Source organism: Streptomyces sp. 3211.6, from assembly GCF_003634815.1.
Lineage (GTDB): Bacteria > Actinomycetota > Actinomycetes > Streptomycetales > Streptomycetaceae > Streptomyces > Streptomyces katrae_A.
The window spans coordinates 3,275,605-3,333,275 of sequence record NZ_RBXC01000001.1; the positions used below are offsets into that span (position 1 = coordinate 3,275,605).

Annotated in this window: 43 protein-coding genes and 3 rRNA genes (2 of these 46 only partly in view); 20 read left to right on the top strand and 26 right to left on the bottom strand. The window is 71.7% G+C overall.

Features of this window, described 5'->3' with window-relative positions; genetic code table 11:
- From BX286_RS14975 to mtrA, 3 genes are all read right to left on the bottom strand, one after another.
- Positions 1-566: the start of an LpqB family beta-propeller domain-containing protein gene (locus BX286_RS14975; RefSeq protein ID WP_398898530.1), read on the bottom strand. Its footprint begins 1,306 nt before the window's first position; only the first 566 of its 1,872 coding nucleotides appear in the window; it begins with the start codon at positions 564-566; its stop codon lies off the left edge, out of view.
- Positions 553-2,454 carry an MtrAB system histidine kinase MtrB gene (gene mtrB / locus BX286_RS14980; protein WP_187344279.1) on the bottom strand — a complete coding sequence of 634 codons (1,902 nt, stop codon included), beginning with the start codon at positions 2,452-2,454 and terminating at the stop codon, positions 553-555. The genes BX286_RS14975 and mtrB overlap by 14 nt, the downstream gene beginning before the upstream one ends.
- Before the next feature lie 70 nt (positions 2,455-2,524).
- Positions 2,525-3,214 carry a two-component system response regulator MtrA gene (mtrA, locus tag BX286_RS14985; RefSeq protein WP_187344141.1) on the bottom strand — a complete coding sequence of 230 codons (690 nt, stop codon included), beginning with the start codon at positions 3,212-3,214 and terminating at the stop codon, positions 2,525-2,527.
- 237 nt (positions 3,215-3,451) lie between these two features.
- Here mtrA and BX286_RS14990 point away from each other — a divergent pair, with 237 nt between their 5' ends.
- The 6 genes from BX286_RS14990 to BX286_RS15015 are packed head-to-tail and all read left to right on the top strand — an operon-like array spanning position 3,452 to position 9,734.
- Positions 3,452-4,729, top strand: coding sequence for a hypothetical protein (locus tag BX286_RS14990; protein WP_121015157.1), 1,278 nt, complete (start codon positions 3,452-3,454; stop codon positions 4,727-4,729).
- Positions 4,730-4,737: 8 nt separating this feature from the next.
- Positions 4,738-5,400 carry a DUF4129 domain-containing protein gene (locus tag BX286_RS14995; protein WP_121015159.1) on the top strand — a complete coding sequence of 221 codons (663 nt, stop codon included), beginning with the start codon at positions 4,738-4,740 and terminating at the stop codon, positions 5,398-5,400.
- A complete protein-coding gene (locus BX286_RS15000) occupies positions 5,397-6,959 on the top strand; it encodes a DUF4350 domain-containing protein (protein ID WP_315974723.1) in 1,563 nt (520 codons plus the stop codon). The genes BX286_RS14995 and BX286_RS15000 overlap by 4 nt, the downstream gene beginning before the upstream one ends.
- Positions 6,956-7,918 carry a MoxR family ATPase gene (locus tag BX286_RS15005; protein WP_121015161.1) on the top strand — a complete coding sequence of 321 codons (963 nt, stop codon included), beginning with the start codon at positions 6,956-6,958 and terminating at the stop codon, positions 7,916-7,918. Before BX286_RS15000 ends, BX286_RS15005 begins: the two co-directional genes overlap by 4 nt.
- Positions 7,918-9,228: a DUF58 domain-containing protein gene (locus BX286_RS15010; RefSeq protein WP_121015163.1), complete on the top strand. Its 1,311-nt coding sequence runs from the start codon at positions 7,918-7,920 to the stop codon at positions 9,226-9,228. The genes BX286_RS15005 and BX286_RS15010 overlap by 1 nt, the downstream gene beginning before the upstream one ends.
- A 47-nt stretch (positions 9,229-9,275) precedes the next feature.
- Positions 9,276-9,734 (top strand): Uma2 family endonuclease, encoded by a 459-nt coding sequence (locus BX286_RS15015; RefSeq protein WP_079427471.1) that lies wholly within the window; start codon positions 9,276-9,278, stop codon positions 9,732-9,734.
- A gap of 51 nt (positions 9,735-9,785) precedes the next feature.
- On the opposite strand, the gene rrf is transcribed toward BX286_RS15015, so the two are convergent.
- The 4 genes from rrf to BX286_RS15040 all read right to left on the bottom strand — a co-directional run bounded on the left by rrf (position 9,786) and on the right by BX286_RS15040 (position 16,499).
- Positions 9,786-9,902, bottom strand: a 5S ribosomal RNA gene (gene rrf, locus BX286_RS15020).
- 74 nt (positions 9,903-9,976) lie between these two features.
- Positions 9,977-13,093, bottom strand: a 23S ribosomal RNA gene (locus BX286_RS15025).
- A 279-nt stretch (positions 13,094-13,372) separates the two neighbouring features.
- Positions 13,373-14,898 (bottom strand): 16S ribosomal RNA (locus BX286_RS15030).
- The 16S, 23S and 5S rRNA genes sit together here, the layout of an rRNA operon.
- A gap of 593 nt (positions 14,899-15,491) precedes the next feature.
- Complete coding sequence (locus tag BX286_RS15040; RefSeq protein ID WP_079427473.1) at positions 15,492-16,499, bottom strand: stage II sporulation protein M; 1,008 nt, start codon at positions 16,497-16,499, stop codon at positions 15,492-15,494.
- A gap of 113 nt (positions 16,500-16,612) precedes the next feature.
- Between BX286_RS15040 and BX286_RS15045 the strand changes: the two genes are divergently transcribed.
- Positions 16,613-17,527 (top strand): RDD family protein, encoded by a 915-nt coding sequence (locus BX286_RS15045; protein ID WP_187344142.1) that lies wholly within the window; start codon positions 16,613-16,615, stop codon positions 17,525-17,527.
- Here the strand turns inward: BX286_RS15045 and BX286_RS15050 are convergent.
- A complete protein-coding gene (locus BX286_RS15050; RefSeq protein WP_079427475.1) occupies positions 17,524-18,171 on the bottom strand; it encodes a hypothetical protein in 648 nt (215 codons plus the stop codon). The genes BX286_RS15045 and BX286_RS15050 overlap by 4 nt on opposite strands.
- A gap of 102 nt (positions 18,172-18,273) precedes the next feature.
- Positions 18,274-19,710, bottom strand: a complete 1,437-nt coding sequence (gene ahcY / locus BX286_RS15055) for an adenosylhomocysteinase (RefSeq protein ID WP_079427477.1) — start codon at positions 19,708-19,710, stop codon at positions 18,274-18,276.
- A 320-nt stretch (positions 19,711-20,030) separates the two neighbouring features.
- Here ahcY and BX286_RS15060 point away from each other — a divergent pair, with 320 nt between their 5' ends.
- Positions 20,031-22,055, top strand: a complete 2,025-nt coding sequence (locus BX286_RS15060; protein WP_261993429.1) for a fructose-specific PTS transporter subunit EIIC — start codon at positions 20,031-20,033, stop codon at positions 22,053-22,055.
- A 175-nt stretch (positions 22,056-22,230) separates the two neighbouring features.
- Complete coding sequence (gene lepB, locus BX286_RS15065) at positions 22,231-22,974, top strand: signal peptidase I (protein WP_187344143.1); 744 nt, start codon at positions 22,231-22,233, stop codon at positions 22,972-22,974.
- 88 nt (positions 22,975-23,062) lie between these two features.
- Here the strand turns inward: lepB and BX286_RS15070 are convergent, their stop codons facing one another.
- The 6 genes from BX286_RS15070 to BX286_RS15095 all read right to left on the bottom strand — a co-directional run bounded on the left by BX286_RS15070 (position 23,063) and on the right by BX286_RS15095 (position 28,720).
- Positions 23,063-23,998, bottom strand: coding sequence for a cation diffusion facilitator family transporter (locus tag BX286_RS15070; RefSeq protein ID WP_079427482.1), 936 nt, complete (start codon positions 23,996-23,998; stop codon positions 23,063-23,065).
- A 75-nt stretch (positions 23,999-24,073) separates the two neighbouring features.
- Positions 24,074-25,231 carry a mannose-6-phosphate isomerase, class I gene (manA, locus tag BX286_RS15075; protein WP_121015168.1) on the bottom strand — a complete coding sequence of 386 codons (1,158 nt, stop codon included), beginning with the start codon at positions 25,229-25,231 and terminating at the stop codon, positions 24,074-24,076.
- A 45-nt stretch (positions 25,232-25,276) separates the two neighbouring features.
- Positions 25,277-26,410, bottom strand: a complete 1,134-nt coding sequence (locus BX286_RS15080; RefSeq protein ID WP_079427486.1) for an SIS domain-containing protein — start codon at positions 26,408-26,410, stop codon at positions 25,277-25,279.
- A gap of 55 nt (positions 26,411-26,465) precedes the next feature.
- A complete protein-coding gene (locus BX286_RS15085; RefSeq protein WP_121015170.1) occupies positions 26,466-26,651 on the bottom strand; it encodes a Trm112 family protein in 186 nt (61 codons plus the stop codon).
- A gap of 245 nt (positions 26,652-26,896) precedes the next feature.
- On the bottom strand, positions 26,897-28,267 hold the full coding sequence (locus tag BX286_RS15090) for a phosphomannomutase/phosphoglucomutase (protein WP_079427490.1): 1,371 nt from the start codon (positions 28,265-28,267) through the stop codon (positions 26,897-26,899).
- Positions 28,268-28,345: 78 nt separating this feature from the next.
- Positions 28,346-28,720 carry a DUF3499 domain-containing protein gene (locus tag BX286_RS15095; RefSeq protein WP_079427492.1) on the bottom strand — a complete coding sequence of 125 codons (375 nt, stop codon included), beginning with the start codon at positions 28,718-28,720 and terminating at the stop codon, positions 28,346-28,348.
- A 217-nt stretch (positions 28,721-28,937) separates the two neighbouring features.
- On the opposite strand from BX286_RS15095, the gene BX286_RS15100 reads away from it, so the two are divergent.
- Complete coding sequence (locus tag BX286_RS15100; protein ID WP_079427494.1) at positions 28,938-29,414, top strand: metallopeptidase family protein; 477 nt, start codon at positions 28,938-28,940, stop codon at positions 29,412-29,414.
- 88 nt (positions 29,415-29,502) lie between these two features.
- On the opposite strand, the gene BX286_RS15105 is transcribed toward BX286_RS15100, so the two are convergent.
- From BX286_RS15105 to BX286_RS15115, 3 genes are all read right to left on the bottom strand, one after another.
- Positions 29,503-30,990, bottom strand: coding sequence for a DUF5719 family protein (locus BX286_RS15105; protein WP_100863548.1), 1,488 nt, complete (start codon positions 30,988-30,990; stop codon positions 29,503-29,505).
- Positions 30,987-34,664, bottom strand: coding sequence for a glycosyltransferase family 2 protein (locus BX286_RS15110; RefSeq protein ID WP_121015172.1), 3,678 nt, complete (start codon positions 34,662-34,664; stop codon positions 30,987-30,989). The genes BX286_RS15105 and BX286_RS15110 overlap by 4 nt, the downstream gene beginning before the upstream one ends.
- A gap of 240 nt (positions 34,665-34,904) precedes the next feature.
- Positions 34,905-35,168, bottom strand: coding sequence for a WhiB family transcriptional regulator (locus tag BX286_RS15115; RefSeq protein ID WP_003983763.1), 264 nt, complete (start codon positions 35,166-35,168; stop codon positions 34,905-34,907).
- Between the two features lie 648 nt (positions 35,169-35,816).
- Between BX286_RS15115 and BX286_RS15125 the strand changes: the two genes are divergently transcribed.
- Genes BX286_RS15125 through BX286_RS15135 form a run of 3 tightly spaced genes read left to right on the top strand, consistent with a single transcriptional unit; the run spans position 35,817 to position 38,786 of the window.
- Positions 35,817-36,473, top strand: a complete 657-nt coding sequence (locus BX286_RS15125) for a cysteine dioxygenase family protein (protein ID WP_121015174.1) — start codon at positions 35,817-35,819, stop codon at positions 36,471-36,473.
- Positions 36,474-36,486: 13 nt separating this feature from the next.
- Positions 36,487-37,446, top strand: coding sequence for a 2-phospho-L-lactate transferase (cofD, locus tag BX286_RS15130; protein ID WP_079427502.1), 960 nt, complete (start codon positions 36,487-36,489; stop codon positions 37,444-37,446).
- 29 nt (positions 37,447-37,475) lie between these two features.
- Positions 37,476-38,786: a coenzyme F420-0:L-glutamate ligase gene (locus BX286_RS15135; RefSeq protein ID WP_079431752.1), complete on the top strand. Its 1,311-nt coding sequence runs from the start codon at positions 37,476-37,478 to the stop codon at positions 38,784-38,786.
- A gap of 97 nt (positions 38,787-38,883) precedes the next feature.
- On the opposite strand, the gene BX286_RS15140 is transcribed toward BX286_RS15135, so the two are convergent.
- From BX286_RS15140 to BX286_RS15165, 5 genes are all read right to left on the bottom strand, one after another.
- The gene (locus tag BX286_RS15140; RefSeq protein ID WP_100863544.1) at positions 38,884-39,873 is read right to left on the bottom strand and encodes a DNA-3-methyladenine glycosylase; all 990 of its coding nucleotides are present in this window, start codon (positions 39,871-39,873) and stop codon (positions 38,884-38,886) included.
- 826 nt (positions 39,874-40,699) lie between these two features.
- Positions 40,700-41,194: an NUDIX hydrolase gene (locus BX286_RS15145; RefSeq protein WP_121015176.1), complete on the bottom strand. Its 495-nt coding sequence runs from the start codon at positions 41,192-41,194 to the stop codon at positions 40,700-40,702.
- Complete coding sequence (locus tag BX286_RS15150; RefSeq protein ID WP_121015178.1) at positions 41,191-41,421, bottom strand: CYTH domain-containing protein; 231 nt, start codon at positions 41,419-41,421, stop codon at positions 41,191-41,193. Before BX286_RS15150 ends, BX286_RS15145 begins: the two co-directional genes overlap by 4 nt.
- Complete coding sequence (locus BX286_RS15155) at positions 41,418-41,852, bottom strand: hypothetical protein (RefSeq protein ID WP_261993430.1); 435 nt, start codon at positions 41,850-41,852, stop codon at positions 41,418-41,420. The genes BX286_RS15150 and BX286_RS15155 overlap by 4 nt, the downstream gene beginning before the upstream one ends.
- An 867-nt stretch (positions 41,853-42,719) precedes the next feature.
- On the bottom strand, positions 42,720-44,147 hold the full coding sequence (locus BX286_RS15165; protein ID WP_121015181.1) for a peptidoglycan recognition protein: 1,428 nt from the start codon (positions 44,145-44,147) through the stop codon (positions 42,720-42,722).
- A 139-nt stretch (positions 44,148-44,286) separates the two neighbouring features.
- Between BX286_RS15165 and BX286_RS15170 the strand changes: the two genes are divergently transcribed.
- From BX286_RS15170 to BX286_RS15185, 4 genes are all read left to right on the top strand, one after another.
- On the top strand, positions 44,287-45,036 hold the full coding sequence (locus tag BX286_RS15170; RefSeq protein WP_187344144.1) for a TIGR03089 family protein: 750 nt from the start codon (positions 44,287-44,289) through the stop codon (positions 45,034-45,036).
- A 274-nt stretch (positions 45,037-45,310) separates the two neighbouring features.
- A complete protein-coding gene (locus BX286_RS15175) occupies positions 45,311-46,573 on the top strand; it encodes an LCP family protein (RefSeq protein ID WP_121015183.1) in 1,263 nt (420 codons plus the stop codon).
- Between the two features lie 222 nt (positions 46,574-46,795).
- A complete protein-coding gene (locus BX286_RS15180; protein ID WP_079427514.1) occupies positions 46,796-48,538 on the top strand; it encodes an LCP family protein in 1,743 nt (580 codons plus the stop codon).
- 156 nt (positions 48,539-48,694) lie between these two features.
- Positions 48,695-50,413, top strand: coding sequence for an LCP family protein (locus BX286_RS15185; RefSeq protein WP_121017652.1), 1,719 nt, complete (start codon positions 48,695-48,697; stop codon positions 50,411-50,413).
- Between the two features lie 85 nt (positions 50,414-50,498).
- Here BX286_RS15185 and BX286_RS15190 read toward each other — a convergent pair whose 3' ends face one another.
- Complete coding sequence (locus tag BX286_RS15190; protein ID WP_079427518.1) at positions 50,499-51,524, bottom strand: glycosyltransferase family 2 protein; 1,026 nt, start codon at positions 51,522-51,524, stop codon at positions 50,499-50,501.
- A gap of 144 nt (positions 51,525-51,668) precedes the next feature.
- Here BX286_RS15190 and BX286_RS15195 point away from each other — a divergent pair, with 144 nt between their 5' ends.
- Positions 51,669-53,183 carry an LCP family protein gene (locus tag BX286_RS15195; protein WP_079427520.1) on the top strand — a complete coding sequence of 505 codons (1,515 nt, stop codon included), beginning with the start codon at positions 51,669-51,671 and terminating at the stop codon, positions 53,181-53,183.
- An 18-nt stretch (positions 53,184-53,201) separates the two neighbouring features.
- Here the strand turns inward: BX286_RS15195 and BX286_RS15200 are convergent, their stop codons facing one another.
- Together BX286_RS15200 and BX286_RS15205 are read right to left on the bottom strand one after the other, a co-directional pair.
- A complete protein-coding gene (locus tag BX286_RS15200) occupies positions 53,202-54,701 on the bottom strand; it encodes a glycosyltransferase family 39 protein (protein WP_079427522.1) in 1,500 nt (499 codons plus the stop codon).
- A 123-nt stretch (positions 54,702-54,824) separates the two neighbouring features.
- Positions 54,825-55,364: an acyl-CoA thioesterase gene (locus BX286_RS15205; protein ID WP_079427524.1), complete on the bottom strand. Its 540-nt coding sequence runs from the start codon at positions 55,362-55,364 to the stop codon at positions 54,825-54,827.
- 106 nt (positions 55,365-55,470) lie between these two features.
- Between BX286_RS15205 and BX286_RS15210 the strand changes: the two genes are divergently transcribed.
- Together BX286_RS15210 and BX286_RS15215 are read left to right on the top strand one after the other, a co-directional pair.
- A complete protein-coding gene (locus BX286_RS15210; protein ID WP_079427526.1) occupies positions 55,471-56,868 on the top strand; it encodes an LCP family protein in 1,398 nt (465 codons plus the stop codon).
- A 113-nt stretch (positions 56,869-56,981) separates the two neighbouring features.
- A protein-coding gene (locus BX286_RS15215; protein ID WP_121015185.1) for an acyltransferase crosses the window boundary here: on the top strand, positions 56,982-57,671 show its 5' portion. It continues 456 nt past the right edge of the window; 690 of the gene's 1,146 nt are visible here — the first part of the coding sequence; the start codon lies at positions 56,982-56,984; the stop codon falls past the right edge of the window.

Sequence of the window (57,671 nt, forward strand, 5' to 3'; positions counted from 1 at the left end):
AGCACGAGGCTGCTGGGCGGGGTGGCGATCCGCCACTGCCCCTTGACCTGGACCAGCTGGAGGTACTCCTCGTAGCGGCTGCCGGCGGTCTCCGGCTGGTAGGCGCTGCGCTCGTCGACGGTGGCGAGCTTCTTGCCGGTGACCTTCCAGCGGGGCCCGTCGGGGTCCTTCTCGCCCTGGACGGGGACGCGGTCGAGGCCGGCGGAGAGCACGGTGACGGCCGAGGAGGGCTTCCAGTTCTTGGCGGCGTCGTCGGTGAGGTACTTGCGGGCGGTGGCCAGCCGCGGGTCGTCGCCCGTCATGGCCTCCAGGAAGCCGTCGACGATCTCGGCCGGGCTGGCCTTGTCGGCCGGGGGCACGCCGAAGACCCGGACCTGGGAGTCGACGCCCTGGGAGGCCTCCACCCGGCGGATCTCGCCGCGGTCGGGCATGGAGGCGCAGCCGGCGAGGAGCAGCCCGACGACGCCCAGGGCCAGGAGCGCACGGGCGCCCCTCAGCGGGGCCTGCGGGGCCTGCGGGGCGTGCGGGGTCTGCCGTGCCCGCCCGCGGCGCTCAGCGTCCTCCACCGGTTCCATCCTCCTGTGCTGGGCCCTGGTCGGCGGGCCGGGCCACGACGCGGGCGCCGTTGCCGGGCAGCGCCGTCGGGTCGGCGGGCACCGGCAGGGCGGTGGTGACCGCCGGCCGGGGCGGTATCGGGTCGCGGTCGGCGCGCTCGGCGCGTCCGTCGGGCTGCGTGCCCGGCCGGCCGGGGGCGCCGGCGCGTCCGGCGGCCTCGGCGGCGGCCCTGGCCCGGTTGGACCGGGAGTCCTCGGGCTCCAGCGGGATCGGCGATCCGCGCAGCGGCTCGTCCGCGGTACGGGGCAGGGTGAGGCGGAACTGGGAGCCGCCGCCGGGCTCGCCCCAGGCCTGGAGCCAGCCGCCGTGCAGCCGGGCGTCCTCGACGGCGATGGACAGGCCCAGGCCGGTGCCGCCGGTGGTGCGGGCGCGGGCGGGGTCGGCCCGCCAGAAGCGGTTGAAGACGCGGGTGGCCTCGCCGGGCTTGAGGCCGACGCCGTAGTCGCGGACGGCGACGGCGACGGCCCCGCCGGCGGAGGCGAGGCGGACCACGACGTCGCGGCCCTCCCCGTGCTCGACGGCGTTGACGACGAGGTTGCGCAGGACCCGCTCGACGCGCCGGGGGTCGGCCTCGGCGATGACGGGCTGGGTGTCGCCGAGGACGCGGATCCGGGTCCCCTTGTGCTCGGCGAGGGGTTCGGCGCCGTCGATGACGCGGCGTACGACGTCGCGCAGGTCGATGGGCTCGGCCTGGAGGTCGGCGGCGCCCGCGTCGAAGCGGCTGATCTCCAGCAGATCGGCCAGGAGGGACTCGAACCGGTCGAGCTGTCCGGCCAGGAGCTCGGCGGAGCGCGCCGTCACCGGGTCGAAGTCGACCCGGGCGTCGTGGATGACGTCGGCGGCCATGCGGACGGTGGTCAGCGGGGTGCGCAGCTCGTGCGAGACGTCGGAGACGAAGCGGCGCTGCATCCGGGACAGCTCCTCCAGCTGCTGGATCTTGTTCTGGAGGTTCTGGGCCATCTTGTTGAAGGCTTCGCCCAGCCGGGCGATGTCGTCCTCGCCGGTGACCTTCATCCGTTCCTGGAGGCGGCCGGCGGAGAGCCGCTCGGCGATCCCCGCGGCCATCCGGACGGGGGTGACGATCTGGCGCACGACGAGCCAGGCGATGGCGCTGAGCAGGACGACGACGAACAGTCCCGCGGTGGCGATGGTGCTCTTGACCAGGTTGAGGGACTCCTCCTCCTGGGTGAGCGGGAAGAGGTAGTACAGGTCGTAGGGGTCGCCGTTGATGTCGGTGAGCCGCTTGCCGACGACCAGCGCGGGCTCCGGCTGCTTGCCGGTCCCGGCGGTGTAGCGGATCTGCGAGAACGTCTTGAAGGTGCCGGTGTTGTGGTTGACGGCCTTGCGCAGGTCCAGCGGGACGCTCGCGGTCGGGTCGACGTTGCCGGAGGCGCGGGCGCCCTTGACGCCCTGGCTGGTGGGGGCCTGCTCGCCGGTGCCGGCGCCGAGCGCGGCCACCTCGAAGGCGGTCTGGCCGCCGCTGGCGAGCTGCTTGACGAGCGAGTTCATCCAGGTGCTGGCGTCGCGGCCGACCTTGTTGTCGGCGGCGTCGGCCCCGTCCGAGGCGGAGGGGGTGTTGGCCTTCTCCTGTGCGACCGCGAACCCGCCGGCGGCCTGGCTCTGCGCGGCCTCCTCCTTGGCGTCGAGGAGACCCTTGCTGACCTGGGCGATGACGACGAAGCCGAGGGCGAGGACCACGGCGAGGGACATCAGCAGGGTGGCGGCGACCACCCGCAGCTGGATGTTGCGCCGCCATATGCGGACAGCCGGAAGCAGCGGCCGGCGCACGAGGCGTACGCACAGCCGCAGCAGGGGGCCGCCGGGCGCTCCGTCGGCCATCTGACGGAACGGCCCGCCGCCCCGCAGGGCTCCCCCGCGGGAGCCGCGCCGGGCCTTGCCGGGCTGCACGTCAGCTGGGTCCGGCCTTGTAGCCGACACCACGCACCGTCACGACGATCTCGGGGCGCTCGGGGTCCTTCTCGACCTTGGAGCGCAGCCGCTGCACGTGCACGTTGACCAGCCGGGTGTCGGCCGCGTGCCGGTAGCCCCAGACCTGTTCCAGGAGCACCTCGCGGGTGAAGACCTGCCAGGGCTTGCGCGCGAGGGCGACCAGCAGGTCGAACTCGAGCGGGGTCAGGGCGATGGAGGTTCCCTCGCGCTTGACCGAGTGCCCGGCCACGTCGATGACGAGGTCACCGATGGCGAGCTGCTCGGGCGCGGGCTCCTCCGACCGGCGCAGGCGCGCCCGGATGCGGGCGACCAGCTCCTTCGGCTTGAACGGCTTGACGATGTAGTCGTCGGCGCCGGACTCCAGGCCCACCACCACGTCCACGGTGTCGCTCTTGGCGGTGAGCATGACAATCGGCACGCCCGATTCGGCGCGGATCAGCCTGCACACCTCTATGCCGTCCCGCCCGGGCAGCATGAGATCGAGCAGCACAAGATCCGGCTTCGCCTCCCGGAAGGCAGCCAGTGCCTTGTCACCGTCCGCTACGAACGACGGCTCAAAACCTTCTCCACGCAGCACAATGCCGAGCATCTCGGCCAGCGCGGTGTCGTCGTCGACGACGAGGACGCGTCCCTTCATGGTTGACATCATCCCATTAGCTAATCGTTACCTGGCGGTGAGCTGTCCCACAGCCAAAAGGGCTGGAAATCGCCCCTCGGACCTGCGTGGAGATCAGGACGACCAGTCTGCCCCGGATCCGCGCGACAATTGAACGGAAGAGCGGACCGGGATCCGAGGGGAACGGCCGGGTCGTCCCCGGGCCTGCCCATGGCACGATGACAGCCGACCAGCGCGCCCGCCACGGCAGGTGCACGTGAAGGAGCGACGATGAACGACTCTCCGGGCTGGGCCGCGCCCGGATCCCCCTCCGACGGCCAGGGCCCCGACGCCGCTCAGCAGCCGCCCGCCGAAGGCACCGGCTCCGCTTCCACCGGCTCCAAATGGTCCGCCGCCCAGCCACCGCCCGGCCCGGGGGTCCCCCCGGACGGAGTCTGGGGGAGGGGCAGCTCCGCCGCCGGCCAGACCCCGCCGCAGCAGCCGAGCCAGGGCGCCGGCTGGGGCGCGTACCCCTCCCAGCCCGGACAGCAGAGCACCGCCCCCTACGCCTACGGCAACCCCGGCGGCGGCTGGGGCAGCACCCCGCCCGCCGCCAAGCCCGGCGTGATCCCGCTGCGCCCCCTGGCCCTCGGCGAGATACTGGACGGCGCCGTCGCCACCCTGCGCGGCCACTGGCGTTCCGTGCTCTCCGTCAGCCTCGTCATCGCCGCCCTGTCGCAGATCGCGCTCCTCGCCGTCCAGCGCCTCACCATGGACAGCCTCACGGTCCCCGACACCGAGCCCGCCACCCCGGCGGAGGCCGTCCGCGCCCTGGGCGATCTCGGGGCCCTCTCCGGATTCCAGTACTACCTGGAGATCCTCGGGCTGATCCTGCTCACCGCCCTGCTGGCCCCCGTCGTCAGCCGCGCCGTCCTCGGCCAGGCCTCCACCCTCGGCGGCACCCTCAGGGCCGTGCGCCCCCTGGCCCCCCGCCTGCTCGGCCTCACCGGCCTGCTGTTCCTCGGCGCCCTCGCCGCCGGCCTGCTCCCGGCCCTGCCCGGCATCCTCCTCGGCAGCGCCGCCCTGACCGCCCTCGGCGTGCCCGTCGGCCTCGTGCTGCTGGCCTGGTTCTACGTGACCTTCGCCCTGGCCCCGCCCGCCCTGATGCTGGAACGCGGCACCCCGGTCGCCGCCCTCAAGCGCTCCGCCAAGCTGGTCAAGGGCGCCTGGTGGCGGGTCTGCGGCATCAGCCTGCTCACCTGGATCATGCGGACCATCACCTCCACCGTGATCGCCATGCCCTTCGCCGGCATCGCCGTGGCCCTGGCCCCCGGCGGCCTCGGCAGCTTCCTCGACGGCTCCGCCGCCCGCGACTGGTCCGTCCTGATCGTCACCGGCATCGGCGCCGTCGTCGGCGCCACCGTCACCGCCCCCATGCAGACGGGCGTCACCACCCTCCTCTACATCGACCAGCGCATCCGCCGCGAGGCACTCGACCTCGAGCTCGCCCGCGCCGCCGGCGTCGAGGGCTACGACAGCACCGGCACCACGGCACCCACCGGAGGCTGACGCGCCGCATGAGCACGGGGGGACTCATCACCATCGCCGGCGGCGACACACCGCCGCTGACCACCGGACGCGAAGCCGCCCGCGAGGCGGCCGAACGCGAGCTGGCCAAGCCCGTCTACCACCAGGACGAGCCGGGGCTCCTCCAGCGCGCCCTGGACCGCTTCTGGGAGTGGCTGGGCGACATCTTCGACCACGCCTCCGGGGCCACCCCCGGCGGCGGCCTCGGCCTGCTCGCCATCGCCCTGCTCGTGATCCTGGCCGCCGCCGCCCTGTGGTGGCGCCTGGGCACCCCCCGCCGCGCCGCCCGCAGCGCCGCGGCCCTCTTCGACGAGGGCCCCCGCAGCGCCGCCGACCACCGCATGGCCGCCGAAGCCCACGCCGCCGCCGGCCGCTGGAACGAAGCCGTCCAGGAACGCATGCGGGCCGTCGTCCGCTCCCTGGAGGAACGCACCCTCCTCGACCCCCGCCCCGGCCGCACCGCCGACGAGGCCGCCGCCGAAGCCGCCCGCTCCCTCCCCGCCCACGCCGACGGCCTGCGCGCCGCGGCCCGCACCTTCGACGACGTCACCTACGGCGGCCGCACCGCCGGCCCCGACACCTACGCCCGCCTGCGCACCCTCGACCTCACCCTGGATCACACGAAGCCGATCCTGACGGACCCCACCCCATGACCGGCCACCCGACCCAGCCCCCACACCCCGACGCCACCCCGGGCGGCGCCCCCGAACCGGCCACCACCGGCCCCGGCACACCCACACCCACCCCCGGCCAAGGTCCCGCCACGCCCCCGGAAGCCACCGCACCTCCGGCCCCCGACAACCGCCCCACCCCGGGCGGCGCCCTCCAACCGGCCGCCACCACGCCCCCCGCAGGCACCGGCACCCCAGCCCAGGAGCCCGCCCCGGGACGCCCCCACACCACAGGAGCCACCCCCGGACCCGCCGCAGGCACCCCGGCCCCCGGCACGGCGACCCCGCCACCCCCGGCCGCCGCCGGCCCCGGCACACCCACACCCACCCCCGGCCAGGGCAAGGGCAAGGCCGCCACCTCCACCGCCCTCGGGCCCGCCCAGCTCTGGGCCCGGGCCCGCGGGCTGCTCCTCGCCCTCGCCGTGCTCCTCGTCGCCGCCGTCGCCCTCGCCGGGCTCCAGGCCGGCGACCACCACGGCCGCCTCGACCCCCGCTCCGCCGACCGCGACGGCAGCCGCGCCCTCGCCCGGCTCCTCGAGGAACGCGGCGTCACCACCCGCGTCGTCACCAACGCCGAGGAGGCCGCCGCCGCAGCCGGCCCCCGCACCACCCTCCTCGTCACCGACCCCGACCTCCTCGGCGCCCCCCAGCGCAGCGCCATCCGCTCCGCCATCGACCTCTCCGGCGGCCGCACCCTCCTCGTCGCCCCCACCGCCACCGCCCTCGCCGAACTGGCCCCCGCCGTCCACACCAAGGGCTTCGCCCGCCGGCGCGACCTCGACCCCGCCTGCCCCCTGCCCACCGCCACCACCGCCGGCCGCGCCGGCACCGGCGACGGCCTGCGCTACGCCACCGACCTCCCCGGAACCACCGGCTGCTACCCCAGCGACGGCCACCCCACCCTCCTGGTCCTGCCCGGCACCACCCGGGGCGGCGACACCGTCCTCCTCGGCTCCGACCAACCCCTCCTCAACCGGCACCTCGCCGAAGAGGGAAACGCCTCCCTCGCCCTCCAACTCCTCGGCTCCCGGCCCGAACTCGTCTGGTACCTGCCCACCCTCGCCGACATGCCCGCCGACGGCCCGGCCCAGGACAAGAGCCTCCTCGAACTCGTCCCCTCCGGCTGGTACTGGGCCCTGCTCCAGCTGTTCGCGGCCGCCGCGCTCGCCGCCCTGTGGAGGGCCCGCCGCCTCGGCCCGCTCGTCACCGAGGACCTGCCCGTCGCCATCCGCGCCTCCGAGACCACCGAGGGCCGCGCCCGCCTCTACCGCAAGGCCGCCGCCCGCGACCGCGCCGCCGACGTACTGCGCGCCGCCGCCCGCGAACGCCTCGCCGCACTGGCCGGCGTACCGCCCGCGCAGGCCCACGACCCGGCGGTCCTGACCGCCGCCGTCAGCGCCCGCCTGCCCGAGCCGCCCGACGCCGCCACCGGACGCGACGTCACCACCCTGCTCTTCGGCCCCACTCCCGCCGACGACGCGGCACTCGTCGCGCTCGCCGACCACCTCGACGCCCTCGAAAGAGAGGTCCGCACCTCATGACGGCCACCACGGACAGCGCCCGCTCCTCCCTGGAAGCGCTCCGCGCCGAGATCGGAAAGGCCGTGGTCGGCCAGGACTCCGCCGTCACCGGTCTCGTCGTCGCCCTCCTGTGCCGCGGCCACGTCCTCCTCGAAGGCGTCCCCGGCGTCGCCAAGACCCTCCTCGTCCGCGCCCTCGCCGCCTCCCTCGAACTCGACACCAAGCGCGTCCAGTTCACCCCCGACCTGATGCCCAGTGACGTGACGGGCTCTCTGGTCTACGACGCCCGCACCGCCGAGTTCTCCTTCCAGGACGGCCCCGTCTTCACCAACCTCCTCCTCGCCGACGAGATCAACCGCACGCCCCCCAAGACCCAGTCCTCCCTCCTGGAGGCCATGGAGGAGCGCCAGGTCACCGTCGACGGCACCCCCCGCAAGCTCCCCGAGCCCTTCCTCGTCGCCGCCACCATGAACCCCGTCGAGTACGAGGGCACCTACCCCCTCCCCGAAGCCCAGCTCGACCGCTTCCTCCTCAAGCTCAACGTCCCCCTCCCCTCCCGCGAGGACGAGATCGGCGTCCTGACCCGGCACGCCGCCGGCTTCGACCCGCGCGACCTGCACGCCGCCGGCATCCGCCCGGTCGCCGGCACGAAGGAACTCGAAGCCGCCCGCGAGGCCGTCACCCGCGTCACCGTCTCCCCCGAGACCACCGGCTACGTCGTCGACATCTGCCGCGCCACCCGCGAATCGCCCTCCCTCACCCTCGGCGTCTCCCCGCGCGGCGCGACCGCCCTGCTGGCCACCTCACGCGCCTGGGCCTGGCTCACCGGCCGCGACTACGTCACCCCCGACGACGTCAAGGCCCTCGCCCTGCCGACCCTGCGCCACCGCGTCCAGCTCCGCCCGGAAGCCGAGATGGAAGGCGTCACCGCCGACTCCGTCATCTCGGCGATCCTCACCCACGTCCCCGTCCCCCGCTGATGGCCCTCACCGGACGCGCCGCCCTCCTGGCGGCCCTCGGCAGCCTCCCCGTCGGCCTCCTCGAACCGAGCTGGACGGGCCTCCTCGCCGTCAACGGCACCCTCGGCCTGGCCTGCGCCGTCGACTACGCCCTCGCCGCACCCGTCCGCACCCTGCGCCTGGCCCGCACCGGCGACACCACGGTCCGCCTCGGCGAGACCGCCGACGTGCACCTGACCCTCACCAACCCCGGCACCCGACGCCTGCGCGCCCACGTCCGCGACGCCTGGCCCCCCAGCAGCTGGATCCCCGGCACCGAAACCGCCGCCTCCCGCCATGAGGTCACCGTCCCCGTAGGCGAACGCCGCCGCCTCACCACCCGCCTGCGCCCCACCCGGCGCGGCGACCGCCGCGCGGCCCGCGTCACCATCCGCTCCTACGGCCCGCTCGGCCTCTTCGCCCGCCAGGGCTCCCACACCGTCCCCTGGACGGTCCGCGTCCTGCCGCCGTTCACCAGCCGCAAGCACCTGCCGTCCCGCCTGGCACGCCTGCGGGAACTCGACGGCCGCACCAGCGTCCTGACCCGAGGCGAAGGCACCGAGTTCGACAGCCTCCGCGACTACGTCCCCGGCGACGACACCCGCTCCATCGACTGGCGCGCCACCGCCCGCCGCCCCAAGGTCGCCGTCCGCACCTGGCGCCCCGAACGCGACCGGCACATCCTCATCTGCCTGGACACCGGCCGCACCTCCGCCGGCCGCGTCGGCGACGCCCCCCGCCTGGACTCGGCCATGGACGCCGCCCTGCTGCTGGCCGCCCTCGCCACCCGCGCCGGCGACCGCGTGGACCTCCTGGCCCACGACCGCCGCACCCGCGCCCTGGTCCAGGGCCGCGCGGCCGCGGACGTCCTGCCGGCCTTCGTGAACGCGATGGCCGGCCTCGAAGCGGAACTGGTCGAGACGGACTCCCGCGGCCTGGTCTCCACCATCCTGCGCAGCGCCCCGCGCCGCTCCCTGGTGGTCCTCCTGACGAGCCTGGACGCGGCCCCGGTGGAAGAGGGCCTGCTCCCGCTCCTCCCCCGCCTCACCCAGCGCCACACGGTGGTCCTGGCCTCGGTGGCCGACCCGCACATCGCGTCGATGGCCGCCGCCCGGGGCTCCGTGGACGCGGTCTACGAGGCCGCCGCCGCGACCCAGACCCAGACCCAGCGCCGCCGCACGGCCGACCAGCTCGCCCGCCACGGCGTCCACGTGGTCGACGCCACCCCCGACACCCTGGCCCCCACCCTGGCGGACACCTACCTGGCGCTGAAGGCGGCAGGCCGGCTCTAGGGGTTGTCCGACTGGATACGCTGACAGAGCACCCACCAGGAGGACACATGGCCGACTTCAGCCCCGAGCAAATGCGCCGTATGCACGACTTCGCGGAGCAGCTCGCGGAGCTGGCCGAACATCAGGAAGATCAGTGGAAGGTTCAGACCACCGATGGTCAGATCTTCCTCACGATGATGAGCCCGACAGCTCCGCACGGGCTCAACGTGATGCGGCTGCGGCGCCAGATCGAGGCCCAGACACCTGACGCCGCGACCCTCAGCGACACGAACATGGCCGATCCCGTGACCGGCCTGACCAAAATCCCCGATCTCTTGGTCATGGCGGACGAAGACACCGATGACACAGCGAAGGCCGTCAACTCACGTGACGTGCTGATGGTGGTGGAAGTCGTCTCCCGAACGAATGCCCTCACTGACATCCGCGACGAGCTGCACGACTACCCGAGGGCTACCCCGCCGACTGGTGAAGCGTGGGCCTGCCACTCGGTACGGCACGGCCCGTAAACGCAGAAAAGCCCCGCACCATGACTGGTGCGGGGCTTTCCCACAATGATTGTTCGGCGGCGTCCTACTCTCCCACAGGGTCCCCCCTGCAGTACCATCGGCGCTGAAAGGCTTAGCTTCCGGGTTCGGAATGTAACCGGGCGTTTCCCTAACGCTATGACCACCGAAACACTATGAAGTTGAACTCAAGCCGGCAAGGCGAGTTCGTTACTTCAGAACTAACACAGTGGACGCGAGCAACTGAGGACAAGCCCTCGGCCTATTAGTACCAGTCAGCTCCACCCGTTACCGGGCTTCCACATCTGGCCTATCAACCCAGTCGTCTACTGGGAGCCTTACCCTCTCAAGGAGGTGGGAATACTCATCTTGAAGCAGGCTTCCCGCTTAGATGCTTTCAGCGGTTATCCCTCCCGAACGTAGCCAACCAGCCATGCCCTTGGCAGGACAACTGGCACACCAGAGGTTCGTCCGTCCCGGTCCTCTCGTACTAGGGACAGCCCTTCTCAATATTCCTACGCGCACAGCGGATAGGGACCGAACTGTCTCACGACGTTCTAAACCCAGCTCGCGTACCGCTTTAATGGGCGAACAGCCCAACCCTTGGGACCGACTCCAGCCCCAGGATGCGACGAGCCGACATCGAGGTGCCAAACCATCCCGTCGATATGGACTCTTGGGGAAGATCAGCCTGTTATCCCCGGGGTACCTTTTATCCGTTGAGCGACGGCGCTTCCACAAGCCACCGCCGGATCACTAGTCCCGACTTTCGTCCCTGCTCGACCCGTCGGTCTCACAGTCAAGCTCCCTTGTGCACTTACACTCAACACCTGATTGCCAACCAGGCTGAGGGAACCTTTGGGCGCCTCCGTTACCCTTTGGGAGGCAACCGCCCCAGTTAAACTACCCATCAGACACTGTCCCTGATCCGGATCACGGACCGAGGTTAGACATCCAGCACGACCAGAGTGGTATTTCAACGGCGACTCCACAACCACTGGCGTGGCTGCTTCAAAGTCTCCCACCTATCCTACACAAGCCGAACCGAACACCAATATCAAACTGTAGTAAAGGTCCCGGGGTCTTTCCGTCCTGCTGCGCGAAACGAGCATCTTTACTCGTAGTGCAATTTCACCGGGCCTATGGTTGAGACAGTCGAGAAGTCGTTACGCCATTCGTGCAGGTCGGAACTTACCCGACAAGGAATTTCGCTACCTTAGGATGGTTATAGTTACCACCGCCGTTTACTGGCGCTTAAGTTCTCAGCTTCGCAACCCCGAAAGGTCACTAACCGGTCCCCTTAACGTTCCAGCACCGGGCAGGCGTCAGTCCGTATACATCGCCTTACGGCTTCGCACGGACCTGTGTTTTTAGTAAACAGTCGCTTCTCGCTGGTCTCTGCGGCCACCCCCAGCTCAGAGAGCAAGTCTCATCACCAGGAATGGCCCCCCTTCTCCCGAAGTTACGGGGGCATTTTGCCGAGTTCCTTAACCATAGTTCACCCGAACGCCTCGGTATTCTCTACCTGACCACCTGAGTCGGTTTAGGGTACGGGCCGCCATGAAACTCGCTAGAGGCTTTTCTCGACAGCATAGGATCATCCACTTCACCACAATCGGCTCGGCATCAGGTCTCAGCCTTATATGAGGGACGGATTTGCCTACCCCTCGGCCTACACCCTTACCCCGGGACAACCACCGCCCGGGCTGGACTACCTTCCTGCGTCACCCCATCGCTTACCTACTACCACCTTGGGCCGGCGGCTCCACCACTTTCCTTTCCCCGAAGGGTCCGGAACGGCTTCACGGCCTTAGCATCAGAGGATTCGATATTGGGCGTTTCAAAGCGGGTACCGGAATATCAACCGGTTGTCCATCGACTACGCCTGTCGGCCTCGCCTTAGGTCCCGACTTACCCTGGGCAGATCAGCTTGACCCAGGAACCCTTAGTCAATCGGCGCACACGTTTCTCACGTGTGTATCGCTACTCATGCCTGCATTCTCACTCGTGAACCGTCCACAACTAGCTTCCGCTGCTGCTTCACCCGGCACACGACGCTCCCCTACCCATCACAACACCCGTTGGGGCTTATTGCTGCAATGACACGACTTCGGCGGTACGCTTGAGCCCCGCTACATTGTCGGCGCGGAATCACTTGACCAGTGAGCTATTACGCACTCTTTCAAGGGTGGCTGCTTCTAAGCCAACCTCCTGGTTGTCTCTGCGACTCCACATCCTTTCCCACTTAGCGTACGCTTAGGGGCCTTAGTCGATGCTCTGGGCTGTTTCCCTCTCGACCATGGAGCTTATCCCCCACAGTCTCACTGCCGTGCTCTCACTTACCGGCATTCGGAGTTTGGCTAAGGTCAGTAACCCGGTAGGGCCCATCGCCTATCCAGTGCTCTACCTCCGGCAAGAAACACACGACGCTGCACCTAAATGCATTTCGGGGAGAACCAGCTATCACGGAGTTTGATTGGCCTTTCACCCCTAACCACAGGTCATCCCCCAGGTTTTCAACCCTGGTGGGTTCGGTCCTCCACGAAGTCTTACCTCCGCTTCAACCTGCCCATGGCTAGATCACTCCGCTTCGGGTCTAGAGCGTGCAACTCAATCGCCCTATTCGGACTCGCTTTCGCTACGGCTTCCCCACACGGGTTAACCTCGCTACACACCGCTAACTCGCAGGCTCATTCTTCAAAAGGCACGCAGTCACGAGGATCCGAAGATCCCGACGCTCCCACGGCTTGTAGGCACACGGTTTCAGGTACTATTTCACTCCGCTCCCGCGGTACTTTTCACCATTCCCTCACGGTACTATCCGCTATCGGTCACCAGGGAATATTTAGGCTTAGCGGGTGGTCCCGCCAGATTCACACGGGATTTCTCGGGCCCCGTGCTACTTGGGAGATGAGCAAGCAAGCCGTACAGATTTCAGCTACGGGGGTCTTACCCTCTACGCCGGACCTTTCGCATGTCCTTCGCCTATCCATACGGTTTCTGACTCGCCTCACAGCCGGCAGACTGTGAAAGCTCATTCCCACAACCCCGCATGCGCAACCCCTGCCGGGTATCACACGCATACGGTTTGGCCTCATCCGGTTTCGCTCGCCACTACTCCCGGAATCACGGTTGTTTTCTCTTCCTGAGGGTACTGAGATGTTTCACTTCCCCTCGTTCCCTCCACATGCCCTATGTGTTCAGGCATGGGTGACAGCCCATGACGACTGCCGGGTTTCCCCATTCGGACACCCCCGGATCAAAGCTCAGTTGGCAGCTCCCCGGGGCCTATCGCGGCCTCTCACGTCCTTCATCGGTTCCTGGTGCCAAGGCATCCACCGTGCGCCCTTAAAAACTTGGCCACAGATGCTCGCGTCCACTGTGTAGTTCTCAAATAACGACCAGCCACCCGTCACACCCTGCCGAAACAGAGCTTTACCGGGGCCGGCACTGAAGACTGACCAAACGGCCGTGCCTTCAGGACCCAACAACGTGCCAAGCACAGTCACTCATCGAATCACGCTTTCCACGCCGAAGCAGTACTCACGACTTCTCAGATCTGACTGTGCCAACTAATCAACGTTCCACCCATGAGCTGACCGTGCAGAACATTTGCCTGCAATCGGTACTGTGCTCCTTAGAAAGGAGGTGATCCAGCCGCACCTTCCGGTACGGCTACCTTGTTACGACTTCGTCCCAATCGCCAGTCCCACCTTCGACAGCTCCCTCCACAAGGGTTGGGCCACCGGCTTCGGGTGTTACCGACTTTCGTGACGTGACGGGCGGTGTGTACAAGGCCCGGGAACGTATTCACCGCAGCAATGCTGATCTGCGATTACTAGCGACTCCGACTTCATGGGGTCGAGTTGCAGACCCCAATCCGAACTGAGACCGGCTTTTTGAGATTCGCTCCACCTCACGGTATCGCAGCTCATTGTACCGGCCATTGTAGCACGTGTGCAGCCCAAGACATAAGGGGCATGATGACTTGACGTCGTCCCCACCTTCCTCCGAGTTGACCCCGGCGGTCTCCTGTGAGTCCCCATCACCCCGAAGGGCATGCTGGCAACACAGGACAAGGGTTGCGCTCGTTGCGGGACTTAACCCAACATCTCACGACACGAGCTGACGACAGCCATGCACCACCTGTATACCGACCACAAGGGGGGCACTATCTCTAATGCTTTCCGGTATATGTCAAGCCTTGGTAAGGTTCTTCGCGTTGCGTCGAATTAAGCCACATGCTCCGCCGCTTGTGCGGGCCCCCGTCAATTCCTTTGAGTTTTAGCCTTGCGGCCGTACTCCCCAGGCGGGGAACTTAATGCGTTAGCTGCGGCACCGACGACGTGGAATGTCGCCAACACCTAGTTCCCAACGTTTACGGCGTGGACTACCAGGGTATCTAATCCTGTTCGCTCCCCACGCTTTCGCTCCTCAGCGTCAGTAATGGCCCAGAGATCCGCCTTCGCCACCGGTGTTCCTCCTGATATCTGCGCATTTCACCGCTACACCAGGAATTCCGATCTCCCCTACCACACTCTAGCTAGCCCGTATCGAATGCAGACCCGAGGTTAAGCCTCGGGCTTTCACATCCGACGTGACAAGCCGCCTACGAGCTCTTTACGCCCAATAATTCCGGACAACGCTTGCGCCCTACGTATTACCGCGGCTGCTGGCACGTAGTTAGCCGGCGCTTCTTCTGCAGGTACCGTCACTTTCGCTTCTTCCCTGCTGAAAGAGGTTTACAACCCGAAGGCCGTCATCCCTCACGCGGCGTCGCTGCATCAGGCTTTCGCCCATTGTGCAATATTCCCCACTGCTGCCTCCCGTAGGAGTCTGGGCCGTGTCTCAGTCCCAGTGTGGCCGGTCGCCCTCTCAGGCCGGCTACCCGTCGTCGCCTTGGTGGGCCGTTACCCCACCAACAAGCTGATAGGCCGCGGGCTCATCCTTCACCGCCGGAGCTTTCCACCGCAGGAGATGCCTCCCGCAGTCGTATCCGGTATTAGACCCCGTTTCCAGGGCTTGTCCCAGAGTGAAGGGCAGATTGCCCACGTGTTACTCACCCGTTCGCCACTAATCCCCTCCCGAAGGAGGTTCATCGTTCGACTTGCATGTGTTAAGCACGCCGCCAGCGTTCGTCCTGAGCCAGGATCAAACTCTCCATGAATGTTTACCGGTAATCCGGTGCACACGCACGAAAGAGCGGGCCAGTCACGGTCGGAATAAGACCGACTGACCACAACGTCCTCGCTGTGTTTGTCGCCTGCCAGTGCCCGAAGGCCCGACAGGTCTTTTTCAAAGGAACCTCATCCACCGAAGTGGACGGGGTATCAACTTCTGGCGTTGATTTTTGGCACGCTGTTGAGTTCTCAAGGAACGGACGCTTCCTTTGTACTCACCCTCGCGGGCTTTCCTCCGGGCTTTCGTTCTTTCTTCGTTTCCGACTCTATCAGACTCTTTCGGGCCCGACTTCCTCGGTGCTTTCCAGGTTCTGCGCTTTCACGCTTTCCCTTTCCGGCGGTTCCGACTCTATCAGAAGTTTTCCACCGGATTTCCCGGCTTCAGTTTCCTGATTCAGAGATGGATGTGCCCCGGTTGAATGCAATTCCTTGGATTCTTGGGGGCGAAGAAGATTCTAAACCATCGCTGCCGAACTTGTCCAGTTCGAGGCAACCGTTCGAATCTACCTCCGCGCGCCGGGTGTGTCAACACCCCTTGCGACGACGAGGAGACTAGCAGCCGAACGGGCTTGTACGCACATCACGCCGCCGTCGGCAGCAGAGCCGTGCGGTCCGCCTCCTCCACGTCGCCCGCCTCGCCGGCGCGCGAGGCGCGGCCGCCCAGGACGAAGACGTACGCCAGGAAGGCTGCCTCGGCGGCCACGCCGATGGAGATGCGGGCCCAGGTGGGCAGGCCCGACGGGGTCACGAAGCCCTCGATCAGACCGGAGACGAACAGGACCACCGCCAGGCCGATGGCCATGCCCAGGGCGGCGCGGCCCTGTTCCGCCAGGGCCACGCGGCGGGTGCGCGGGCCCGGGTCGACGACCGTCCAGCCCAGGCGCAGTCCCGTGCCCGCGGCGACGAAGACGGCGGTCAGTTCGAGCAGACCGTGCGGGAGGATCAGGCCCAGGAAGACGTCGAGGCGGCCCGCCGAGGCCATCAGGCCCAGGCCCACCCCGAGGTTGGCCATGTTCAGGAAGAGGATCCAGAGCACCGGAAGGCCGAGGAAGGCCCCCAGGACCAGGCAGACCGCGGCGGCCTGGGCGTTGTTCGTCCACACCTTCGCGGCGAAGGAGGCCGCCGGGTGGCTGGAGTAGTACGTCTCGTACTCGCCGCCCGGTCGCGTCAGCTGCTTGAGCTGCTCCGGAGCGGCGACGGCGGCCTGGACCTCCGGGTGGGTGGCGATCCACCAGCCGATGAGCACGCCGACGGCCGTGGAGAGCAGCGCCGCCGGTATCCACCAGCGGCGGCTGCGGTAGACGGCCGCCGGGAAACCGGCGGTGAAGAAGCGGGCGGCGTCGCGCCAGCTCGCGCGGCGGGTTCCGGTGACGGTCGAGCGGGCGCGGGCCACGAGCTGGGTCAGCCGGCCCGTGAGCAGCGGGTCCGGGGCGCTCGACTGGATCAGGGAGAGGTGGGTGGCGGTGCGCTGGTAGAGGGTGACGAGTTCGTCGGCCTCCGCGCCGGTGAGCCGGCGGCCGCGGCCGAGGAGCTGTTCGAGGCGGGCCCACTGCGCCTGGTGGGCGGCCACGAAGACGTCGAGATCCATCCGGTTGTCGCTCCCCTGCCCCTGGCCCCGCCCGATACGGCTGTCTGTCCTGCGGTCAGCTTGGCAGACTGGGGTTCCACAGGGGCGGGTCAGGTCGGGGAAAGGTGTGTCCGGTGAGCGGTCTGGTGACGGGGGACGCGGTGGTCCTGGGGCTCCGGCCCGCGCGGCTGCCGAGCCGGGCGCTGGCCTACCTGCTCGATCTGTTCGTGTACTTCACCGGCTACGTGCTGGTGTTCTTCCTGCTGGTCCTCGCGACCTCCGGGCTCGACATGGCGGCGCAGGCGGCCGTGTCGGTGGCGTGTCTGGTGCTGGTGCTGGTCGGGGTGCCGATCGCGGTGGAGACGCTGAGCCACGGGCGTTCGCTGGGGAAGCTGGCGTGCGGGCTGCGGGTGGTGCGGGAGGACGGCGGGCCGATCCGGTTCCGGCACGCGCTGGTGCGCGGGGCGATGGGGGTCGTGGAGCTGCTGATGGTCTTCGGGACGGTGGCGTGCATCGCGTCGCTGGTGTCGGAGCGGGGGCGGCGGCTCGGGGACGTGTTCGGGGGAACGCTGGTGGTGCGGGAGCGGGTGCCGGGGACCCGGGTGCTGCCCGTGCCCCCGCCGCCGCCGTGGCTGGCCGGGCGGTTCGCGGGGCTGGACCTGTCGGCGGTGCCCGACGGGCTGTGGCTGGCGATCCGGCAGTACCTGACGCGGATGAACCAGCTGGACCCGCACACGGCCGCGGTGATGGCGGCGCGGCTCGCGGACGACGTGGTGGCGCGGACCGGGGCGCCGGCGCCGGCCGGGGTGCCGGCGGCCGCGTTCCTGATGGCCGTGGTGCACGAGCGGCAGTCGCGGGACGCCGCCCGGGCCTTCGCCACCGCGAGCGGGCCGGCTGCCGCGCCCGTGGCGTACGGGGGGCCGCCGGTGGTGCCCGTCGCCTCGCCGGCTGCGCCGGTGGCGGCTCCCGTACAGCCGGTGGAGCCGGTACGGCCTGCGGCGCCCGCCGAGCCGGCCCGGCCTGCGTCCGGGTTCGCGCCGCCCGGTTAGTCCTCGAACTCGTCGGACTCCTCGGACTCCTCCGAGAAGGTCGACGGCGGGGTTTCCAGGTGTTCGAGTTCGATGCCCGGGGCGGAGAGGACCACGTCGCCGGCGATGTGGACGGTGTGGACCTCGCCCGTGTCGAGGGCGGTGACCTGGTACTCGTCCACGACGAGCGGGCCGCTGTCGGTGGGGTGCTCGGCGCGGGAGCGCAGGGCCCAGGCCTGGTCGACGGTGCGGGGGGCGAGGACCGGGTCGGTGAGGGCGACGAGGCGGATGCGGGTCGCGGGGGCGCCGGGGGTCAGGCGCAGCAGGCGGGCCGTGGCGATGAGGAAGGCCGGGGAGGTGCCGGTGAAGCCGGGGGCGGCGACGTTGCCCTCGGTGGCCTCGGTGCCGGTGGGGTCGGTGCGGACCCAGGTGACGCCGTCGATGGCGGCGCCGCGGACCTGCCAGCTCGATGCGTTGACCTCGAGGCGGATGGGGCGGCCGAGGGTGTCGACGGCGAGGTCGAGGGAGCCCCGGTGGTCGCCGCCGGGGGAGGTGGTCTGGGAGACGTACCGCCAGCCGGAGGGGCCGGGGGCGCAGTGGAAGTGCTCCTCGCCGAGGGGGGTGTGGTCGTGCGGGTCGTGGAGCGAGTAGCGGCCGCGGGGCATGGGCTGTGGTCCTTGGCTGACGTACCGGGTGCGTATGGGGCAGGCCCCCCGGCACGGGTGCCGGGGGGCCTGCTTCAGTGTGCGCGATCCGCTGGGTGCGGATCAGTAGCGGTAGTGGTCGGGCTTGTACGGGCCCTCGACCTTGACGCCGATGTACTCCGCCTGCTCCGGACGGAGCGTGGTCAGCTTGACACCGAGGGCGTCGAGGTGGAGACGGGCGACCTTCTCGTCCAGGTGCTTGGGCAGCACGTAGACGTCGGTCGGGTACTCCTCGGGCTTGGTGAACAGCTCGATCTGCGCCAGCGTCTGGTCCGCGAAGGAGTTCGACATCACGAAGGACGGGTGGCCCGTCGCGTTGCCCAGGTTCAGCAGACGGCCCTCGGACAGCACGATCAGGACCTTGCCGTCGGGGAACGTCCAGGTGTGGACCTGCGGCTTGACCTCGTCCTTGACGATGCCCTCGACCTTGGCCAGACCCGCCATGTCGATCTCGTTGTCGAAGTGGCCGATGTTCCCCACGATCGCCTGGTGCTTCATCCTGGCCATGTCCGAGGCCATGATGATGTCCTTGTTGCCCGTCGTGGTGATGAAGATGTCCGCCGTCTCCACCACGTCGTCCAGGGTGGCGACCTGGTAGCCGTCCATCGCCGCCTGCAGCGCGCAGATCGGGTCGATCTCCGTCACGATGACCCGCGCACCCTGGCCGCGCAGGGACTCCGCGCAGCCCTTGCCGACGTCGCCGTAACCGCACACGACCGCGACCTTGCCGCCGATCAGCACGTCGGTGGCCCGGTTGATGCCGTCGATCAGGGAGTGGCGGCAGCCGTACTTGTTGTCGAACTTCGACTTCGTCACCGCGTCGTTCACGTTGATCGCCGGGAAGAGCAGGTCACCGGACTGCATCATCTCGTAGAGACGGTGGACACCGGTGGTGGTCTCCTCCGTCACGCCGCGGATCTCGGACGCGAGCTGGGTCCACTTCTGGGGGGACTCGGCGAGCGTGCGGTTGAGGAGGGTCAGGATGTGGCCGTACTCCTCGGAGTCCGCCGTGGACGGGTCCGGGGCCGCGCCGGCCTTCTCGAACTCGACGCCCTTGTGGACGAGGAGGGTGGCGTCACCACCGTCGTCGAGGATCATGTTCGGGCCGCCGGTGGGGGTGTTCGGCCAGGTCAGCGCCTGCTCCGTGCACCACCAGTACTCCTCCAGCGTCTCGCCCTTCCAGGCGAAGACCGGGACGCCCTGCGGGTTCTCCGGGGTGCCGTTCGGGCCGACGGCGATGGCGGCGGCCGCGTGGTCCTGGGTGGAGAAGATGTTGCAGGAGGCCCAGCGGACGTCGGCGCCGAGGGCGACGAGGGTCTCGATCAGGACGGCGGTCTGCACGGTCATGTGCAGGGAGCCGGTGATGCGGGCGCCGGCCAGCGGCTGCGCCTCGGCGTACTCCCGGCGGATCGACATCAGACCCGGCATCTCGTGCTCGGCCAGGGTGATCTCCTTGCGGCCGAAGGCGGCAAGGGAAAGGTCGGCGACCTTGAAGTCCATGGGTGCTGCTCCTCATGGGTCGAGAGGTGGGTACGGCTGAGCCGCGCACGGGCGGGCCGGTGCGCCGAGCACAGTCCGTCGCGGGGTCCTCTCTCCCCTCGGCCGGTCGCGAGGACCGCCCGACCGCCATCAGCAGCGACGCCTGACACTGATGACGAATCTACACCGATCGGCGCAGCGGCCCCCAGCCCGCGGGGGAGAAGTAGTGCCGTGTTTCCGGGCCGTCCGGCGGAGTGTTCGGGGCCTTTCGGACTTTTGATCCACTCCTCGGGTGGGGGAGGATGCCGTTGGACCGACCCCTGGTGCGAAGGAGATTCCACGTGAGTACGACGGCCGGCTCTCCCGGTGGCGGGGGCGCGGACGGCGCGAAGCGGCTGAAGCTGCTCGCCGTCACCGCGTGCCCCACGGGGATCGCGCACACCTACATGGCAGCGGAGAAGCTCCAGCAGGCCGCCGCCGAGCTCGGCGTGGACATGAAGGTGGAGACGCAGGGTTCCATCGGGGCGGAGAACGTGCTCTCTGACAACGATGTCAGAGAGGCGGACGGGATCATCATCGCCGCCGACAAGGAGGTCGACCGGGCGCGGTTCGCCGGCAAGCGGGTCCTGTCCACGGGCGTCGCGGACGGGGTGCACCGCCCGGAGGAACTGATCGAGCGGGTACGGACGGCTCAGGTGCAGGAAGGCACGGCCGTGGCGGCCGGGGGCGGCGGCCGGGATCGCAGCGTGGCGTACAAGGCGCTGATGAACGGCGTCTCCCACATGATCCCGTTCGTCGTCGTGGGCGGTCTGCTGCTCGCCGTCTCGATCGCGCTGGGCGGGCACTCCACGCCCAAGGGCATCGAGTTCGACAAGGACTCGTTCTGGTTCTACGTCAACCAGCTGGGCGGCCTCGGCTTCAAGCTGATGCTGCCGATCTTCTCGGGCTACATCGCCCACGCGCTCGGCGACCGGCCCGCGCTCGTGCCGGGCATGATCGGCGGGTTCCTGGCCGCCGACGCGGTGAACATCTACGGGGCGGACGCCAACGCGGGCTTCCTCGGGGCCATCGCCACCGGTTTCCTGGCCGGCTACCTGGTCGTGTGGATCAAGAAGGTCAAGGTCCCCCGGTTCGTCCAGCCGATCATGCCGATCATCGTGATCCCGATCGCGTCGACGCTGGTGCTCGGGTTGTTCTACATCTACGTCATCGGTCAGCCGATCTCGTGGCTGTTCACGCACCTGACCGGCTGGCTGAACGGGATGACCGGCTCCAGCGCGGTCATCCTCGGCGCCCTGATCGGCCTGATGATCGCCTTCGACATGGGCGGCCCGGTCAACAAGACGGCTTTCCTCGTGGCCGTGGGCCTCATCGGCACCAACAACGCCGTCATGGGCATGGCCGCCGCCGCGATCCCGGTGATGCCGCTCGGCCAGGGCCTGGCGACGCTGCTGCGCCGCAGGCTCTACACCGGCCAGGAGCGGGAGGCCGGGATGGCGGCCCTGTTCATGGGCTTCTTCGGCATCTCGGAGGGGGCGATCCCCTTCGCCGCGGCACGGCCCGCGCAGGTCATCCCCGCGAACATGCTCGGCGGGGCGGTGGCCGGTGCGGTGGCGGGCGTGGCGGGGGTGGGGAACTCCGTGCCGCACGGCGGTCCGGTCGTCTCGCTGTTCGGTGCGATCAGCGGTGTGGCGATGTTCTTCATGGCGATCGCCATCGGCACGGCGGTGACCGCGCTGACGACCAACGCGCTGATCGAGCTCAAGGGCCGCAAGGCCGGCCCGGCGGGGGCCGGGGCCGCGGCGCGGGTGCCCGAGCCGGTGCTCGCCGGGGCGGCTGCCGGGGCGGGCGGTACGGCCGTGGCCCCGGCCGCCTCCCCGGCCGGCGCCGCCGCGGCTGCCGGGGAGGCGGAGGTGCTGTCCGGCTACCTGACGGAGCGGACCGTCAGGACGGAGCTGGCGGCCGGCTCCAAGGAGGCGGCGATCCGGGAGATGGCCGAGATGCTCGCGACCACCGGCAACGTCCGCGACGTGGCGGAGCTGGTGCGGGTCGCGCTCGCCCGGGAGGCGCAGGGCACGACCGGTCTCGGTGAGTCGATCGCCATCCCGCACGCCAAGACCGACGCGGTCGTGCGCCCCACGGTGGGCTTCGCCCGGTCCGGCGAGGGCATCGAGTGGGGTGCGCTGGACGGCACGAAGGCCCGCCTGGTCTTCATGATCGCGGTGCCGGAGGCCGCGGCCGGGGACGAGCACCTGAGGATCCTGGCGCTGCTGTCGCGCAAGCTGATGGACGGCGGCTTCCGGGACCGGCTACGGTCCGCGCCCGACGGGCCGGCCGTCCTGGAGCTGCTGCGCGAGATCCGGTAGCCGCCGTCCCCGCCGCGTCCGTCCGCCGGGCCCCGTACCGCCGCGGTACGGGGCCCGGCGGCCTGGGGGCAGTGTCCGAATCGGTATGTACGGACCTGGCGCACCGGGCCCCCGGCGGCGTTCGGGGCGTCGCCGTCGACCTACGATGCAAGGCAGGTACATCGGAAGGGACGAAATGACACACAGGCCAGGACGCAGGCGCGGGATCGCGGCGATCGTCCTGCTGGTGCTCGGAGCGGTCATCCTGGGAGGGGTGACGGTGGCGAAGGCCGTGAACCCTCCGGCTCGCTACTCGGAGGGCAAGGCGGCCGGCTGGCAGATGGCGCCTACCTACACCGACGGGGAGAGCATCTACCTGGAGCCGGTGGACACGGGCAAGCTCCGGCGGGGCGACGTCGTCCTCGCCTCCGTTCCGTGGTCCCTGCACAAGACGCAGATGAACCGGGTCATCGCCGTGGGCGGGGACCGCATCCGGTACAAGCCGAGCAGCAAGACCAGCGGCCAGTACCGTCTGGTGCTCAACGGTGATCCGCTGGACGAGCCGTACCTGGAGCAGTGGAAGAACCCTTCGGCGGTGGCCTTCGACGTGACGGTGCCCGAGGGGTACGTGTTCCTGATGGGCGACAACCGGATGAACTCGGACGGCTCGCAGTACGCGAACAACGGGCCGGTTCCGGCGGACCACGTCTGCGCCAAGGTCGTGATGTACCCGATGGCGAAGCTGGCCGTGTGGGGGCAGGTGGCCGGTGCGCTGGTGCTGCTGGCCGGCGCGGTGCTGGCGTTCGTGTCCCGGCGGGCCCGCAAGCGGGCCGCCGCCGCCCCGGCGGCCCCGGAGGCGCCGGAGGCGCAGGCGTCCGAGCCGGTCGCGGCGGCAGCAGCGGCACCGGCCGGCGGTGAGAGCGCGGACGCGCAGTCCTAGGGCCTTCCCCTGCGGCGAACGCCCCCGCGGCTCGTGGTGAGCTGCGGGGGCGTTCGTGCGTCCGGTGCGGGCCGGTGGGGCGGGCGGGTCAGCGGCCGTCGGCCTTGGCGGCCTCGGGGTTGTAGATGTCCGGCTCCAGGTAGATCACGCGGGCGATCGGGACGGAGGCGCGGATGCGGGCCTCCGCGGCGTTGATGGCGTTGGCCACCTCGGTCGCGGTGTCGTCGTGCTGGACGGCGATCTTGGCGGCGACCAGCAGCTCCTCGGGGCCGAGGTGCAGGGTGCGCATGTGGATGACGCCGGTGACGGTGTCCCCGTCGACGAGCGCGGCCTTGATCTTCTCGACCTCGGCCGTGCCGGCGGACTCGCCCAGCAGGAGGGACTTGGTCTCCAGGGCGAGGATGACGGCGATGGCGATCAGCAGGGTGCCGATGCACAGGGTGCCGATGCCGTCCCACACGCCGTCGCCGGTGATCAGGGCGAGGCCGACGCCGAGGAGGGCGAGGACGAGGCCGACGAGGGCGCCGAGGTCCTCCAGCAGGACCACGGGCAGCTCGGGGGCCTTGGCGCTCTTGATGAACTGGCCCCAGGACTGGCTGCCGCGGGTCTCGTTGGACTCCTTGATCGCGGTGCGGAAGGAGAAGCCCTCCGCGATGACCGCGAAGACGAGGACGCCGACGGGCCAGTACCAGGACTCGATGGGGTGCGGGTCGTGGATCTTCTCGTAGCCCTCGTAGATGGCGAACATGCCGCCGACGGTGAAGAGGACGATGGAGACGAGGAAGGCGTAGATGTAGCGCTCGCGCCCGTACCCGAAGGGGTGCTGCGGGGTGGCCTCGCGCTGGGCCTTCTTGCCGCCGAGGAGGAGCAGCCCCTGGTTGCCGGAGTCGGCGACCGAGTGGACGCTCTCCGCGAGCATCGACGAGGAGCCGCTGAAGAGGAATGCCACGAACTTGGCCACAGCGATGGCCAGGTTGGCGGCGAGTGCCGCCACGATCGCCTTGGTGCCGCCCGACGCGCTCATGGGTGGTGGATGTCCTTTCCTGGCCACTGGCTACGGCCGCACATTGTTGCAGCTGCCCGTACGGCCGACGTCACGTCAGACGACCACGGTGGCACGGAAAATGGTGCCGCTTCCGGACAGTTCGACCTTTTCGCCCGCGGGGACGAATACCGACTCGCCCGGGACGAGGGCCAGTTCGCCGGCGCGCGGGTTGCCGGCGGTGCAGAGCAGGATCTGCGGGGTGGTGTCCGGAAGGGTGCGGGGGGCGCCACCGGGGGCCAGGGCGAAACGGGAGAGGCGGAACTCGTCGATGGGGGTCTCGTAGACCTCCTCGCCGTCTCCCTCGGGGCGCAGGACGCCGGGGGCGCTGGGCTCGAAGACGACGACCTTCAGCAGCTCGGGGACGTCGACGTGCTTGGGGGTGAGCCCGCAGCGCAGCACGTTGTCCGAGTTGGCCATGAGTTCGACGCCGAGGCCGTCGAGGTAGGCGTGCGGGATGCCGGCGCCGAGGAACATGGCCTCGCCGGGCTGGAGCCGGACGTGGTTGAGGAGCAGGGCCGCGATCACGCCCGGGTCGCCCGGGTAGTCGTGGACGAGGCCCGCGTACGGGGCGTACGGGCCGCCCAGGCGCTCGGCGGCGGCCGCGGTCTCGGCGACGGTGTGGGCCATCTCCTCGCGGTCGGCGGTGAGGACGGCGGTCAGGACCTCGCGCAGGGCCGCGTCCTCGGGGTGGGCGCGCAGCAGGTCCACGTACGGCTTCAGGGAGTCGACGCCGAGGCCTTCGAGGAGGTCGGCCGCCTCCAGCGGCGGGCGGAAGCCGCACAGGCCGTCGAAGGGGGTGAGGGCGCAGATCAGTTCGGGCTTGTGGTTGGCGTCCTTGTAGTTGCGGTGGGCCGCGTCGACCGGGACGCCGCGGCGCTCCTCGTCCTCGAAGCCGGCCTTCGCCTGGGCGAGGTCGGGGTGGACCTGGAGGGAGAGGGGGGCGCCGGCGGCGAGGACCTTCAGGAGGAACGGCAGGGCGGGGCCGAACTTCGCGACGGCGGCGGACCCGAGTTCGCCCTCCGGGTCGGCGGCGATGACGGCCGACAGGGTGGTCTCGCCGGCTCCGCGGTCGAGGCGGGAGGGGGCGCCCGGGTGGGCGCCCATCCACATCTCGGCCTGGGGTTCACCGGTGGGCTCGACCCCGAGGAGGGCCGGGATCGCGGTGGTGGAACCCCACACGTAGGGGCGGATCGTGTTCGTCAGGCGGTCCATCGTCGTCTTCCTGGAGCTGGTGCGGTGCGGGCACGGATGCGTGCCTCAGCTGTGTCCCCGGGCCGCCAGCGCCAGGTAGGCGGTGGCGAAGTCGGTGACGGCGAGGAGTTCGGCGAGCTGTTCCAGCTCCCCGCCCTCCTCCGGTTCGAGCTCGCTGACGGCCGTGTCGTGGCTGAGGGCGAGCTCGCGCGCGGCCGGTGCGGCGGAGAGTCCGCCCGTGGGCCGGTCGCGCAGCAGTACGACGCGGGCGCGCAGGGCCTGGGGCTCCTCGACGCGGTCGCGGAAGAAGTCGTCGGGGTCGGCCCCGGCGGCGAAGGCGCCGGAGAGCAGGACGCCGTGCGCGGGCAGGGCCTCGGGGAGGTCGGCGGCGAGCGCGGGGCGGCCGGCGAGTTCGGCGAGGGTCGCGGCGAAGCGGCGGCCGGCCGGACCGGCGCCGGTGCCCTCGCTCCAGATGAGGGGGAGCGAGTCGGCGAGTTCGGCGGCGAGGGTCTTGGCCGGGTTGGAGTAGGTGGCGATGGCCGGGCCGCAGCGTTCCGCGGTGCGGTCGAGGCGGTCGGCGACGAGCTGGAGGGTGTCCGGGGCGGCCGCGATCAGCCCGACCTTGTCGAGGAGCACCAGCAGCGGGGTGAGCAGGGCCCACAGGGCGCCGGGTCCGGCGGCGGCCGATTCGTCGTACTCCTGGTACGGGGCCTTGGCCATCGGTACGAGGAGTCCGTGGGCGCCGTCGACGGTCTCGCTGAGCGGGGAGCGCTCGGGGGCGACGGCGACGACGGTGCAGCCGCGCCGGTAGGCCTGTTCGGCGAGGACGCCGAGGCCGGGCTCGGTGCCGTCGGTGGTGGCGATGAGCAGCAGGTCCACGGGGCCCGCCCAGCCGGGCAGGGCCCAGCGCAGCGCCCCGGCGGCGTGCGCGACGCCGGTGGGGTGCAGGCGGGTCACCGGGGCGGAGGCTCCGGCGAGGGCGCCGAGGAGGTCGGCGACGCCTCTGGCGGCGGTGCCGGGGCCGGCGATGAGCACGGCGCGGGGTCGCCCGTCGGGGCGCAGGTCCGCGAGGCCGGCCTCGGTGGCGTGCCGGGCGGCGGTGCGCACTCTGGCCCCGGCCTCGGCGGCGCCGCGGAGCAGGCCGCGGCGGTCGGCACGGGCGAGATCGTCCGGTGCGTCGAGGAGTGACTCGTCGAGCATGGGGGCCTCCGGCGGTGTTGACGGATCCAGGCTGGTCGAGCGGGGCGGGGCCGGGTCAGGCGGGTCGGCGGGCCTCGTCGACGAGGAGGACCGGGATGCCGTCGCGGACCGGGTACGCGAGGCCGCAGTCCTGGCCGGTGCAGATCAGCTCGGGGCTGGTCTCGTCCGCCGAGTTGTCCTGGAAGGGGGCGTGGCAGGCGGGGCAGGCGAGGATGTCGAGCAGGCCGGCTTCGAGCGGCATGGGGCGGTGTCCCTTCGGGGGGTGCGGATTGGGCGAGGTCAGCGTACCGCCGAGTCACTGGGCGTGCGGCTCGGCGGTGGTTCGTGGGCCCGCCCGGGTCGGGGCCCCGCCCCGGGGTGGTCTGGTGCGCCACCCGCGGGGGGGCGGCGCCGCTGCGGGGTTCTCCCCCGGTTCGCGGCGCCCCACACTCCCCCGGCCACCGGTGCTCCCGGGCGGGGCCGGATCCGGCCCCGCCCGTGTTCGCGTCAGGCGCGGACCAGGGCCAGGACCTCGTCGCGGATCTTGTCGAGGGTGGCCGCGTCGCGGGCCTCGACGTTGAGGCGCAGGAGCGGCTCGGTGTTCGAGGGGCGGAGGTTGAACCACCAGTCGGCGGCGGAGACGGTGAGGCCGTCCAGCTCGTCGAAGGTGACGCCGTCCTGGCCGGCGTAGGCGGCCTTGACCTCGGCGGTGCGGGCGGCCTGGTCGGCGACGGTGGAGTTGATCTCGCCGGAGCCGACGTAGCGGTCGTAGGAGGAGACCAGCTCGGAGAGCGGGCCCTCCTGGCCGCCGAGGGCGGCGAGGACGTGGAGCGCGGCGAGCATGCCGGTGTCCGCGTTCCAGAAGTCCTTGAAGTAGTAGTGCGCGGAGTGCTCGCCGCCGAAGATCGCGCCGGAGGTGGCCATCTCGGCCTTGATGAAGGAGTGGCCCACGCGGGTGCGGACGGGGGTGCCGCCGTTCTCGCGGACGACCTCCGGGACCGACCAGGAGGTGATCAGGTTGTGGATGATCGTGCCGGTGCCGCCGTTGCGGGCCAGCTCGCGGGCGGCGACCAGGGCGGTGATGGCGGACGGGGAGACGCCCTCGCCGCGCTCGTCGACGACGAAGCAGCGGTCGGCGTCGCCGTCGAAGGCGAGGCCGAGGTCGGCGCCCTCGGCCTTCACGCGCTCCTGGAGGTCGACGATGTTCTTCGGGTCGAGGGGGTTGGCCTCGTGGTTGGGGAAGGTGCCGTCCAGCTCGAAGTACATCGGGACGAGGTCCAGCGGCAGGCCCGCGAAGACGGTGGGGACGGTGTGGCCGCCCATGCCGTTGCCCGCGTCGACGACGACCTTCAGCGGGCGGATCGAGGTGAGGTCCACGAGGGACTTCAGGTGCTCGGCGTAGCCGGGGAGGCTGTCCAGCTCCGTGACGGTGCCCGGGACGGTGCCGGCGGGGATCTCGGGGGCGCCCTCGTCGGTCCACTTCTCGGCGAGCTCGCGGATGGTGGCGAGGCCGGTGTCCTGGCCGACCGGGGCGGCGCCGGCGCGGCACATCTTGATGCCGTTGTACTGGGCCGGGTTGTGGGAGGCCGTGAACATGGCGCCGGGCAGGTCCAGCTTGCCCGAGGCGTAGTACAGCTGGTCGGTGGAGCACAGCCCGATGAGGGTGACGTCGACGCCGCGGGCGGCCGCGCCGCGGGCGAAGGCGGCCGACAGGCCGGGCGAGGAGGGCCGCATGTCGTGGCCGACGACGATCGCGCTCGCACCGGTGACCTGGACGAACGCCGCACCGAACAGTTCGGCCAGCGGCTCGTCCCACTCGTCCGGTACGACGCCGCGGACGTCGTACGCCTTGACGATGTTCGAAAGATCTGCGGCCACTGCCTGCCCTCCTGAGGTTTCCGTGCGGTGGGGCAAACCTACCTTGTACGGAGAGTGGCTTTTCAGACGATCTGGGTGTCAGGAGTCGGGCGAGCGGAGGACGCGCAGGTGTCCGCGGCGCGTCTCGCCGGGCGCCGGGCCGCTCCCCGCGGAGCCTCCCGCCTCGGCCGCGCGGTCGGGCGGACGGGCCGCCTCACGGACGGCGTTGGCCAAGGCTTCGAGGTCGTCGCCGGTGCGCGCGGAGGGGCCGGAGCCGTCCGACAGGCGGACGACTTCCCAGCCGCGCGGGGCGGTCAGGCGCTCGGAGTGCTCGGCGCACAGGTCATAGCAGTGGGGTTCGGCGTAGGTGGCGAGCGGACCGAGAACTGCGGTCGAGTCGGCGTAGACGTACGTCAGTGTGGCGACGGCAGGGCGGCCGCACGCGGTGCGCGAACAGCGACGTACAAGGCTCACGACGTTGGACGGTACCGCACTCTTGACCGGGCCGCGACGACTCGCCCCCCGGCCACTCCCCCGTGTCGTGTCCGCCGGGCGGTGACGAACAGGGGCACCGAGTCCGTAATGGTGCGCGATCTTGGCCGGATCGTTCGGGGCGTGACACCGGCGCGACACCAGGTCGTGACCGGATCGAGGCCGTGGGCCGCTGCCGCGCGGGAGCTACCCTGCCGGGGTGACGGACAGTTCGCTTCCTCCCCGCCCCGCATCCGACGCGCAGGCCCCGCAGGAGCCCCGGCCCCGGCGGCGCGACCGCCACGGCCGCGGGATGCGGGGGCCGCTGGCCCCGCCCCAGGTGCCGCTGTCGGCGAGCCGGGCGGAGCTGTTCGGCGACCTCGTACGGGACTCCGTGGAGCGGCTGGAGCGGCGCTGGCCGCAGCTGGACGAGGTGGAGTTCGTGATCGCGGACGTGCCCGGGCCGCCGGGCGGCCCGGACGGCGGCTGGAACGACGAGGCGGTGCCGCTGGGCGGGCTGGTGGAGGCCCGCGACGGGCGGCCGGCCCGGATCGTGGTGTTCCGGCGGCCGGTGGAGATCCGGGCGAAGTCCCGCGACGAGCGGGCGCTGCTGGTGCACGAGATCGTCGTGGAGCAGGTGGCGGAGCTGCTGGGGCTCTCGCCGGAGACCGTCGACCCCCGGTACGGACAGGACTGAGCCCGCCGGACCGGGGCCGGGCAGGGCCGGACCGGGGCCGGGCGCGGCCGGACCGGGGCCGGGCGCGGCCGGGCCGGGCCGGGCGCGCTCAGCGGACCAGGATCGACGGGTCCTCGACGGCGTGGGGGACGGAGACCCGGGAGCGGTCGTCCGCGAAGGTCTGGACGGTGAACATCGGGATCCCTTCCTGCGGCAGGGCCAGGGTGCGGGCCGCGTGGACGGGGCCGCCGGAAAGGGTCTCGACGGTCAGCGCGTACGGGCCCTTGCCGCCCGTGGGGGCCGGCGGCGGGGTCAGCGCGCGGGTGGTGCCCGCCTTGAGGGTGAGCTCCTGGACGGACGGGCGGCCGCCCTCGGTGCCCGGGGAGGCGGTGACGCGGACCTTGGCGTCGGCGCCGGCGGCGGTGAGCGTCAGGGTGGTGGCCTTGTCGTCGAGGCGGTCGTCGGCGACGGTGGCCCGCTCGCCGACCGGCGGGCTCGCCGGGATGAAGGCCACCTCCTGCTTGGCACCCGTGCCGCGGACCACCCGCAGCGCGGCCACCACCGGTACGGGCTTCTTCGGGTCGGCGGGGGCCAGGAACAGGGAGCCGGCCTCGCCGCGGGTGAGGTCGGCCAGGTCCAGGGAGGCCGTCATGCCGGCCTTGACGTGCAACTGCTCCTTGCCGGCCGGGCTGATGGAACCGTTCGGGCCGGACAGCTTCAGGTTCAGGTCGGCGTCGTCCTCGCCCGGGGCGAACGCGACCAGCCGCACCGAGGTCGCGTCGGCGGGGATGCCGGGCAGGACCAGGGAGCCCGCCGGGCCGTCCGAGGCGGGCAGCCAGTCGGAGCCGACCCCGTCCTCGGCGATCTGCGTGGAGGCGCCGACCCGGCCGGAACGGGTCGTCACGTGCGCGGTGACGTCCGGGAGCTGGGCGTCGGCGGCGAGGGTGGCCAGCCACACCTTGGTGGTGGAGTGGGGCTTCACCTCGGTGACCAGGTCCGGGGTGCCCGGCTTGGGCTTGAGCAGGCCGTCGGGGCCGTACAGCTTGATGTCCACCTCGGCGACGGTGTCGTCGGGATTGGTGAGGTGGACGTAGTCCTGGCGGCCCTTGGCGGTGCTGACGCCGGGGAACCAGAAGTCGGTGCCCGGCGCGGTGCAGGCGAGCCCGAGCAGGCCGCGCGCCTGGCCGACCGCGACCTTGGTGGTCTGCTGAGCGGTCCAGCCGGGGGCGAGGGCGCCCTGGGCGGTGCCCGTCAGCGCGGGCGCCTCGGCGCCGGAGACGGTGGCCGCGACCGGCTTGCCGGGCTCCTTGGGTTCCAGGACGGCCTTGCCCTCCGTACTGGCCAGCCTGGCCGCGCCCTTGCCCGCGGCCAGGCCGGGGGTGACCGGGGTGAGGGAGGTGTAGGTGGTCTCCGCGATGTCCGAGGAACTGGGCGCCGGGCAGACGAGCACGGACCGCTCCACCGGCATGCGGGCGGCGGCCGCGCCGCGGGCACCGGCGGCCGGGGCCGCGGCGGGGGCGGTGAGGAAGGCCAGGCCGCAGGAGGCGGCGAGGGCCGCCGTCACGGCCGCGAGCGTCAGGGGGGCGCGCTGCTTCACGGCTGGGGGCTCCCGTCCGGACGCGGGTGGTGCTGTCCGTAGGTGTCGTACTGCTGGGGCTGTTGGGGCTGCTGGGTCTCGTACTCGTACGGGTAGGGCTGCTGTTGGTGCGGGAAGACGGGCTGCTGCCCGGGCTGGGCGTAGGTCCCGCCGTACTCCGGGTACTGCGGCGGCTGGGGGTAGGGGGCCGGGTGGGGCTGCTGCCCGCCGTGACCGGGCCCGTACCCGGGTTCGCGAGGGGCTTCGGAAGGTGCTTCGTACGCGGGTTCGTACGGGGCCTCGTACGGGGGTTCGTAGGCGTAGGGCTCCTGGTAGGCGTACGACTCCTCGCCGTACACCTGCTGGGCGGGGATCTGTGCGTACGGGTCGGCCACCGCTTGCGCCGCCGCCGGCTCGGGGCCGTCGGCGGACGCGCCCCGCCGGCGGGCGCGGCGGCCCTGGCCGCTCTCGCCGTCCACCGCGCCGGCGGCGGGGGCGGCCTCCTCGGGGAGGTCGTCGTCGAGGCGCGCGCGGCGGCCGGGCAGGGCCATCACCAGCAGGACCAGGGCGAGCAGGCCCTGCGCCCAGTGCCAGGCGTCGCGGGTGACGGAGTCCTGGTGGACGAGGTCGAGGCGGCCGCCGTCCCGGGGCAGTTCGAAGCCCTGCGCCCAGCCGTCGAGGGTGACGGGGGTGAGGGGGTGGCCGTCGAGGGTGGCCTTCCAGCCCGGGTCGGCGCGGTCGGCGAGGCGCAGGGTGCGGCCCTCCTCGCCGGCCGGGACCTTCGCATGGGCCTCGACGGGGCCGGCGTCGACGGCGATGGGGGCCTGGCCCCGCTTGGCGGGGACGATCGCGACGCGGGCGGGGAGCCGCTGGACCTCCCAGACGGCGGTGCCGTCGTCCTGGTGGTGCTGTTTGAGGCCGGGGGTGCCGTCGAGGACCTGTCGCAGGGCGGCGGGGCCGCCGGGCGGCATCATCACGTAGCGCACGGCGAAGGCGCCGAGCTGCTCGGACTGGTCGGCGCCGGAGCCGGAGACCAGGCTGGAGACGGCCTGGGTGAGACGGGGCTGGGCGCCGGCGTCGGCAAGGACCTCGGCGTCGCCGAGGCCGACGCCGCCGCCGCGGACCAGGGTGTAGGAGACGGTGGCGGGCGAGTCGCCGCCGAGGACGAGGGTGCGGGTGCGGTTGCTGTCGTCGGACTGGGCGGCGACGAACGCGGGCACCTGGACGGGGTCGTGACGGCGCAGCGGTCCGTCGGCGCCTGCGACCGTCCAGACGGCCGCGGCGAGCAGCGGGCCGGCGGCGGCGGCGAGGGCGATGAGGGCGGCCAGCGGCTGGCGCCAGCCGAAGCTGCGGGCGGCGACGCGTTCCTTGGCGCCGTCCGCGCCGAGCACGGCGGCGGCGATCAGCGCGAGCCCGTACAGGAGCGTGGCGGGGCCGGCCCAGCCGGTGCGGTTCAGCAGCACGGCGAGGAGCAGCCCGGCCAGGGCGGCGCTCCAGGCGGTGGCGACGGCCGGGCGGCGGTCGGCGCGGAGCAGGGCGGCGAGGGCGGCGAGCAGGGTGCCCGCGAGGAGGAGCCCACCGCCGGTGCCGGGGCCGCCGGGGTTGGCGGTGAGCAGGCCGAGGGGGGTGGCGGAGCCGCTGCCGTAGGGGAGTCCGGCCTCGTGCAGGAGGCGGCCGGGGCGGGCGAACAGGCCCAGGGACCAGGGGGCGAGGACGAGGACGGGTACGGCGAGGGTGGCGAGCAGCCTCGGGGCGTACGTCGTGAGGTGCGCGCGGCGCACCAGGAGCGCGGCGGTACCCAGGGCGGCGGCGAGCGGCCAGACGACCGGCGTGAAGGCGGTGGCCAGGGTCAGCAGCAGCGTGTAGGTCCAGGCCGCGCGCCAGGCGCCGGGGGTGTCGCGGTCGGCGAAGCCGAAGGCGGTGACGGCGGAGCGGGCCAGGAGGGGCAGGAGGATCGCGAGGACGGCCGTGCCCAGGCGGCCGCCGGCGAGGGCTCCGGTGACGGCGGGCAGGAAGGCGTAGGCGACGGCGGCCCAGGCGCGCAGCAGCCGGGACTCGACCAGCGGCCGGGAGGCGAAGTAGGCGGTGAGGCCGGCGAGCGGGACCGAGCAGACGAGCAGGAGGGTCAGCGCGGCCTTGGTGGAGCCGAACAGCAGGGCGGAGACGGCGGCCACGACCGCGAGGTAGGGGGGTGCTCCGGCGGTGGTGCCGGTGCCTGCGGGCTGCCAGTCGGTGGTGTAGCGGTGCCACAGGTCGAGGGCGCTCGCGGGGGCGGGCAGCAGGGCGCCGCCCATGAGGCTGCCGCCGCCGATCAGGGCGCGGCAGGCGGCGAGGGAGACGAGCAGGAGCAGGGCGAAGAGGACGGGGGCGGGCTTGCGGGCGATCCGCCTGAGCCGGGAGAACTGCTCGATCTCCAGGTAGTCGGCGTCGTCGCCGCCGGGTCCGGATTCGACGGCGCCGCCGTGGCGGCCGGTGGGGGCGCCTTCGGTGCCCTGGCCCGAGCCGAGGTAGGCGGCGAGCTGCTCGGCGTTCGCGCGCAGGGTGGCGCCGGGCGGGGGGAAGAGGGGGCGCAGCTCGGCGGCGGGGACGGCGGTACGGCGGCGGGATCTGCGGGCGGCGAGGATCCGGCCGGGGCGCAGCAGGGTGGCGAGCAGGCCGGTGAACTCGGCGGCGGCCTGGCCGGGGGCCTTGCCGATGAGGTAGCCGAGGGTGCGCAGGAGGGTGCCGAGGAGCAGGCGCAGCAGTACGTATGGCAGGGCGCGGCCGGGGGTGTTGGCCAGCAGGGTGTGGACGGCGCCGGCCTTGTCGACGCGGTGGGGGTCGACGGAGGAGCGGCCCGCGCAGTCGACGGTGCGGCGTTCGCGGGAGGCGGCTTCGGCGTGGCGCAGCACGGCGTCGGGGGCGACGAGGACGGTGTGGCCGGCGCTGTGGGCGCGCCAGCAGAGGTCGACGTCGTCGCGCATGAGGGGCAGGCGGCGGTCGAAGCCGCCGAGGGCGTCGTACACGTCGCGGCGCACGAGCATGCCCGCGGTGGAGACGGCGAGGACGGGGCGGACCTGGTCGTGCTGGCCCTGGTCCTGTTCGCGGCGGTCGAGGCCGGTCCAGCGGCGGCCGCTGCGGGCGATGGTGACGCCGGCTTCGAGGAGCTGCTTGGTGTCGTACCAGCCGCGGAGCTTGGGGCCGATGACGGCGGCTTCGGGGTTGCCGTCGGCGACGCGCAGGAGTTCGGTGAGGGCGTCGGGTTCGGGGGCGCTGTCGTCGTGGAGGAGCCAGAGCCACTGCACGGGTTCGCCGTGCGGGAGGTCGGGGAGGTCGTAGGTGTCGTCGCGCCAGGTGCGGCTGACGGGGTCCCAGCCGCTGGGGCGCTTGAGGTAGGGGAGGTCGTCGGGGGTGAGGGTGCCGGCGGCGCGGGCGGCCTCGTCGACGGCGGCGCCGAATCCGGTGCGGCGGGCGAGGTGCAGGACGTGCTCGTCGCCGAGGGCTTCGGCGAGGAGGCGGGCGGAGGCGTCGGAGCTGCCGGTGTCGGCGGCGACGTGGGCCTGCGCGGGGCGCTCCTGGGCGAGGAGTCCGGCGAGGGTCTGGGGCAGCCAGCGGGCTCCGTCGTGGGCGACGAGCACTGCGGTGACGACGTGCCGGGGGAACTCGGGGGTGGCGGCCGCCTGCTGGGAGACCGGCGAGTTGCTGTGCGGGGACATCGCGGTACGGGCCCTCCGGCCTGGGGATCCGGGGGTGGGATGCCCTCGGAGGCTGCTGGACAGCGCCCCACACTAACGGCTCGGAAGGGGCGGGTCCGCCTCCTGCGGGGAAGGCCCTGAACGCGACGGTCCGCCTCCTGCGGGGAAGGTGCGGGAGGCGGACCGTTTGCTCTGTCTGCTGGGGTGTGCGGCGCTCCGTGGAGCGCGGTTGACCGGGGTCGTCGTGGGGTGTGCGGCGGGTCAGACCGCTGCCTTCTTCAGGCGGCGGCGCTCTCTTTCGGAGAGTCCGCCCCAGATGCCGAATCGCTCGTCGTTGGCGAGGGCGTACTCAAGGCATTCGGAACGGACCTCGCAGGCGAGGCAGACCTTCTTGGCTTCGCGGGTGGAGCCGCCCTTCTCGGGAAAGAAGGATTCGGGGTCGGTCTGGGCGCACAGTGCGCGCTCCTGCCATCCGAGCTCCTCGTCCGCCTCCTCGACCAGCAGTTCCTGAAACAGCTCGGTCATGTGCGCCCCTCGCTCTGTCTGTGCGTCCCCGTGGTGTTGCCGTTACCGATCGCCGGGTAACGACACGAGTGAAATTACAAGTGTGTGGCTTCTGCCCAGTCAAGCCGAGATCTGCTATTGGGCCCCTTATTCACTCTGCGGAACCAAGCCTATGCAGAAAGTGTTCATATCGCCAAAAATCGTGACAGAAGCTACCGGGCTCCGGCGCGTGACGCCCTCCCCCCTGGGCGACGCGTCACTCCGTGGAGGGGTTGCAATCCGGCCGAAGATGCGGCGCGGATCACATTCCGGTCACGACTTGGCGTCGGCAGGTTTGAGAGCGGTACGCGCCGGTGCGCGTGGAGCGGCACATGCCCGGGCCGGGACTGCACAAACCTTTCTCCGCGCACAGTAACCGGATGAGGTGAAACTTTCCGGTCAAACCAGACATTGGGTTGACAGCGGGACCTCCGGCCCGGTCTCCTTGTCCTCATGTCAGCGCCCGCAGCCACCACCCGGACCCCCATTCGTGGGTTCCTGTGCGCTGCCCAGGTTCGCTGTTGCTGTTGCAGCTGTTGATGCCCCCGGAGCCCCGGCTCCCCTGAGCACCAGCCATCCCCCCACAGCAACCGCCCCGCACGACTGACACACGTCGAGGACACCCCCACGATGAACAGCGCCCCCGCTTCCACCGTCGCCGCCCCCGCCGTCACCGCTCCTGCCGCCCTTGCCCCTGCCGTCGCCGCCGCCGCCCGCGCCGAGGTTCCCGCGCCCGCCCGCGCCGACGCCCCCGCGCCCGTCGAGAGCGACCTGCAGATCGCCGGCGACATCCTGGCCGTCCAGCACCTCCTCCAGCCCGCCCGCGAACACCCGGTCACCGTCGCCGACTTCGTCGGCCTCGCCCGCTCCCTCGCCGAGGACCGCGCGAGCTGGGAGCACCTGGTCCAGTACGACGCCACCACCCGCTGGTACCACCGCCTGCGCATCGTCCCCCAAGCTCTCGACTCCGCTCGAGCAGGGGGCGCCCCCATCGGTTACGAGGTCTGGCTGCTGAGCTGGGTCCCCGGCCAGGGCAGCGGCCTCCACGACCACGGCGGCTCCTCCGGCGTCCTGACCGTCCTCGACGGCGAGCTCACCGAGCACACCCCGCGCGGCCGCCTCACCCACCGCGCCGGCGCCCAGCGCGTCTTCGCCCCCGGCTACGCCCACGAGGTCGTCAACGACACCCTCGAAGGAGCGGTCAGCCTGCACGTCTACTTCCCCGGCCTGACCGAGATGCCGATGCACCACTGCTCCCCGGCCCACGCGGAGCACGTACCCGCCTGACACACTTCGATGCATGCGCATTGTTGTTCTGGCCGGCGGTATCGGCGGCGCCCGTTTCCTCCGCGGACTGCTGTCGGCGGTCCCCGACGCGGAGATCACCGTCATCGGCAACACCGGTGACGACATTCACCTGTTCGGGCTGAAGGTGTGCCCCGACCTGGACACCGTGATGTACACCCTCGGCGGTGGCATCAACGAGGACCAGGGCTGGGGCCGCACCGACGAGTCCTTCACCGTCAAGGAAGAACTCGCGGCGTACGGGGTCGGACCCTCCTGGTTCGGCCTCGGCGACCGCGACTTCGCCACCCACATCGTCCGCACCCAGATGATCGACGCCGGCTACCCGCTCAGCGCCGTCACCGAGGCCCTGTGCGACCGCTGGCAGCCCGGCGTCCGCCTGCTGCCCATGTCCGACGACCGCGTCGAGACGCACGTCGCCGTCAACGACCCCGAGACCGGCGAGCGCCGCGTCATCCACTTCCAGGAGTACTGGGTCAAGCTGCGCGCCTCCCTCGACGCCGAGGCCGTCGTCCCCGTCGGCGCCGAGCAGGCCAAGCCCGCGCCCGGCGTCCTGGAGGCCATCGCGGCCGCCGACGTCATCCTCTTCCCGCCGTCCAACCCGGTCGTCTCCATCGGCACCATCCTAGCCGTACCCGGCATCCGCGAGGCCGTGGCCCAGGCCGCCGCCCCGGTCGTCGGCCTCTCCCCCATCGTCGGCGGATCACCCGTGCGCGGCATGGCCGACAAGGTCCTCGCGGCGGTCGGCGTCGAGTCCACCGCCTCGGCCGTCGCCCTGCACTACGGGGCCGGACTCCTCGACGGCTGGCTCGTGGACACCTCGGACGCCGACGCCGTCGAGACGGTCACCGCCGCCGGGATCGCCTGCCGGGCCGTGCCGCTGATGATGACCGACACGGCCGCCACCGCCGCCATGGCCCGCGCCGCACTGGAACTCGCCGAGCAGGCCCGGTGAACAGCCCGTCCTCCGGTCTCTCGTCCGGCCTGTCCTCCGGTCGCTCGTCGGGCGTCTCCTACGAGGTGCGGGCCCTCCCCGGGATCCCCGAGGTCCGGCCCGGCGACGACCTGGCCCGGCTGATCGCGGACGCGGCTCCCGGCCTGCGCGACGGAGACGTCCTGCTGGTCACCTCGAAGATCGTCTCGAAGGCGGAGGGGCGGATCGTACGGGCCGACTCCCGCGAGGAGGCCATAGACGCGGAGACCGTACGGGTCGTCGCGCGCCGGGGCACGCTGCGGATCGTCGAGAACCGGCAGGGGCTGGTCATGGCGGCGGCGGGCGTCGACGCCTCCAACACCGAACCCGGCACCGTGCTGCTGCTGCCCGAAGACCCCGACGCCTCGGCGGCGGCCATCCGTGACGGGCTTCGGACGCTGCTCGGCGCCGACGTGGGCGTGGTGGTCACCGACACCTTCGGCCGCCCCTGGCGCGCCGGGCTCACCGACGTCGCCATCGGCGCGGCCGGGGTACGGGTCCTGGACGACCTGCGCGGCGGCACCGACGCCCAGGGCAACCCGCTGAGCGCGACGATAGTGGCGACGGCGGACGAACTCGCCGCCGCCGGCGACCTGGTCAAGGGCAAGGCGGCCGGACTTCCGGTGGCCGTCGTCCGGGGACTGGGACACCTGGTGGGCGGCGCCTCCTCGGCCCGTGACCTGGTACGGGCCCCGGCCGACGACATGTTCCGGCTGGGCACGTCGGAGGCCGTACGGGAAGCCGTGACGCAGCGGCGTACCGTCCGCTCCTTCACCGACGAGCCGGTCGACCCGGGCGCGGTACGGCGCGCGGTCGCGGCGGCCCTGACGGCCCCGGCACCGCACCACACGACGCCGTGGCGGTTCGTGCTGCTGGAGTCGGCGGACGCACGGCGGGAGCTGCTGGACGCGATGCGGGACGCGTGGATCGCGGACCTGCGGCGCGACGGCAAGTCCGAGGAGTCCATCGCCAAGCGGGTCCGGCGCGGCGACGTGTTGCGCAACGCCCCCTTCCTGGTGGTGCCGTGCATGGTCATGGACGGCGCCCACGACTACGGGCACGCCCGGCGGGACGCGGCCGAGCGGGAGATGTTCGTCGTCGCGACGGGTGCGGGCGTCCAGAACTTCCTGGTCGCGCTGGCCGGGGAGCGGCTGGGATCGGCGTGGGTGTCCTCGACGATGTTCTGCCGGGACGTGGTGCGGAAGGTGCTGGGTCTGCCGGAGGACTGGGAGCCGATGGGCGCCGTCGCCGTGGGCCACCCGGCCGGGGCCCCGCCGGAGCGGGGGGCGCGGGCGGTGGAGGACTTCGTCGAGGTCCGGTAGTCCTGTTCTATTCCGTCCCGTCTGGTTCCGTCCCGTCTGGTTCCGTCCCGGCTAGTCCCGTCCCGTCTAGTCCCGTCCCGTCTGGTCCCGTCCCGTCTCAGAGGCGGCTGATGTCGCTCCGGTACATGCGGGGCGCGCGGCGGGGTGGGGTGTGGCCCGCCAGGAGGATCAGGCGGGCCGCGCGGTGGCGCTGGCCGGCGTACGGGGCGAGGAGCTCCAGCATCAGCGCGTCGTCGGCGTCACGGTTGCCCGTCAGGGCGTAGCCGATGATGCCGGGGAGGTGCAGGTCGCCCGTGGTGACGGCGTCCGGCGCGCCGTTGCTGCGCTGGAGGGTCTCGGCGGAGGTCCACGGCCCGATGCCCGGGACCGCCTCCAGCCGGGCCGCCGCCTGCGGCAGCTCCATCGCGGCGGCCTCCTCCAGCCGGGCCGCCACCCGGGCGGCCCGCACGATGGTGTCGGAGCGCTTCAGGTCCACCCCGGCACGGTGCCAGTCCCAGGAGGGGATCAGCGCCCAGGCCCGGGCCGAGGGCATCACGTAGAGCCCGCCGGGGCCGGGCGCGGGCTCGCCGTGCAGGCGCACCAGGCGGCGCCAGGAGCGGTAGGCCTCGTCGGAGGTGACCTTCTGCTCCAGGACGGTCGGGATCAGCGACTCCAGGACCAGTCCGGTGCGGGTGAGGCGCAGGCCGGGGCGGCGGCGGTGGCTGGCGTGCACGAGCCGGTGCCGGGGGACGAAGGCGCCGGGGTCGTCATCGGCCCCGAGCAGCGCGGGCAGCCCGTCCAGCACCCAGTCGGCCCCCGGCCCCCACGCCTCGGCGTCCACCCCGTCCGGGGTGGCGGCGACCCGGAGGGTGGCAGGGCCGGCCGGCGTCCGGGTGCCCCGCCAGACGGAGCCGTCGGGGGTGGTGCGGAAGGTCGGGTCACCGGGGCCACGGCGGAGGGGGCCGAGGACGAGGCCCAGGTCGAGGGGCCCGCCGGGCTTCCAGAGACGGCGCGTCCCCCCACCGGCGGCCGCCCCGCGCCCGGCGGGCACGGGCGTCCGCCCGGCCCGCAGGTCGGTACGGGTCGGGGGATCGAATCGGCCGGCCATGCTTCGAGGGTAGCGGCGGGGGCTGACAGGGCGGGGCGGGGCAGCCGTCGCCCCGGAACGGACGGCTGCGGCGGGGGCGGGCGCGCCATCCCCCCCTCGAGGGGTGGAGGCCGGGCGGCGCCTGCCCACCCGCCTCCCACGGGCGGTACCGGCGGCCCGGCGGGGCCCGGCGGGGCGGAGGCGTATGGCCGGGCGGCACCGGGGATGTCGGGACCTCACTCAGCGGTCTCAGAGAGGGGTTGGGGCTTTCCCGTCAGTCTCATCGTCCTTCCGCGTCGGGCCGGTCAGTCAAGAGCGCTCCTTCGTCGCGTCGCTACGCGATGTCGCTGCGCTCCACTCTTGACAGCCCGTCCCGCCACGGAAAAACGAAGACTGCCGGGAAACCCCCAAAGGAACGGGACGGACGTTCATTGGACATCCGGCGGACTCAGCGACCCTCCGGGGTCGTCGGGGGCCGCCTCGCCAAGCATCCGGGCCGACGAGTCAGTTCATCGGGGCCGCGATCCGCGACAGATCGCTACGCGCTCCTCCCGTCTCAGCGTCCGACGACCGCCTGGGGTCCCTGCCCGCACCAAAGGCCGACAGAATCGTCATCCGGGGCCGGTGGGCGCGACAGATCGCTACGCGCTCCTCTCGTCTTGGCGTCTGGCGGCCGTCTGGGGCCGCTGCCCGCAGGAAAGGACGACAGGATCGGCATGCGGGGCCGGTGGGCGCATCAAATCGCTACGCGCTCCTCCCGTCCCGGCGTCTGGCAGCCGTCTTGGGCTGATACCTGCACCAAATGACGAACGGACCGCCCTGCGGAGCACCCACGCGCAGTAGATCGCTACGCGCTGCCCAGATCCAGGCGTCCGACGGCCGTCTGGGGCTGGTCTGAAAGGAGTCGGCGTCCGTCGTGGCTGCGGACATGGGGGTTATTGCCGTCCAGTGCGTCCAAGAGGCGGACGGCATAGACCTCGGACATCCGGTCTTCGACCTCCTCCCTCGTGAGCCACCGCACTGCCGTGCTTTCACCGGAGAGGCGTTCCGTGCCACCGGAGGGCTTGCAGCGGAAGACCAGGGCGATCACCCCGGCCGTCATGTTCTTGTACACGCCGGTGAGCTGGCCCACCTCGACGTGGATGCCGGTTTCCTCCAGCACCTCCCGCCGCACCCCAGCCTCCGGGGTCTCTACCAGCTCCAAGACCCCGCCGGGCAGCTCCCAGGTGCCGTTGTCGGCTCGGCGAATCGCCAATAGCCGGCCGTCATCGCGCACCACCACCCCGGCAACCGACACGGAGTGGCAGGGCGTTGAGCCGTTCGGCGAGGCGCTGGCGGTCATGCCTCCTTCTGTTCGCTCAGGCGCTGGGCCTTGAGGACCGTGCGGGTGTCGTCGGGACCGTGCACGGTTCGGACCCGCAGCTCCTCGTCCCGCGCTTCGAGTGATCCGTCCACGGTGTCGTAATAGGTGTCCTGGTACACCTCGACCCGGCCGTCGGCCCGTTCACCCAGCCGCCGCAGGATCTCTTGCGGTGCGTGAACGCGCGCCTTCAACTCCGCTTCGATCACTGGCCCTCCCCTCTCACACCGTGCGTTCCGCACCCACGGCGATAGCCTCGAACATGCGCTGAAACCCCCTGAACAACGCCGTGCGGGGTCCGCATCACCTTGTAGGTGGCGGACTCATGTCCTTCCCAGCCCGCGTCGAAAGCCCCGACGAACATGGTGGAATCAGCACGGATCAACCGCCATGTCGGCAGCATGCCGTACCTGTACACCTCGATATCGCAGATCTCGGCAAGCTCACGCAGTCTGGCCTCGGCCAGCCGCACACCACTGGCGAGCGATTCCGCCGACTCGCCGATCTCGGCGGCACGCAACGCGACGGCCGGCGCCTCCGGGTCCAGCAGCAGCACCCGCACACGCAGGCCACCGTCCTGCCGGACGAGGTGAGGGCGCAACATCGAGTCCTTCAAGCCGACGAGGCCGAGGCCGCGCACAGCAAGAACATCCAACTCCTTGCGGACCGAACCTGTTCTACGACCAGCCCCAGACCGCTCGCAGGCGCGGAGACACAGCGTAGGGCTCCGGCCCTCGGCTACCGGATCGGTTGGCGAGCCATCCGCTGACCCCCGTCACACCAACCCACGACGACCGCCGACGCCGAGATGACCGGAGCGCGTAGCGATCTGGGGCGCCCCCGGTCCCGCTTGCCACTCTGTTCGTCATTTGCTGCGGGTACCAGCCCCAGGCGGTCGTCGGACGCCGAAAATAGAGAAGCGCGTAGCGATCTGGGGCGCCCACCGGTCCCGGATGACGGTCCTGTCGGCCTTCAGTGCGGGCAGCGGCCCCAGGCGGCTGGTAGACGCTGAGACGGGAGGAGCGCGTAGCGATCTGTCGCGGAGAGCGGCCCCGATGCACTGCCTCGTCGGCCCGGATGCTTGGCGAGGCGGCCCCCGACGACCCCGAAGGGTCGCTGATCCCGCGTATGTCCATCGATGGACCGTGCCGTCCTTTTGGGGGTTTCCCGGCAGTCTTCGTTTTTCCGTGGCGGGACGCCCTGTCAAGGGTCGCCGCAGGCGATCGCGAAGCGACGCGACCGAAGGGAGCGCCCTTGACAGGGTGGCCCGACGCGGAAGGACGATGAGACTGACGGGAAAGCCCCAACCCTTCTCTGAGACCGCCGAGTGAGGTCCCGGCCATCCCCGGTTCCGGTCAGTTGTCCCGTCGCCGCCCGGCGGGATGCCGCCCCCGCCCCACCCACCCGCACCCGGGAGGCGGGTGGGCAAACACCGCCCGGCCCCCGCCCCTCGAGGGGGAGATAGCGGGCCCGGCACTCGGGTGTGGCGGCCCCGGCAGGCGTGCCGCTACCGGCCCTGGAGCTTTGCCGACGCGGAGCGCGTCGGGGGGAGCTGGTTGTACAGGAGGCGGCCCGGGCATTCCGTGGCGAAGCCGTCGCGGTGGCCCGAGATGACGTTCAGCTTGACCTTGGTGCCCTTCTTGTACCGGTTCCCCCCGCCCGACGTCAGCGTGGTCTTGGCCCGGGGGTCCGCGCCGAACAGGCCGAGCTTCCATGCCGTGAGGCGGGCCACCGCGTCCACCGCCGCCTTCGGCGGGGCCGTGGAGGAGTAGGTGCCGATCACCGCGACGCCCATGCTGTCGGCGTTGAAGCCCATGGTGTGGGCGCCGAGGACCGCCTTGGTGACCCCGCCCGCCCGCCCCTCGTAGACCGTCCCGCACTTGTCGATGGCGAAGTTGTAGCCGAAGTCCCGCCAGCCCTCGCTGACCACGTGGTAGCGGTACAGGCTGCGCAGCACCGCCGGGGCGTCCTTGCAGGCGTAGTTGTTGCCGGAGGCGGTGTGGTGGACGAAGGCCGCCTTGACCGTGCTGGTGTAGACGAAGCCCGGTTCGCGCAGGGACTCGTCCGCGCCCCACCCCCGCCGGGTGACGATCCGCGGGCGGGGGCCGATGTAGGGGCGGGCGGCGGCGGTGAGTTCGCCGTCGCCGACGACGAGCGCGTCGGCGGTGGAGTCGGCCTTGTCGAGGGCGCTGATCTCCAGTGCGCCGAGCGGGGCGTGCGGGACGTTGGCGGAGGAGGATTCCGCCGCCTCCATGGTCATCTCGGGCACGGCGGGGACGTCGGGCTTGTCGTCGTCCGGGGGGACGGCGGGGGCCGACGACGGGGGCGCGCCGTTCTTGTCGTCCGGGGAGGCCTGCGGCTGCGCGGCCGAGCCCGGGTCGACGAGTTCGAGGCGCAGGCCCGACGGGAGGCGGGCGGGGCGGGCGGCCCCGCGGGTGGGGGTGGCGGCGGCGGCGTCCGCCTGGACGCGGACCTCCACGCCGTTCGACGGGCCGACCCACAGGGGGGCGGTGGCTCCGCGGAGGCGGCCGGTGCCGCGTTCGGCGGCGTCGGGGTCGGCGGCGTGTTCGCCGTTGTGGGTGTCGACGTCCTGCCAGTCGGACCAGGCGCCGGTGGCGACGGAGCGGGTGCGTACCTGGACCCGGCCGCCGAGTTCGGCGGCGGCGTCGTCCCAGACGACCCCGACGAGCGAGAACGTCTTGACGTCGCGCGGGGTCAGGCCCCGGGTCTCGGCCAGGTCCGGGGAGGCGCTCATGCCGGGGACGCCGGGGATCCGCGCGGTGGCGGAGGGTCCGAGGGGGGCGAGGGGCAGTGACTGGGTGGACCCCGGGGCGTCGGGGACCGCCTCGGCCCGGGCCGGAGTGGAGAGGGCGAGCGGCATCGCCAGTGCGGTGGCCGTCACGACACCGATCGAGGAAGCAAGGAATCCGCGCATGGAAGCGATGCTGGGCACAGCCACCACGAAGCGCCATCGGAGAACTGACGGCCCGTCCGGCGGCGCGCCGGGCGGGCCTCCCCTGGACGGGCGAGCGTCCGCCCCCGTACGGGGGAGGGGTCCGCGTACGCTGGGGCGGGTGAACGCCATTGACCGCACCCCTGCCGACCTGCTGCGATCCGCGCTCGCCGCCGATCCGGGCCGCCCTCTCGTCACCTTCTACGACGACGCCACGGGCGAGCGGGTCGAATTGTCCGTCGCCACCTTCGCCAATTGGGTGGCCAAGACCGCCAATCTGCTCCAGGGCGACCTGGGCGCCGAGCCGGGCGACCGGCTGGCGCTGCTGCTGCCCGCGCACTGGCAGAGCGCCGTGTGGCTGCTCGCCTGCGCCTCCGTCGGGGTGGTCGTGGAGATCGGCGGGGATCCCGCCGACGCCGACCTGGTGGTGAGCGGGCCCGACACGCTGGAGGAGGCCCGCGCCTGCTCCGGTGAGCGGGTCGCGCTGGCGCTGCGGCCGCTGGGCGGGCGGTTCCCGCAGCCGCCGGCCGGGTTCGCGGACTACGCGGTGGAGGTGCCGGGGCAGGGTGACCGGTTCGCACCGTTCGTCCCGGTGGACGCGGACGGGCCGGGGCTGGTGGTCGGCGGAGAGGAGCTGTCGTACGCGGCGCTGGTCGAGCGGGCCCGGGAGGACGCGGCGAAGCGCGGGCTGGGCGCGGGGGCCCGGGTGCTGTCGGGGCTGGGCTTCGACGGCTGGGAGGGGCTGTCGGCGGGTCTGTACGGGCCGCTGGCCGCGGGCGGCTCGGTGGTGCTGTGCCGCAACCTGGACCGGCTGGCGCCGGAGGCGCTGGCGCAGCGGGTGGAGAGCGAGCGGGTCACGCACACCGTGTGATCCGGCCCCGCGTGAACCGGCCCCGCGCGATCCGCCCTCCCTGGGATCCGGGGGCCGTGGGATCCGGGGGCCGTGGGATCCGGCGGCCTCGCGATCCGGCGGCCCCGAAAGGGCGTGCGGCGGCGATTTGTCACCCGCATGGGTCTAGACAGCCCCCCGCCCCCGGGCCGCCCGTCTCCCGTGGGGGGAGTATCGCTGCAGGCCGTGCTCACCCGTACGGCCCCTGGCCGGTGCGGCGGAGCCGTGGCCGGCGCGGCGAGGGGACGGTGCGCGAGTGAGGGACGGCGCGGGCATACCGGACGACGCTGGAACGGCCGCGGGCGCGGGCGCGGGAACGCCCCCGCGCGGCCGCCGGCGGCGCCGGCTGCTGCGCTGGATCGGGCTCGGCGCCGTCCTGCTGGTCCTCGCGGGGGCGGCGACGGGCTGGTGGCTGTACGCGAAGCTCGACGGGAACATCACGGAGGACACCTCCGCCACGGCCGAGCTGCGCCGCTACGAGCGCGAGCGGCCGGCGCACTTCGCGTCGGGGGCCCAGAACATCCTGCTGATCGGTTCGGACTCGCGCTCCGGGTCGGAGAACGCGGGCTACGGGCAGGACGGGGGCACGCAGCGTTCGGACACCACGATCCTGCTGCACCTGCCGGCCGACCGGCGCAGTGCGACGGCGGTGTCGATCCCGCGGGACCTGATGACGGAGGTGCCGGAGTGCCTGGGGACGGACGGCTCGCGCACCGGGGACCGGTTCGCGCAGTTCAACTGGGCCTTCCAGTGGGGCGGGGCCGCCTGCACGATCCGTACGGTCGAGAAGCTGACCGGGATCCGGATCGACCACCACATGGTGGTGGACTTCGGCGGGTTCAAGAAGATGGTCGACGCGGTCGGCGGTGTGGAGGTCTGCCTGAAGCGGCCGGTGGACGACACCGAGGCGCACCTGCGGCTGCCGGCGGGCCGGCAGGTGCTGGGCGGGGAGCAGGCGCTGGGGTTCGTCCGGGCCCGCTACAGCCTGGGCAACGGCAGTGACACCGAACGGATGGAGCGCCAGCAGCAGTTCCTCGGCTCGCTGTGGGAGAAGGTGAGCAGCAACGGGGTGCTGCTGAACCCGGCCAGGCTGTACCCGGTGCTGGACGCGGCGACCTCCTCGGTGACCACGGACCCGGGGCTGGCCTCGCTGCGGGGGCTGTATGAACTCGTACGGGGCGTACGGGGCATACCGGCCGACCAGGTCAAGTTCCTGACCGTGCCCCGTCGCCCCTATGCGGCCGACCCGAACCGGGACGAGCTGGTGGAGCCGGACGCGTCCCGGCTGTTCGAGCAGCTGCGGGCGGACCGGCCGGTGACGGTGACCGCGCCGGAGGCGTCGCCGAGCCCGGATCCGGAGCCGTCCGGGGCCGCGCGCGGTGATTCCGCGGAGGGCTCCGGCGAGGCCGCCGGTGACGGTTCGGGCGGGCCCTCGCCGACCGGAAGCGGAACCTCTTCGGCGCCCACACCCGCACCTACCTTCACTGGAACCACAGCAGGCACGGCCGACTGCCGGTAAAGCAATCCAAAAGCCGCCTGGCCAACCGCGCCGGATGAGCGCTTTGGCCCGTTATGGGGGGAGTGGATTTTGTCACCGGCATGGTTTGCGGCTGACCTGGCCGGATAAGGTGAGCGATCCGGTGCACCGGCTGTGAAGAGGCCGTGCACCAGCAGCCGGATCGTTGACCGCGCGCCTGGGGGGAGGCGCGTCGCGAAGCACCGACGGAGGATTCGAGCAACCGTGGATGCGCAAAGCCGTGGGCGGGCGGACGAGATCGACCCCGCTGACCAGTGGGTCCTCAATCCCCGCACTGGCAACTACGAACTGCAACTGGGCCGTTCCGCTGCGCAGCAGCGCCTGGTCTCCGCCCCCCGCAGAACCCGCAAATCCTCCGCGCCCACGGCTCCCGCGGCACCGGCCGCCCCCTCCCCCGCCGTCCCGGGGCCCCGCCGTGGCGAGGGCCCGCCCGGCGGGCGGCGCGGCGGCGGGCGCTCCCGCAAGGGGGGCGGCGCCCCCGACCGCCGCAAGCGGCTGCTCAAGGTCACCGGCGGCACCCTGGCGTTCCTGCTGGTCGGCGGCGGGGTCGGCTCCTACCTCTACTACGAGCACCTGAACGGCAACCTGAAGGTCATCGACACCGGCGGCGCGGGCGGCGGGTTCAAGAAGGACCAGCCGATCAACATCCTGGTCATCGGCACCGACAAGCGCAGCGGCAAGGGCAACGAGGGCTACGGGGACGCGGACAGCGTCGGCCACGCCGACACCACGATCCTCTTCCACGTCTCCAAGGACCGCAGCAACGCGACCGCGCTGTCCATCCCGCGCGACCTGATCACCGACATCCCGGCCTGCCCGACGAAGATCGACGGCGCGGTCAAGGAGATCCCCGGCACGCGGGCCACCCGCTTCAACAACAGCCTGGGCCAGGAGGGCCGCGACCCGGGCTGCACGATGCGCACGGTCAAACAGCTGACCGGCCTCGACGTCGACAACTTCATGATGGTCGACTTCAATGCGGTGAAGAGCCTGAGCACGGCCGTCGGCGGGGTGCCCGTCTGCGTGGCGAAGGACGTCAACGACCGCGATTCGAAGCTGAACCTGAAGGCGGGCGAGCACCGGCTGGAGGGCGAGCAGGCGCTGGCTTTCGTACGGACCCGGCACTCCTTCGGCAACGAGAGCGACCTGGACCGGATCAAGACCCAGCAGCAGTTCCTGGGTTCGATGATGCGCGAGATGAAGTCCAAGGAGACGCTGACCAGTCCGAAGAAGTTCTTCTCGCTGGCGGAGGCGGCGACGAAGTCGCTGACCGTGGACCAGGGGCTGGGCTCGATCGGCAAGCTCACCGCCCTCGCGGGCGAGTTGAAGGACATCAGCCCCAAGAACGTCACGTTCACGACGCTGCCGGTGGTCGACAACCCGAACGAGCCGGCGAACCGCAAGGCGACCGTGGTCGTGAACTCCGCGCAGGCGGACCCGCTCCTGCAGATGATCCGGGGGGACGTGTCCCTCACGGAGGTGGAGAAGAAGGAGCAGGCTGCCAAGAACGCGGCGGACGCCGACGCCAAGAGCAAGCAGGACGCGCTGCTCCAGGGCAACCGGGCCCCCGCCGGGGACGTCCGGGTGGACGTGTACAACGGCGGCGGCCCCCCGGGGGCGGCGTCCACCACCCTGACCTGGCTGCAGAACACCAAGGGCGTGTACAAGGCGGGCAACCACGGCAACGCCTCGGCGCGGCTGGCCGCCACGCAGCTGGAGTACGCCCCCAACCAGGCCGACCAGGCCAGGGCGCTGGCGGACATGATGGGCCTGCCCGCCTCCGCCCTGAAACCGGGTGCGGTGGACGCGGGGCCGAAGACCCCGATGAAGCTGACCCTGGGCTCCGACTTCAAGGAACCCGGCACACCGCTCGGCGCGGCGGCCCCGCAGCAGGCCCCGGAGGGGGTCCAGCGGGTCGAGGCGGACAAGGCGGTCTGCGCCAAGTGACCGGCCTCTCCGGAGGGCGCCGGGGGACGGCGCGGCGAAGCAGTACCGGGCGGCGATCGGGCCGCCCGCCGAAAGTCCACAGACCGCCGATGGGGCGGTAGCCGGCAGGACCGGCACAATACCGACCGGTAAAGATTCTTGAGGGGGGTACGCGTGATGCACAGCAGCGTGCGGGGGGAGGGGGCGCCCGACAAGGCCGCCGACGCCGACGGCATATCCGAAGGCGGCAAGAAGAAGGCGTCCGGCGCGGTGCCCCCACCCCGGGAGGGTTCGGGCGGCAGCGCCCAGCCCCCGGGCGGTGGCATCCCCGCCCGCCGGCGCCGCCGGCGGGTGCTGTTCTGGGTGGCGTCCGTCCTGGCGTTCCTGATCCTGGGAACCTCGGCGGCCGGGTACCTCTACTACAACCACCTCAACAACAACATCCGCAGCGGACAGCGCCTCAGCGGCGAGAGCAGCGTGGAGAAGACCCACGCCAACGCCAAGGGCCAGCGCCCGCTGAACATCCTGCTGATCGGCTCCGACAGCCGCAACAAGCCGGAGAACGTGGAACTCGGCGGCAGCCGCGACACCGTGGGCAACCCCCCGCTCGCGGACGTGCAGATGCTGCTGCACGTGTCGGCCGACCGCGAGAACGCCTCGGTCGTGAGCATCCCGCGCGACACCCGGGTCGACATACCCGAGTGCACGGACCCCAAGTCCGGCGAGAAGTTCAAGAAGACCAACGCGATGATCAACGAGTCGCTCGGCCGCGGCGGCCCCGGCTGCACCCTGGCCACCTGGGAGAAGCTGACCAACGTCTACATCGACCACTGGATGATGATCGACTTCTCCGGTGTCGTGAAGATGGCCGACGCGATCGGCGGCGTCCCGGTCTGCGTCAAGGACAACGTCTGGGACCGGCCGCTGCCCACCTCGAGCGGCGGCTCGGGCCTGAAGCTCCAGAAGGGCACGACCCGGGTCAAGGGCGAGCAGGCGCTCCAGTGGCTGCGCACCCGGCACGCGTTCAGCAGCGACCTGGGCCGGGCGCAGGCCCAGCACATGTACATGAACTCGATGATGCGCGAGCTCAAGAGCCAGAACGCCTTCACCGACGTCGGCCGGATCACGGACCTGGCGGAGGCGGGCACCAAGGCCCTGGAGGTCTCCGAGGAGATCGGCTCGGTCAAGAAGCTCTACAACCTGGCCATGCAGCTCAAGGACGTCCCGACCAACCGCATCACGATGACGACGATGCCGACGTTCCAGGACCCCCGGGACGAGGACCGGCTCATCGTGAACCAGCCGGACGCCGAGAAGCTGTGGACGATGCTCCGCAAGGACATCGCGTTCGACAAGAACGGAGCGCCGCAGGCCGCGCAGAGCCCGTCGGCCGCGCAGCCCTCTCCCGGTGCCCCTCAGCCCGCTCCGACCGGCTCGCAGCCCGCGGCGCCGGCCGGCCAGGTGCCCTCGAAGCTCCCGGGCACGGCCCCGGACAAGATCGCCGTGAACGTGGTCAACGGCACGGCCGCCGGCCAGCCGCTGGCGCCCCACCGGGCGAACGCGATCGCGGACGTCCTGGTCTCCAAGGGCTTCACCGGGGCCCGGGCGGACAGCGCGCTGATCCCGGAGAAGACCACCGTGGTGCGCTACCCGACGCCGGACCTGGCGGACGAGGCGAAGAACGTGGCGGCCTCCCTGGGCATCCCGGAGACGGCGGTGCAGCAGTCGGCCGACGTCTCGAAGATCACCCTGATCGTGGGCGCGGACTGGCGCGAGGGCAACGCCTTCCCGGCGCAGACCCCGCCGCCGGCCGGGTCGATCCCGGACACCGCCGACGCGATCAACGGCTCGGACACCGGAGCCTGCATGGACGTCTACAAGCCGTACCGCTGGTGAGCCGGCGGCTCCACTGAACGCGAAGGGGTGACCCGGTCCCGTACGGACCGGGTCACCCCTTCGCGTGTGCCGCGGGTCGCGCCCCTCAGACCTCGGCCGGGTCGCGGCGCACCGACGGGCGGCGGCTGGCGATGACCTTCCGCGCGAGCGAGCGCGGGCTGGTGAGGAAGCCGTAGCCCCAGGACATGTGCATCGTCGCGAGGGCCACGGGGATCTGCGCCCGGGCCTTCAGCGGCAGCCCCCTGCCCGCGGGGACGGACCCGGCGGTGATCGCCGCGAGGTAGCCGGCCGGGACGGCGAACGCCCACGGGGTGACGGCGACGCCCGCGACCACCCCGGCCGCGATCGCGCAGACGGCGGTCGGCGGGGCCAGGTAGCGCAGGTTGATGGAGCCGGCGTGGTAGCGGGACACGACGTGCCGCCAGCGGCCGTAGTCCTTGTACTGCTTGGCCAGGGCCCGCACGGAGGGCCGGGGCCGGTACTGGACCTTCAGCTCGGGCGAGAACCAGATCAGCCCGCCGGCCTCGCGGATGCGGAAGTTCAGCTCCCAGTCCTGGGCGCGGATGAACTCCTCGTTGTAGCCGCCCTGCTGTTCGAGCGCCTCGCGGCGGAAGACGCCGAGGTAGACGGTGTCGGCGGGGCCGGGTTCGCCGCCGGTGTGGAAGGCCGCGTTGCCGACGCCGATCTTCGAGGTCATCGCGGCGGCGACGGCGTCCTCCCAGGCGTTCTCCCCTTCGGCGTGCATGATGCCGCCGACGTTCTGCGCACCGGTCTCCTCCAGGAGGCGGACGGCGGTGGCGATGTAGTCCGGGGAGAGCATGCCGTGGCCGTCGACGCGGACGACGATCGGGTGGCGCGAGGCCTTGATCGCGGCGTTGAGGGCGGCGGGGGTCCGTCCGGTGGGGTTGGGGACGGTGTGGACGCGGGGGTCTTCGCGTACGAGTTCGGCGGCGATCTCGTCGGTGCGGTCCGTGGACGGCCCGAGCGCGATCACCACCTCCATCTCTCCGGCGTACTCCTGTCCGAGGATGTGCCGGACGGAGTCACGCAGATGGCGCTCCTCGTTGAGCACCGGCATGATCACCGAGACTGCGGGCTGCTGGGCGGGCATGTCGTCCTTCACGGTCGGGTATCGGTGTCACGTTACCGCGTACGGGGGAAACGGGTGCGCGGCGGACGAGCGGTACGGACAGACGCTGATCGTATGGGCCTACTGTTCCGATGAATCTGCCCGACGTACCGGGAGGTGTCCCCCGTGCCCCAGCCGCACCGTCCCCACCGGCCCGCCGGGCCGGCCCAGCCGCAGCGCGCACGGAAGGGCGGCGGCCGCGGCGGGACGGCCCGCGGCCGGCGCGACCGGCCCCGCTGGGGCGTACGGATCGCGGCCGGGTTCTCCCTGGTGGTCCTGGGCTCCGGGGCCGTCGGGCACGCCGTGATGACGGGCCTGGACACCGGTATCGAACGGGTGGACCCCTTCAAGGACATGAAGAACCGCCCCCAGGCCGGGCACGGGATGAACTTCCTGCTGGTCGGCACCGACGGCCGCGACAAGATCACCCCGGAGGAGAAGCGCGAGTACCGCCTCGGCGGGGAGCCCTGCCACTGCACCGACACGATCATGCTGGTGCACCTCTCCGCCGACCAGCAGCGGGCCAGCGTGGTCAGCCTCCCCCGCGACAGCTACGCCGAACTCCCCGCCCACCCGGACCCGGACACCGGCGCGCCCCACCGCCCCCACCCGGTGAAGCTCAACGCCGCCTACGCCGAGGGCGGGCCGAACCTGACCGTGCGGACCGTCGAGAGCATGACCCGGGTCAAGATCGACCACTACCTGGAGGTCGACTTCACCAGCTTCATGCGGACCGTCGACGCGATGGGCGGGGTCGAGATCTGCACCGCCAAGGCCCTCCACGACCAGAACACCGGCCTGCACCTGCTGCCCGGCACCCACCGCCTCACCGGCGGCCAGGCCCTCCAGTACGTCCGCTCCCGCCATGTCGACGGGGCCGCCGACCTGGGCCGCATGCAGCGCCAGCAGCGGTTCGTCGCCGCCCTGATCAAACAGGCCACCGGCGGCGGGGTGCTGCTCAACCCGGTGAAGTTCAAGGAGGTCAGCTCCACCCTGCTGGGCTCGGTGCGCGCCGACAAGGACTTCGGCTCCGAGCAGATGCTGGCGCTGGGGCAGGCCATGCGCGGTTTCACCCCCTCCTCGTCCGAGTTCGCCTCCGTCCCGATCGGGGACGCCTCGTACCCGGTCAAGGGCATCGGCTCGACCGTGAAGTGGGACGAGTCCAAGGCCGCCCAGCTCTTCGAGTCCCTGCGCGAGGACCGCCCCCTGGCCCCGGCCCGCCCCGGGCACCCCGCCGCCCGTCCCGCGCCCGCCGCGACGCCGGCGGCCGTCCCGGTGGACGTGCCCCCGCAGCAGGTCCGGGTCCAGGTGGAGAACGGCACCCGCATCGACGGGCTCGGCGGCCGGGTGGACTCCGCCCTGCGCGCCACCGGCTTCGACACCACCGGCACCCCCGGCAGCGGCGCGGGCCGCGGCGTGCGGCGCACGGTGATCTCGTACGACCCGCGCTGGGACCGCTCCGCCCGCACGGTGGCGGCGGCGCTGCCCGGCAGCGAGCTGCGCGCGGTGGCCGGGCAGGGCCGGACGGTGCTGGTCATCGCCGGTTCCGACTACACCAAGGTCGTCCCGGTACGGCCCGAGGACCCCTACCAGGGCGAGTTCGGCGTGGTCACGGGCGACCAGGTGGTCTGCGGGAAGTAGCCGCCCGCGCCGGGGCCGCTACTTCACCCGCTCCAGCAGGGAGACGTGCAGGCCGCGCACCTCTGTCGTCGAAGCGACCCGGTAGTGGTCCTTCAGCGCCTTCTTCGGCGCCGCGGGGAGCTTGTTGTACGGGTCGTGGTGGCCGTCGTCGGTGTCCCGGGTGACCAGCCAGATCCGCTTCGTGTCGCCCAGGCAGCGCTCGGGCTGCCTGCACTCCACGGGGAACAGGTCGTCGGACGCCACCGCCGAGCGCTCGGCGAAGACGTCGCGCGGCCGGACCCGGTCGGGCAGGTAGTACCCGATCTGGTAGTCGATCATGAACACCCGTTCCGCCTTGCCGCGCGGGGTCACGAGGCCGTCGCCGGCCCGGTAGCCCTTGGCGATCACCCGTGCCGCCGCGATGCCGTCGGAGGTCTCCTTCGCCTGCTCGGTGCGCAGCTGGCGCTGGTCGGGGGCGCCGAGCAGGACCAGCGCCGCCAGCCCGGCCGCACCGGCCGCCCGGGGCCGCAGCGCGGCCAGCCCGGCGGCGGCGAGGACCGCCCAGGCGGGGACGGTGAACAGCACGTAGCGGTCGATGAAGTACGAGGAGCTGCCCTGCGAGGCCACGAAGCAGGCGGCGATCGGCGCGGCCCCCAGCAGCATCAGCTCGACGGCGGGACGCCGGCCCCGCGGCCACGCGAGCGGCAGCAGTGCCAGCGCGGCGACGGCCAGGCCCACCAGCGGGGAGGTGAACAGGTTGTCCCAGAGGCCGGCGACGTCCCGAAGGTGCGGGGTCTCGATCCAGCTGATCTGCCGGCCGACCTGCCGCCGCCCCAGCAGCAGCAGCGGAACCACCGGCAGCAGCCCCACCCCGGCCGCCCCCACGAAGGACAGCGCGCTGCGGGTACGCCGGCCGTCCCGCCACCGCAGGGCCACGATCATCGCGTGCGGCAGCAGGACCAGCAGCGACACCATGTGCAGCAGCCCCGACACCGCGACCAGCGCGGAGTACCCGGCCCAGCGCCCCGCCGACGGCCGCTCCAGCGCCCGCAGCAGCAGCCACGTCGCGGCGGTCACGGTGAGCACCACGAAGGCGTACGACCGGGCTTCGGTGCCGTACCGGGTCACGACGGGCAGCAGCGCGAACAGCAGCCCCGCGAACACGGCCGTCCGGCGGTCGAAAAGGGCCCGGGCGATCAGCACCACCAGGGCGGCGGAACCGGCCATGGCCAGCGCCGAGGGCAGCCGGAGCATGGCGGCGGAGTCCCCGAAGACGGAGACCCAGTAGTGCAGCATCAGGTAGTAGAGGCCGGAGACGGCGTCGACGTGCCCCAGCATCCCGAACAGCTCGCCGGTGCTGCGGGAGGCGGCGTTCCAGCTGGCCAGCTCGTCACGCCACAGCTGCGGGGTCCCGGCCCGGAAGGTGGTCACCGCCAGGGTCAGCAGTGCCGCCCACAGCCAGTCGGGCCCGGGCGGCCGTCGCCGGCCCGCACGGGCGGGGGCGGCGGGCGCGGGGGCGGTCTGCGTGGCAGTCGGCATCAGGAAATCTCCGCGGCAGAGCCGGTCGTGGGTGCACGGCCGTCCCTCGCGCGGGAGCCGGACGTCGACGTATCAGCATACGGGGGCTTCGGATAAGGCTCCCGTATGCGCGGTCACCGTGGGTCAGTCCTCGTCCAGGCCCTCCGCGATGCGGCGCTCGCGCAGCTCCTTGATCGCCTGGCGGCGGGCGAGGCGGTGCGTGCGGCGGATCTGGGCCTCCTGGTAGCGGCGCTCGTCCTGCTCCGTCTCCGGGATCACCGGCGGGACCGTGCGGGGCTTGCCGTCGGAGTCCACCGCCGTGAAGACGAGGTAGGCGCTGCCGACCTGGGTGGCGGGGGTGGACTCGTTCCACCGCTCCGCCAGGACCCGTACGCCGATCTCCATCGAGGAGCGGCCGGTCCAGTTGACCTGCGCCCGGACGTGCACCAGGTCGCCGACGCGGACCGGGGCGAGGAAGGCCATCTCGTCCATGGAGGCGGTGACGGCGGCCCCGCCGGAGTGACGCCCGGCCACGGCGCCGGCCGCGTCGTCCACCAGCTTCATGATCACACCGCCGTGCACGGTGCCGAGGAGGTTGGTGTCGGCCGCGGTCATGATGTGGCTGAGGGTGGTCCGGGACGCCGAGATCGGCTTCCCCTCCGGTGCGTCCGGTATCTGTGTCATGCAGCCACCTTAAGTGCGTCTCCGAGGCATCAGGTGTGCAACAGCCCCGGTACGAAGACCCCACCGGGGTGTCCCGGGGCGCTCCCGGCCGGGCATCCTTGTGCGCATGAGTGACTGGGACGGCTTCGGCGGGGAGCGCGACGCGCGCGGCCGACGTGATGACGGGTACGGACGCGGCAGCGGGCAGGCGCAGCCGCAGGGGCCGCAGCGGATGCGCCACGTGCAGCGGCAGCCGCAGGCCCCGCAGCCTCCCCGGTCCCAGCCCCGTCCCGCCCAGGGCCCCGCCCGGCCCTCCGTTCCGCCGCAGGCCCCGCCGCCCGGCGCGCGGCCCGGCCCCGGCTACGGGGTGCCGCCGCAGCAGACGCAGGGTCCCGACGCGGCGTACGACAGCGGCTACAACACCGGCCAGGTCTACGGCCGCCCTTCGGGCCCCGGACGTCCCTCCGGTCCCTCCGGTCCCGGGCGTCCCGGCGGACCCGGCGGACCGGGCGGCCCCGGCGGTCCGGTGCGGCCGGCCGGTCCCGCGCCGGACTGGCGCAAGCGGATCAAGATCGGTTCGATCGCGATCGTCTCCGTACTCCTGGTGACCACGATCGGCACCTACTTCTGGGCCGACTCCAAGGTCCGCCGCGAGGTCGACCTGTCCAAGGTCATCGAGCGGCCGAAGGAAGGCGACTGCACGACCTACCTCATCGTGGGCTCCGACAGCCGCGAGGGCATGTCCGACGAGGAGAAGAAGAAGCTCCACACGGGCTCCGCCGAGGGCAAGCGCACCGACTCGATGATGATCCTGGCCAAGTGCTCCAGCGGGAACACCATGGTCTCGCTGCCGCGCGACTCCGACGTGGAGATCCCCTCGTTCGTCGGCTCGCAGTCGGGCAAGAAGTACGCCGGCACCGGCAAGCGGACCAAGCTCAACGCCGCGTACGCCGACGACGGCCCGGAGCTGCTGGTCCGGACGATCGAGTTCAACACCGGCCTGCGCATCGACCACTACGCCGAGATCGGCTTCGCCGGCTTCGCGAACATCGTCGACGCGCTCGGCGGCGTGGAGCTGAACATCGAACAGGGCTTCAAGGACGAGAAGTCCGGCGCCGACTTCAAGGCGGGCAAGCAGACCCTCAACGGCGAGCAGTCCCTGGCCTTCGTCCGCACCCGCTACGCCTTCGCCGAGTCGGACCTGCAACGGACGAAGAACCAGCAGAAGTTCCTGGCCGCGCTCGCCTCCCAGGCCGCCACCCCGGGCACCGTCCTCAACCCCTTCTCCCTCTACCCGGTGCTGGGCGCCGGCCTGGACACCCTCATCGTCGACAAGGACATGTCCCTGTGGGACATGGGCCAGATGTTCTTCGCCATGAAGGGCATCAACAGCGGTGAGGGCGTGTCGATGAACATGCCGATCTCCGGGCAGCGGGGCGGCAACCTCCTGTGGGACAAGCCGAAGGTCCAGCAGCTGGTCAAGGAGATCCAGAACGATCAGAAGGTCACCGTCAGGGGGCAGTGAGCCGGAAGCGAGGCCGGCAGTGAAATGAAGCACTCGTTCCGCGGAGCGCTGGACAGTCCGGTGAGTTCTTCGTAAGACTGGGCCGCCTTTTGCACGCCTGCTCTGGAGCGTAGATGTCTTTGCCAGCGGCCCCGCCCGAACTCGGCGACCTGAGGCGGGACGGAGCCCAAGCGACAGCCCTCGTGGAGCAGCGGCGCAACCCGGCCTCCGCCCCCAAGCCCCGGCTGCGGGTCCTGGACGGCCTGCGGATCGTGGCGGCCGTGGTGGTGCTCAGCGCCCACTACGTGCACCCCGTGATCTGGGGCAGCCGCGAGAACAAGGAGCTGTTCGGCCCGCTGGCCACGGTCTCGCGCTACGGCTGGCTCGGCGTCGAGCTGTTCTTCATGATCAGCGGCTTCGTCATCTGCATGTCCGCCTGGGGCCGGCCGCTGGGCAGCTACCTGCGCAGCCGTGTCGTACGGCTCGGTCCGGCGTACTGGTTCTGCGCCCTGGTGACCGGCACCGTCATGGTGCTCTACGCGCAGGCCTACGGTGGCAGCCATCCCACGCCCAGTCAGATCCTGACCAATCTGACGATGGTGCAGATGCCGCTGAACAACCCCTCGCTCGACCCCTCCTACTGGACGTTGTGGTCGGAGGCCCGGTTCTACCTGATCTTCGCGATCGTCGCCTGGAAGGGCCTGACGTACCGCCGGGTCATGAACTTCTGCTGGATCTGGACCGTCGTCTCGATCCTCGCGCCGACCTCCGGCCTGCCGGTGCTGGAGGCGGTGGCGAACCAGACCTACTCGCCGCTGTTCATC

Coding starts and splice junctions, on each gene's coding strand:
- mtrB (WP_187344279.1), bottom strand. CDS start 2,454: ATGGCCGACGGAGCGCCCGGCGGCCCCCTGCTGCGGCTGTGCGTACGC.
- mtrA (WP_187344141.1), bottom strand. CDS start 3,214: ATGATGTCAACCATGAAGGGACGCGTCCTCGTCGTCGACGACGACACC.
- BX286_RS14990 (WP_121015157.1), top strand. CDS start 3,452: ATGAACGACTCTCCGGGCTGGGCCGCGCCCGGATCCCCCTCCGACGGC.
- BX286_RS14995 (WP_121015159.1), top strand. CDS start 4,738: ATGAGCACGGGGGGACTCATCACCATCGCCGGCGGCGACACACCGCCG.
- BX286_RS15000 (WP_315974723.1), top strand. CDS start 5,397: ATGACCGGCCACCCGACCCAGCCCCCACACCCCGACGCCACCCCGGGC.
- BX286_RS15005 (WP_121015161.1), top strand. CDS start 6,956: ATGACGGCCACCACGGACAGCGCCCGCTCCTCCCTGGAAGCGCTCCGC.
- BX286_RS15010 (WP_121015163.1), top strand. CDS start 7,918: ATGGCCCTCACCGGACGCGCCGCCCTCCTGGCGGCCCTCGGCAGCCTC.
- BX286_RS15015 (WP_079427471.1), top strand. CDS start 9,276: ATGGCCGACTTCAGCCCCGAGCAAATGCGCCGTATGCACGACTTCGCG.
- BX286_RS15040 (WP_079427473.1), bottom strand. CDS start 16,499: ATGGATCTCGACGTCTTCGTGGCCGCCCACCAGGCGCAGTGGGCCCGC.
- BX286_RS15050 (WP_079427475.1), bottom strand. CDS start 18,171: ATGCCCCGCGGCCGCTACTCGCTCCACGACCCGCACGACCACACCCCC.
- ahcY (WP_079427477.1), bottom strand. CDS start 19,710: ATGGACTTCAAGGTCGCCGACCTTTCCCTTGCCGCCTTCGGCCGCAAG.
- lepB (WP_187344143.1), top strand. CDS start 22,231: ATGACACACAGGCCAGGACGCAGGCGCGGGATCGCGGCGATCGTCCTG.
- BX286_RS15070 (WP_079427482.1), bottom strand. CDS start 23,998: ATGAGCGCGTCGGGCGGCACCAAGGCGATCGTGGCGGCACTCGCCGCC.
- manA (WP_121015168.1), bottom strand. CDS start 25,231: ATGGACCGCCTGACGAACACGATCCGCCCCTACGTGTGGGGTTCCACC.
- BX286_RS15080 (WP_079427486.1), bottom strand. CDS start 26,410: ATGCTCGACGAGTCACTCCTCGACGCACCGGACGATCTCGCCCGTGCC.
- BX286_RS15085 (WP_121015170.1), bottom strand. CDS start 26,651: ATGCCGCTCGAAGCCGGCCTGCTCGACATCCTCGCCTGCCCCGCCTGC.
- BX286_RS15110 (WP_121015172.1), bottom strand. CDS start 34,664: ATGTCCCCGCACAGCAACTCGCCGGTCTCCCAGCAGGCGGCCGCCACC.
- BX286_RS15115 (WP_003983763.1), bottom strand. CDS start 35,168: ATGACCGAGCTGTTTCAGGAACTGCTGGTCGAGGAGGCGGACGAGGAG.
- BX286_RS15125 (WP_121015174.1), top strand. CDS start 35,817: ATGAACAGCGCCCCCGCTTCCACCGTCGCCGCCCCCGCCGTCACCGCT.
- cofD (WP_079427502.1), top strand. CDS start 36,487: ATGCGCATTGTTGTTCTGGCCGGCGGTATCGGCGGCGCCCGTTTCCTC.
- BX286_RS15140 (WP_100863544.1), bottom strand. CDS start 39,873: ATGGCCGGCCGATTCGATCCCCCGACCCGTACCGACCTGCGGGCCGGG.
- BX286_RS15145 (WP_121015176.1), bottom strand. CDS start 41,194: ATGACCGCCAGCGCCTCGCCGAACGGCTCAACGCCCTGCCACTCCGTG.
- BX286_RS15165 (WP_121015181.1), bottom strand. CDS start 44,147: ATGCGCGGATTCCTTGCTTCCTCGATCGGTGTCGTGACGGCCACCGCA.
- BX286_RS15185 (WP_121017652.1), top strand. CDS start 48,695: ATGCACAGCAGCGTGCGGGGGGAGGGGGCGCCCGACAAGGCCGCCGAC.
- BX286_RS15190 (WP_079427518.1), bottom strand. CDS start 51,524: ATGCCCGCCCAGCAGCCCGCAGTCTCGGTGATCATGCCGGTGCTCAAC.
- BX286_RS15200 (WP_079427522.1), bottom strand. CDS start 54,701: ATGCCGACTGCCACGCAGACCGCCCCCGCGCCCGCCGCCCCCGCCCGT.
- BX286_RS15205 (WP_079427524.1), bottom strand. CDS start 55,364: ATGACACAGATACCGGACGCACCGGAGGGGAAGCCGATCTCGGCGTCC.
- BX286_RS15210 (WP_079427526.1), top strand. CDS start 55,471: ATGAGTGACTGGGACGGCTTCGGCGGGGAGCGCGACGCGCGCGGCCGA.